The organism is Thermodesulfobacteriota bacterium (genome assembly GCA_034189135.1).
Lineage (GTDB): Bacteria > Desulfobacterota > Desulfobacteria > Desulfobacterales > JAUWMJ01 > JAUWMJ01.
Genome location: JAXHVO010000054.1, coordinates 1 through 42,905, shown reverse-complemented (window position 1 = coordinate 42,905; position 42,905 = coordinate 1). Strand labels below are relative to the sequence as shown.

The window sequence follows — 42,905 nt, the reverse complement described above, 5'->3', positions numbered from 1 at the left end:
TATAACTGTTTTTGAACAAAGGCTTATTTCACAGGCCATTACGCCAATTGATTACAAAAATAAAATTACTAGTGGCCATATCCAGCTGAATTTATTCGATTCTTAACCGGACACTAATGATTTTTGTTATAAAATTAGATCATGCCAAAAGAAGTATATCCGATAGAATATGATGAGACCAAAGACCTATCTTATATTAGTTTAACCGGGGATATTAACGCTAAAAAAATTAGCAATACTTTTTTTTCCATTTCATTAGATGCAAAATGGAGTAAGGGCAAGCGAAATATTTTGTGGCTTTTTAAAGAAGCTCGTTTTTCCGATTCTTTTGAGTTTTCCAAAATATTCAGAAGCGCCAGTATGGTGCGAGATTTTGCTCCACCCGGAAAGTCAGCAGCAGTAATCGAAAAAGATTGCTTAATGCAAAAAACTGTGACAGATTTTTATAGAAATATTGCTAATATTTTTACAGAACGAAATATAAAGTATTTTAACACCATAGAAGAGGCCGAAGACTGGCTGAACTCCTAAGATAACCCTTCCTTTTTTTATCTTTTCCAAGTTATTTCTTTATCGATCCGCACTTCAGGAAAAAGGGACAAGGTTTATTTTTCCCTATACATTTCTTAATTTAACGATTATATTTTATTTTGCTTCGATGCCCTGGAATGACAGGATCGTCCATGGTTGGCAGATTATGCGAAAGCATTTTCACCAAGAATGGAGGAAGTTCCCATAAACGGAATGTATGGCAATAAAAAACAAAAACAGATTGAATGGCCTACCCAACGGGGAAAGGTTATCATAAGCTCCTTCAACAGTCCGGGTGACATTGAATCACTATCGTTTATAGAGGCCTATACCAAGTATGCCGGATACCGGTCCATTGTTTCCAAGAAACAAACCCTGATACAGGCAGCCTCACAGCCGGATACAAATGTGACTTTGGCTTTTACCCCGGATGGGATAATTGTCGGGTTTGGCATTTTAGAATACCCTCCTTCCGGGGAACGCTGGAAACGATTGGGGGATTGGATCATGATGGAGGTTTCGGTCATTGAGATCGGCAGACCATGGCGATCCCTCGGCATATCTAAAAAAATCATCCAATTACTCGTGGATCACCCCTTAAAAGACGAGAGAATTTTTTACATGGTGGGATACTCATGGACGTGGGACTTGGCAGGGATGTCTGCTATGGACTATCGGGACATGCTGGTCGGTATATTTTCTCAACAGGGATTTAAGACCTTCCGCACCAATGAGGCTAACGTCATGATGCGACCGGAAAACCTGTTTATGGCTCGAATTGGAGCCAATATAGCGGAAGATACTAAAAAAAAATTCAAGCTGGTTAGGTTCGATTTAGATCTGTGTGTTTGATTGTATTTTTAAATTACCTTTATTCACCGTATACTATGAGGACTTATCGGGAGGCCATCATGAACAATGGCAGTGAGTTTGATCGTGAACACTCTGACCTTGATAGAGATCAAGGAGAACACCCTCATTTTTAACTATTATCGTGTAACCGACCATGTCGTTTGGAGTGGCGAAATTTTGATTTCGGGTGACCTACGTGGAAAATGGCATTTTTTTTAAAAAATATGGTGCAGTTTAAAGTTCAGCTGAGAAATTTGAGTGAAAAGCTTGACAAAAGATTTTAGAGAAAATAAATGGTTTTGTTTATGCTTATTGATCCATTGGTTAAGGTGTGATATTTTGCCATTTTTATTTTAAGCGGGACAGATTTGTGGAAATTGATCTTCAAGGAATTGTAGTGATTGTCGGAAACTATGGAAGCGGAAAGACAGAAGTTTCCATCAATCTGGCAGTTCACCAAAAAAGGGCAGGGATGGATGTTAAGATTGCAGACCTTGACCTGGTAAACCCCTATTTCAGGACCCGTGAAGCACGAAGCCAGCTTTCCAAGCTGGGAATTGGTATGGCGTTGCCTGCGGAAGAATACCTTCAGGCGGATCTTCCTATACTGAGCCCCGTTATTGCCGGGTTGATTAAAAATCCGGTTGAGCTGACTCTTATTGATGCCGGCGGAGATGATGCGGGGGCCACTGTGCTGGCAGCCCTCGCCCACGCATTTAATGGAAGCAATTTTCAAATGCTTCAGGTGGTAAATCCCCTGCGGCCCTTTACCAATACAGTGAAAGGCTGCCTGAAAATGCGCAGCGAAATCGAAGCTGCTTCAAAAATGACTATAAGCGGTTTGGTGGGCAATTCAAATTTAATTGACGAAACAGGACCTGAAGATATATATACCGGATACGAGTTTGTTAAGCTTTTATCTCGTGAAAGTGGTCTGGCTTTAAAATTTATTACTGTTCCATCAGAACTGATGACTGAGATCGATGTAAACCGTTTTTCCTGTCCTGTTTTGCAGATAGAAAGACAACTGGTGCCGCCCTGGAAGAAGGCGGCCGAATTAAGCTGACTAGAAAGGAGCAATTTTCTATGGCCTATAGACATCATATAGACAGTGAGAGATGCAAAGGTTGCGGTTTATGCGTGACCGTATGTCCCAAGAAGGTTTTGGAAGTTTCGGAACAGGTGAACACCAAGGGTTATTTTCCCGCGTATCAAGCGAGGCCGGAAGATTGTATTTATTGTGCCATGTGTTGTACCATGTGTCCGGATATGGCGATTACCATCACCGAGGTGGTTGAAGCTGCGGCAGACGCGGGAAAAATGGAGGGAAAAAATGAGTAAAGTATTAATGAAGGGAAACGAAGCGATCGGAGAGGCGGCCATTCGGGCTGGATGTCTGAACTACTTTGCCTATCCCATTACACCCCAATCCGAGGTGGCCGAATATCTTTCCCGGCGCATGCCGGAAGTGGGGGGACACTTTTTGCAGGGTGAAAGTGAAGTGGCGGTTTCCTATATGATTTTTGGTGCGGCTGCAGCGGGGGAACGGATATTTACCACGTCATCGAGCCCGGGGATAAGCTTGATGAGTGAGGGGATCAGCTATATAGCGGCTGCTCAGTGTCCGGCGGTTTTTGTAAATATCATGCGTGGCGGTCCGGGACTGGGGGGCATCCTTCCGTCGCAGGCCGATTACCTTCAGGCAACCCGTGGGATCGGACATGGGGACTGCCGGTTACTGGTAATGGCGCCTGCCAGTGTTCAGGAAGCGGTTGAAATGGTGATGATGGCATTCCCCCTAGCGGAAAAGTACCGTAACCCGGTGATCATTTTAGGGGATGGTTTAATCGGCCAGATGATGGAACCGGTTGAATTCGTGGATCACCTCAAGGTTGAGCCGACCAATAAAGATGAGTGGGCCACCAACGGCATGGATACTCGCAAGAGTAATCAGCGTAACCTGGTTAAATCTTTGTTTTTGGATCCGGAAGAGCTGAACCGGAACAACCTGATCCTCAGAGCCAAATATGAACGGATGAAAAAAGAAGAGATCAGGTACGAAGAGTATAATACCGACTCGGACTACAGGGTGTTGATTGTCAGCTACGGCACCATGAGCAGGGTCTGTAAAACCGCCATCGATCAATTAAAAGAAGACGGGATCGAAATCGGCATGATCCGGCCGCAGACGCTGTTCCCCTTTCCGGAAACGGCAGTCAGGGAAGCGGCGCAACAGGGCGGATGCAAGGCGGTGATCAGCGTTGAAATGAGCATGGGCCAGATGGTGGAAGACGTTCGTATGTCTGTTCAGGGGAAAGTGCCTGTGTCATGGTATGGAAAATGCGGGGGGGACATTCCCACCCCTGAAGAGGTCATCGAAGCGGTCACAGGATTAAATACATAACTCATAATAATCAGGAGAGCAATATAATGGGAAAGACATTTAAAAAACCGGAAGCCCTTTCCGATCAGGTGATGCATTACTGTCCGGGGTGCACCCATGGGGTGATCCACCGTCTGGTGGCTGAAGTGATTGACGAACTGGGTATCCGGGGCCGTACGGTGGGTGTCGCTCCAGTGGGATGCGCGGTGCTGGCGTATAATTATTTTACCTTTGACTTTCAGGAGGCCGCCCACGGCCGTGCACCGGCAATGGCCACCGGAATAAAGCGGGTTCGTCCGGATTTGATGGTTTTTACCTACCAGGGGGACGGGGATCTGGCCAGTATCGGAATGGGAGAAATTGTTCATGCGGCCAACCGGGGTGAAAAATTCACCGTGATTTTTGTAAATAATGCGGTATACGGTATGACCGGCGGCCAGATGGCTCCCACCACTATGCCGGGGCAGCGCACCACCACCTCTCCTTTTGGTCGGGATGTGGAAGAAGTGGGTATGCCGGTGAGGATGGCGGAACTGCTGGCATCCTTAAAGACGCCGGGATACATAACGCGGCAAACCGTGCTGAAGCCGAAATATATCAACCGGGCCAAAAAGGCCATCAAGAAGGGATTTAGTTATCAACTGGAAGGCCGATGTTTCAGCTTTATTGAAGTGGTGAGCACCTGCCCCACCAACTGGGGTCTGACTCCGGTGGAGGCGATTAAGTGGGCGGAAGAGAAGATGCTCCCCTATTATGAACTGGGTGAATTTAAATTACCGGAGTAGGAGGCCAGAATGCAAAGTGAAGTGATGTTCGCCGGTTTTGGCGGTCAGGGGATATTGTTAAGTGCAAAGATCCTTGCCTATGCAGGCATGGAAGAAGGCAAAGAGGTGGCCTGGGTTCCTTCTTACGGGCCCGAGATGCGGGGCGGTACCGCTTACTGTACGGTGGTGATCAGCGACAGGCCCATCGGCTCTCCGATTATCAGGAATCCTTTGCATCTGGTGGCCATGAATCGACCTTCGCTGGAGAAATTTGCCCCCATGGTGAAACCGGGCGGGGTGATTATGATTAACTCCTCGTTAATATCCATCAATTCCGGTCGGCAGGATGTGGATGAGCTCAATGTACCGGCCAATGATATTGCCAAGGAGCTGGGGAATGTCAGGTCGTTAAATATTGTGGCACTGTCTGCGTTTGTTGCCCGGAGCAAAGTGGTTGATTTTGATGTTTTGCGCGAATGCGTCAGAAAGGAATTTTCCAAAAAAGCAAAACTGATTCCCCTCAATATGGAGGCGGTGACCGCCGGGGAAAAAGCCGCCAAGCGATAAAACATGAAATTATCCATTCCAGATTATGTTTTATCGATCAAACCGTATGTTCCGGGAAAGCCGCTTGAGGAGCTTGAAAGGGAGTATGGTATAAAAAAATCGATAAAACTTGCCTCCAATGAAAACCCTTTGGGACCTTCCCCCATGGCCGTAGAGGCCATTCAAGCTGCACTGGAAAAATTAAACCGTTACCCTGACGGGAGCGGATATTATCTGGTCAACAGGATTGCCGAAAAACTGAAACTGTCTCCCGGGAATATCGTTTTAGGAAACGGTTCCGATGAAATCATCGGTATGCTGGCCCACACATTGCTAAAGCCCGGGGATGAAGTACTTTTGCCACAACCTTCATTTTTGATTTATGATATAATGGTTCGCGCTGCAGGTGCAACCTGTGTAAATGTTCCCCTTAAGTCACTTTCCATTGATCTTGAAGAGATTAAAAAAAGATTGACAGCAAAATCGAAGATGGTTTTTATATGCAATCCCAACAATCCCACCGGAACCATTATTTCGAAGAATCAATTTGAAAAATTTCTTGATAGTCTTCCAGCTGAAATCGTTGTGGTGGTAGACGAAGCCTATATCGAATTTGTCAGGGACAGAAACTGCGCGAGCGGTATTGACTATATCGATTCTAAAAAGCCGCTGGTGGTACTTCGAACCTTTTCCAAAGCTTACGGTCTGGCCGGGCTTAGAATAGGGTACGGGATCATGTCTGAAGAGATATCAGGCATTGTTAACAGAATCAGGCTTCCGTTTAATACCAACTCCCTCGCCCAGGCCGGAGCAATTGCCGCGCTGAACGATGAAAAATTTTTCCGGAAGACGAAAAAGATAATTCATGAAGGTCTTGATTTCCTGTATGACGCTTTGAACGGTTTGGGAGTGAAATTCTATCCAACCCAGGCAAATTTTTTTCTTATCGATGTTGCCAGAAATGCCGACGAAGTTTTTAAAAAAATGTTGAGCCACGGCGTGATTGTGCGTTCCATGACATCCTATGGGTATCCTGAGTATATTCGTGTCAATGTCGGACTTCGTGATGAGAATAAAAGGTTTATCAAGGCACTGGATAAGGTGCTGACATAGATGAATACAGCTCGAATTTCAAAACGACTTGTTATCACCATAGACGGCCCGGCAGGGGCGGGTAAAACCACGGTTAGCCGGTCTTTGGCGGATCGCTTGGGATATAAATATATTGACACAGGGGCCCTTTACCGGGGGGTGGCCTATGAAGCGTTATCCAAAGGCTTAAGTAATGATGATGACATGGGTCTTGAAAGCATATGCGCCGAGCTAAAACTCAGATTTGTACATGTCAATAAAGAGTTGCGACTTATATCCAATGATTCGGATATTACCGATTTAATTCGGACCCCTGAAATTACCATGTTTGCCTCTGCGGTTTCCGCAAGACCGGTTGTAAGAAAGTTTCTTTTGGCTCTTCAAAGGCATATGGGCAGAGAAAAAGGGGTTGTTTTCGAAGGCAGAGATATGGGAACGGTTGTCTTTCCTGATGCCGATATAAAATTTTTTCTGGATGCATCCCATCAGACCAGGGCTTTAAGACGCTACAGGGAAATGGAACCGAACCCCTCTCAATCATTGGAAGAGGTTGAAAGAGACATGATGCAAAGGGATGAAAATGACAGCAACAGGAATCTTGCGCCCCTGAAGCCGGCTGAGGATGCTAAAATTATAGATTCTACCGATATTTCCGCCGGCGAAGTTGTTGAATTGATGCTGTCTTATATAGAGGCCGGGAGGCTGAGAGAATAGAAAGCTGGGAGACCAGGCACTTGGTAACTTGAGGGCCTGGAGCAAAAAAACCCAATCAAAAATTGAAATTAAATTTTGCTGATGGTCGATTTAAAAGCTGCTTTGTTCACTCTGGTTACAAAAATCAAATTAATGGTTGTTTTTTTAAAATCAGTCTGATAGTTATATTAAGTTATGCTATCTGATAAAATAGCCAAAAACAAAGGCAAGGGGGATTTTTTTTAATATGAACGATTTAGGTAAAAACGAAGAAAACAAACAATTAAACCAGGATGATGAACAGGAGAATTCAGATGTGAGCCAGCCGGATGATGAAGTTATGCCGGAAGCAATAGTTAAGCTGGGTGCAGGGGATAATCAGAAGGGTGAAGAATTAAAAGGTGATGCGCCGGAAGATGAACCGTCAGCTGACGATGTTTCCGAACCTGATGAAAGTATGGAAAGCATGATGGATTTGTATGAGGAAAGCTTTAAACGCTTTACTGAAGGTGAAGTGGTGACAGGCAAGATCATTTCAATCGACAACGAATATGTTTTGGTAGATATTGGATACAAATCAGAAGGACAGATACGGATTGCTGAATTTAAAGACGAAGAGGGAAATATCAACGTCCAAGTGGGTGACAGCACAGAAGTAATGGTTGAATGGTGGGACGAAGAAGAAGAGCGGGTTGTTCTTTCCAAAGAAAAAGCCGAAAATATCAAGGTATGGGAAGATATTAAAAAACTTTACGATGAAGAAGGAACTGTCGAAGGCGTTATTTTAAATCGCGTCAGAGGTGGTTTTTCCGTAGATATAGGTGTCCAGGCATTTTTGCCTGGTTCACAGGCGGATTTGCGTCCGGTACGAAATCTAGATGAGTTGGTAGGAAATAAGTATACTTTCAAGATTCTAAAATATAATAGAAAACGGAGCAATATCGTGCTCTCAAGAAGGGCGATACTCGAACATCAGCGTGAATCCAGAAGAGTAGAAACCCTATCTTCCATTCATGAGGGGAAAGTCGTCAAGGGTGTGGTAAAAAATATCACGGAGTATGGTGTTTTTATTGATCTTGGTGGTATAGACGGACTGCTTCATATTACCGATATTTCATGGGGACGCGTTAAACATCCCTCAGAACTCTTTTCCATTGGTGATGAGATCACCGTCAAAATTCTTAACCTGGATATCGAAAAGGAAAGGGTTTCACTTGGAATGAAACAACTCACCGAGGATCCCTGGTCAGTGGCGGTTGAAAAGTATCCTTTGGGAGAGCGCTTAACCGGTAAAGTTGTCAGCCTGACCGATTATGGGGCTTTTATTGAACTGGAAGAGGGTATCGAGGGGTTGATTCATGTTTCGGAAATGTCATGGACTCGAAAAATACGCCATCCATCCAAGATTGTTTCCGTGGGTGATGAAGTTGAAGCGGTGGTACTCGATATCAAACCTGAAAACAGGCGTATATCTTTGGGTATGAAGCAGGTTGTTCCCAATCCGTGGGATGTAATCAGTGAAAAATACCCCGTTGGAACCACTATTGAAGGTAAAATTAAAAACATTACTGATTTCGGTCTTTTTATCGGCATAGATGAGGGGATTGACGGCCTTGTCCACATTTCAGATATTTCATGGACCAAAAGGATCAAACATCCGTCTGAAATATATAAAAAAGGGGAAGTGATTCAGGCCATTGTTCTGGATATTGAAAAGGAAAACAAAAGGTTCTCTCTCGGCATTAAACATTTGCAGCCGGATCCGTGGCAGACTGTCCCACAGCGCTATGAAGTCGGGAAAGAGATTACCGGTACGGTCACAAATCTTACTGATTTCGGGGTGTTCGTAGAGTTGGAAGAGGGCATAGAGGGGCTTGTTCATGTGTCTGAAATCAGCAAGGAAAAAATCAAGACCCCGGTGGGCAAATATAACATCGGCGATGTGATTACAGCCAAAGTGATGAACATCAATACCGAGGAAAGACGGATTGGTCTATCAATCAAACGGCTTGAGATTGAAGATGAACAGAATCTTTTGAGTGAATATGTAAATACAATGAGACCCGCCACTTCATCTTTTGGAGAAATCCTTCGTGAGAATCTCCAGGAAAAGCTAAATGATGAGTGATCCTGCAATGTGACATTTATATTTAGCCAACAATGACCTCTTTAAGGTTTAACCGTTTTGCTCTCACACCAATGTTTCGGGTTACGTGTTACCAGGTGCGGGGTATAAAGGACCCGCAACTGGTAACACGCAACCCGCAGCCGGGAACGATTGTATTTGATACAAAATTAGGCCATTCCCCAATGTTTACTTAAATAAAAATATTAAATCATGTTTTCCCGCAGACACCCCTACCTTTTTTTCATTTTGGTTTTTTCATCCATATCTGCAGCTGCCATCGCAGTTGTGGTCATCTCCATTTTGGTTGTGGTTGGCACCAGAAACTCCGGTTATGATGATCTTAAGACAGGGGGTGAAAAAGTCGGTATTATCGAAATAAAAGGGGTGATTTCCGATTCCAAGGATGTCATTCATCACCTTAAACGTTTCCGTGAAGATAAATCAATCAGAGCAATTGTACTCCGGATAGATTCTCCAGGTGGAGGTGTAGGTCCTTCGCAGGAGATTTTCAGAGAGATCAGAAAAACCGTTAAATTAAAAAAAGTGGTTGCTTCAATGGGTGCGGTGGCCGCTTCAGGAGGATATTATATTGCCGCGGGAGCGGACGGAATCGTTGCCAACCCGGGCACCATAACCGGCAGTATCGGTGTCATTATGGGTTTTACCAATTTTCAGCAGCTGTTTCGTAAAATCGGATTGGTCCCGGTGGTGGTCAAAAGTGTTGAATATAAGGACATGGGATCCCCGGTTAGAGATATGACTGACGATGAAAGAAAAATTCTTCAGGATTTGTCGGTCAATATTCACCGGCAGTTTATCGAGGCAATATCCAAGGGAAGAAAGATGGAACTGTCAAAAGTGGAATCTATTGCCGACGGGCGCATCTTTTCCGGAGAGCAGGCCAAAGCAATGCATCTGGTGGATCGTCTTGGAAACCTGGAAGATGCAGTTGAATGGGCCGGCAGAATGGCCGGAATAAAGGGGAAAGTATCATATGTTTATGCCCCTGAGAAAAAAACATCCCTGGTTAAATATCTGATAGAATCATCCGCCAAAGAGATTGCAGATCGGTGTGTGAATACTGAACTATACGCCGGTTACTTATACCGTCCGTAAGTCGGTTGCTGGTTGGTAACGGGACTGTTTCGGGTTACGGATTACGCGTTGCGGAGAAAGAAGGATTTTTTTCCGACTGCAACGATCAATCGATCGCATTATTCAAATATGCTCACATCTCCCAGCCCTTTTCGTATGACTTCGGGGTAATCGTTTATCAGAGAAATAACACTTGATGGTTGCCCTGACACAGGACCACCATCAATGACAAAGTCTATTCTAGACGAAAAATAATCGAGGATAAAGGAAGGATGGTGAAACAGGGTGCCATCAGGCATGGTGGCACTTGTGGTAATAATCGGATTTCCCAGTTCTTCCACCAGGGCCTGGCAAATGGTATTATCCGGAACTCGTATTCCGGCGGTTTTTCGCTTGGTCAGCATGATCTTGGGGACCAGTTTTGAGCCTTCCAAAACGAAGGTGTAAGGCCCGGGCAGGAGTCGTTTCATGGTTTTATAAGCGTAGTTTGAAACTTTTGCATAATGGCTGATGTTTTTAAGCCCGGAACAGATAAAACTAAACGGTTTGTTTTTATTGCGTTGTTTTAGCTGGTAAATTTTTTCAATTGCTTTTTTGTTCATAATATCGCAGCCTATTCCATAGAAGGTATCGGTTGGATAGGCGACGATTCCACCCTTTTTAAGGACATCAACCACCTTGATGATGAGTCGCATTTGCGGGTTTATATTATTAATTTTGATCAGCATGGTTAAGGGTTTTGTTAAAAAGAGAGATCATCATTTATTATGTATGCCGCTTTATTGTCAAGTCATCAAATAAAGGATTGCTAAAAACCCGGGATTTTGCTATTGGGTTCGCTCAAAAATGACGGTCTGGTAAAAAATCATTTTTTCACCACTAGGCTCACCGAAAACACAGAGAATAGATTATTTTATTAAACGGAGGAGATCCATGACAAAAATACCACCCGAAGAAGCCTATTCCTTTGATGATGTTTTATTGATTCCCAACTATTCGGATGTGTTGCCCAAAGACGTTGACACCCGTACCCGGCTGACTAAAAATATTTCACTTAATATCCCACTGGTAAGTGCTGCAATGGACACTGTCACCGAAGCGCGAAGCGCCATAAGTATGGCACGTGAAGGGGGTATGGGTTTTATACACAGGAATATGAGTATCGAAAGTCAGGTGGTTGAGGTGGGCAGGGTTAAGAAATCTGAAAGCGGTATGATAATCGATCCGGTGACAATCACTCCTGACCAGCCGGTAAAGGAAGTGTTGAAGCTAATGGCGCAGTATCGTATTTCAGGAGTACCTGTTACCGTGGGAGATAAACTGCTGGGTATTGTGACCAACAGGGACTTGAGATTCGAGACGAATCTGGACAAACCGGTGTCTGAAGTGATGACCCGAGAAAACCTGGTTACCGTTTCAGAAGGGATCGGGCTGGAAGAATCGAAGAAGCTTTTGCATAAACATAGAATTGAAAAGCTCCTTGTGGTTGATAAAAAGGGATCGTTGAAGGGTATGATCACTATCAAGGATATTGAAAAGATAAAAAAATATCCCAATGCGTGTAAAGATACCATGGGCAGACTCAGGGCCGGTGCGGCCATAGGTGTCGGACCTGACATGGAAGAGAGGGCCGATGCGCTTTTGAAGGGAGGTGCCGATGTTTTGCTGATAGACACTTCCCATGGACACACAGCCAATGTGATTAATGCGGTAAAAATATTAAAAGGTAATTTTAAAGATATTGAACTGATCGCCGGCAATGTCGGTACGGCAAAAGGGGCGGAGGACCTTATTAATGCCGGAGTAGACGGAGTGAAAATAGGGATCGGACCCGGGTCCATATGCACCACCCGTATTATTGCGGGCATCGGCGTTCCCCAGATGACAGCCATAATGAACTGCAAGTCAATATCGAAAAAAACCGGTGTGCCTCTTATCGCTGACGGAGGGATCAAATTTTCCGGTGATATTACCAAGGCAATCGGTGCAGGAGCCAACGCCATAATGATCGGGGGCCTTTTTGCCGGAACAGAGGAAAGTCCGGGTGAACTCGTCATTTTCCAGGGACGAAGTTACAAGATGTACCGGGGCATGGGGTCCCTTGAGGCCATGAAAAAGGGGAGCAAAGACCGATATTATCAAAGTGAACAGGATGAAGACCAAAAGCTGGTTCCTGAAGGTATTGTCGGACGTGTACCTTACCGGGGGACTCTTTCCGATAATATTTATCAACTTATCGGGGGGCTCAAAGCGGGAATGGGTTACGTGGGATGCAGAAATCTGGAAGAGCTGAGGGAAAAGGCCAGGTTTATCAAAATAAGTGCGGCAGGGATGCGTGAAAGCCATGTCCATGATGTAATTATTACCAAAGAGGCTCCCAATTACCGCTTGGATTAGTGGAGTTCATAGTTTATGGCCCACAGCGCCTGGTGGCAAATTTAGACCTTTTCACCGGTTCATATCATACATCCAAACCATTTATACAGAATCATTTTAGGGGAGCAGGGCTGCTCTTTTCCTTCAGAGAATCTTCAATTTTGCTTAGTATCCGATGGGCGGAATGTGCTCCCAGATCAAGTGCTCTTTCAGCATGCTTACGAGCGGTTTTAAAATTCTTCATTCGATAATGAATATCCGCCATGTTGAGAAAACTGGCCGGTGCTTTTGGTAAAGCCAGAGCAACTTTATTGAAATATTCCAGCGCAAAGTTGAAGTCATTCCTTTCCGATGCCGCCAGACCGGCTTCAAAATACTCGTCGATAGAACCGTATTCACGTGGAACTTTAGGATTTTCTGTTTGCAGGGACATATCTTGAGAAGGTGTTTCGGATGTGAACTCATCTTTGGCTTCCGGTTGTGTGGTGTCTGCGGGTTTTGCTAAATTCTGACTCTGCTTCAAGGCGGTTTTGCCCTGGGTGATAGTTTCCGTCAGACTTTCGCTATGTAATTCCGGCTTTGCTTTGGTTATATGATCCAGCTTTACTTCCCCGGTTTCGATCGGGACCTCCGGTAGCGGCGGTTTGTTCTTTTTTTCATCAGTTGATGCTTCTGAAACAGTCTGCTCTGAGTCGGCTGGTGTTGTACTTTGTCTTGAATCGGCGACCAAAGCAACCGGTTGCATGATATCGACATCCGGCTTTTCCCCCATAAGCTTCGGTTCAGGCCAATTTCCCCCCGCATTTATGCCCGGTTTTGCATCATGGTGAGATTGCTGCACCTCAGGTTTCTCTTTGGTGTCCTTAGCAGTTTCGGCCGGGGTTTGTTGTTCCTTAAGTTTTATGGGACCTGTAGAAGGGGGTTGAGCAGGTTGTTTGGCCAATTTAGCATCGATTTTTGCTAAAATCGGTTTTAAGGTATAATCCCCTAATTCAAATGCCTTTTTAGCATATTTACGGGCCTGGCGGTATTTTCCCAGTTTGTAATGTATTTTGGTCAGATGAATATAGCTTGGAATTCCATTGGGCAACAGCTCAACGACTTTATTGAAATGCCTGATCGCCTGGGAAAATTCTTTTTTACCCAGTGCAGCCAGTCCGAGTTTAAAGATATCGTTCACCACCGCATCTTTTTCTCGATGGGATGAATCAACAGCGGTATCTGTTTGTTCGATCTTTTCTGTTTTTATAAACTCTTCCAGAGTCGCAGCAGCAGACTCGATAAAAAAGGTTTCCCTTTCTTTTCCGCTGTCAACCTGAGGAGATTTTGCCTCAGTCACCCTTAACGGTTTTATTTTTTCCAGAATCTGGACAGCGGAAGGCGAACCCAACTCGATCGCTTTTTCGGCATGCATATATGCGGTTTCATACTCCTTGAGCTTGTAGTTTAAAACTGCTAGATTAAAAAACCCGGATGCGCTGTCGGGAAGTATTTCAACAGCCTTACTGAAATGTTCAATAGCCTGGTGATAATCTTTCATTCCGGCGGCTTTAATTCCCAGGGTCATGTATTTTCTGGCGTCGTCTTTTGGCTCAATTTTTTCATCATCTTGGGAAACAATATCTTTGATAGCATTTGGTATTTTTTCTTCTGCTGAATCGGCTGCTTCGTTTAAAGCAGACATTTCAATAAATACCGTATCTTCTAACTCTTCCTCTTCTTGATTGGTACCATCTTGCCGGGCGATCAGATTTTCAGAAATTTTTCCTATATTATTATCGATAGAAGACGGAGGGCCTGCATCTTCTGCAAGCACCGCATCAATTTTTTCTAAAAGCAAAGTGGCAGATTCTTCACCCAATTCCATAGCCTGGATGGCATACTTCCTGGCATTCACAAATTCTTGCTTAATAAAATACAAATCTGCCAGATTCAAAACAACAGTTCCGGCGGTTGGTAGTATATCAACAACTTTTAAAAAATATTCAATGGCACGGTCATAGTCATTTTTTTCCAAGGCTTTACGGCCTAAAACCATGTATTTGGGAACAAGATCGTCCGCAAGGCGGGATTCATCTTCAACCTTGGCCGTCGATTTTTCTATGAGGCTCTGTACAATAATATCGTCTGATCGCGATTCTGCGGCTGAATCATCCGATTCAACATGCTTGAGGTCTTGCAGCTCCACCGGAGTTTCAAATTCAAGGATTTCATCATTTTTCGCAGGTGTAGATGGTTCGGCTGCCAGATTTTCCGTTTCGTTATGGGTGGTATCTATTTTTTCTTTTTCGGGGTTTTCAGGTTCATTATTTATAGACGTGACAGGATCCTCATGTTCTAACGGCTTTGTTTTACTTTCATCTTTATTCGGGTCATCACAGTACATCTGTCTGACAAAACCGGACGATTCTTCAATGGTAATTCTGTCAGGAAGATCCGATACGACATTCGGGCCGGATGATTTATTTGAAACCGGCGATTCATCGGGGGGCTCCTCCTCTAATGGGGCTTTTTGGTATTCATCCCGGGTTTCGGTATATATTTCTTCTTCATCTTTAATTTCTTCTACAGCGGACTCTAAACCTTCGACAGGTTTTGTATCGGTGTCATATGCAGTTTCATCCGGGATGACAATTTCCATTTCTCTTGAAGCCGGAGCGGTCAGGAGTGCGAGTTGCTTTTTGAGAGATTTTATTCTTTTAAAATCCTGCTGTTCACGTAATAGAGCTATTTTCTCACGATCGTGACTCAACTCCAGCTGTTTGTAAAGGCGATCCCTGTCAATTTTTAAGTCTTCGATATGTCGAGACAGCTGCAGTTTATTTTCATTGATGGCTTTAATGTGTTCTTTCAATGATTCGATGTACGACTGGTTCAATTTGGCCATTTGCCTTTGAATAATTTTTTCTAAAAGGCGGTGATTAATATTTCCATCATTCGAATTTTGGGTGGCGGGATCGATTTCATCGTTGTCTTTGGATACTGGCGTTTGGTTGGAGTACTCATCCGGCGATTGACAAACGGCTTTTAAAAAATTGTCTCTGTTCCAATCCATATACTCTTTAACAGCAGAAGTTTTGAAATGCCATTGTTTTATTGATACCAGATGATCGATATGTAAAAGCAACTTGTCCATGGTGGCAAACATATCCTTGTTTCTCAGCATCTCTATAAAAAGTATATATTTCCCATCCTTTTGCGGGTCCGGTTCTGGATTCGGTGAAACTTCGACGTCAAATAAATCGAAGTTTTTTTGCAAAATATAACCCTTCAACTTGGTGGCGGTATCCTTTTGTTTGACCAAAAAAGAAAACACCGCAAAGTTTTTTGCATCCCCAAATTTAGGTTTAAATGCATCTACCGATATTTTATCTGTCACCAGGCCATAAAATGAGCCACGGGGCAGATCGTCATCCGTGCGCTGGTTCATTATTCAATCCTATGATCATTTGTTATAATTGTATAAAATATCGTATTTTTATTACAATGTCAAGGAATTATAGACGGTTACCCACATCATATCAACCAAACATCGTTTGGTTCCCTACCTTTGGTGATTGTATGATAAAAAGCTTCTATCGTATCTATTGTTGATTTATATGGTAAAATTGGCATATATTACCTATGTTACACCCACTATAGTGGATCATGGAAATTTTACCAGGGGATGCCCCTATCCACCCGGAAGAGGAGTGAACATGGTGAATCTTGAAATATTTGAAAATATGGATTCGGAACAGTTACGATCTTATATCGATTTTCTTCTCCACCATTACAGGGTCATGGATGCCTTCTGGTTTATCAATGTGGCGGAACGGTTCGATCAGCCCACCGCGGAACGCATTAATGAACTGGTCTGGGGCCGTGTTCCCGCCATGGCAGCCGAAGATCTTTTACAAAGATTTCACATTGACGAAAGGGGTTTAAAGGGATTTGTCCGGGCGCTTAGGTATTTCCCGTGGTGTATCCTGGTGGGGTACGATATCGATGAAAAAGAAGACGAGGTGATCATTAGCGTGCCCTCCTGTCCGACCCAGGAAGCACGCCTACGACGGGGACTGGATGAGTTTGTCTGCAAGGACATGCATAAAGGTGAGTTCGAAAGTTTTGCCAAAGCCATCGATCGACGGATACAGGTGGAGTGCCTGTTTGCACCTCCTGATCCACATCCGGACGATATGTTTTGTCAATGGCGCTTCACCTGCAAATAAGTTTAGCCAGGCGTTCTCAGAGACTGCCATCAGTACTCACCTGCAGCAGATGTGAACGCTTACAGCGCACAGATTGTACTTCCCAAAATGCCGTTATTTTCCCCGGTGCCGCCTTTCTATTTAAGTTTCGCCAGCCCTTTGAAAAGATGCACGTACATCCGAGAAGACGACTTCATATTCTTCAGTTTATTAGAGTGGTTAGAGTTTTTCAATCGAAACACTTATGTTCTTTGTGCTATAAACCAAGCACGAATCCAAAGTATGCAAAAAGCATTAAAACGACGAAAAGTGCCAAACCCAGTGAAATTAATATTTCTTCCACTTGCTGATTTCCTGTTTAAATTTTGTATATTCAGTATTTATAAATCTATTAAAATGACAACGGTAATACTTCTTTAAGCACAATTCGTGCCGAAGAATTGAATATTCTACTATTCCTAATTAATACAGGTAGATAGAAAGATAAGAATAAAAATTAATTACTTAACAGCATGATTTTGCGAAATAAATGCCACAATTTTTGTGAATATTTTTACATGGTTGAGCCTGGAATACATGAAATTTGGATCATTTCCGCTTTAGTTGAAGGGAGAATGTGGTGTTCATTATTGCTTAGGATGGAACATTCATTAGAAACAAACAGTCATTTTTCAATCTTAGCTCGGTCCGTCCGGGGACTCGCCTATTGGCCCGTTACCAGACTTAACAAATGAGATTGGTATCCTACACACCCCCTATCTTCTCAGTTAAACCCATACAGGCAGAGACGATCAACGCCGCCGTGGGATTCTGTCCCCTGTGGCTGGCTCAAATCTAATTGAAGCGAAATAGCTGCCGTACGTTCATTTTTAGATAAAATTGGTATGTCTGGTAACGGGCCAATAGGCGATTCCCCGGACGGACCTTAGGTTTCATGCTTCGTTGTGCCCTGTCGGGTATGTAAATTTTTGAGAAATATTATAACTGCGATAATTCGCAAGTTCGATTAAGTATTTGTTTGTATTGTTACCACTGCATGTTATTATATCAAATAATAATTCTTTGGCTACTTTGAGACTCTGCGGTGAAAATAGAATATTTTACCTGGTCGTATTTAAGGAAATATGTACTGAGATTATTTGGAACAGGATTGCTGTTTCAGGGTTTTGAAGGGGTGATTATTTTGTTTGGATGGGTAAATTTCATAAATGATTGATGCCGGTCTGTTTTTGTTCATTTCGGGTAACCCCCGGCATTGCCGGGGGCTCCCAGAATCATACCACTAACTTGTATGATATCTATTCCATATTTCAATCTATATTTTCTCAACCAGTTCGACACGCCGGTTTTTTGCTTTTCCATCTTTGCTTTTATTTGAAGCCACCGGACAAAGCGGACCCACCCCTTTGGGTGTCAGTCGTTTTTTATTGATCTTATATTTGGTGACCAGCTCTTTTACCACGGCATTGGCCCGGGATTGGGCCAACTGCATATTGGAGCTCAGGGTTCCCACCATGTCCGTGTGTCCGATCACATAAATATTGAGCTTGGGATCCAATTTCAACAGGCGTGTAATTTCCTTAAAGGCCGGCGCGGAAGATGGTTTGAGGGTCGATTTACCGGTATCAAAATGGATGCCATACACAGCCACATGTCCGGTTTGCTTGATGTCTTTCAGCATGGCTTCCGCATCGGCGGTGACTTGCTGTTTCATCGATTGTTTTTCAACAATAGTCAAGGCGTATGCCCGTTGACCAAAGGGGTTGGATACCTGAAGCCAGACTTCCCGGTTATCGGCAATGACTTTCATGACCGCCCTGCCTTTGCTTTCAAAAAGAACTTCGCCACCGATTTTCTTAATCGCGTTGGTATAATTCCGTACTTTTTGAATATTCGACATCAACTGCGCCCCTTCCTGCTGTCTGTAGGTGATATCGAATTTGCGACCCTCTACTTTCTGCTTGCCTTTTTTTAACTGGAAATCATGACCACCAAATTCGATATCCTTGTAGGAAGAAATATAGAAATGAGGGATTCTGGTAATCAGGGGGTGATCTTTGCTTCCGGGTTTGTCTTTTTTTGTTTTTTTTATCACCACTTCTTTTGCAGACGGCATCGCGGTCAGAGTTTGGGCCACCACGTCCTGGCGCATCGGTCCTTTTTCAACGATGGGTAAAGCATAAGCTCTTGCGCCAAAAGGATTTGAGATGTAAAGCCAGATTTCACTTTTATCCACCTTTACTTTCATTGTGGCACTGCTTTTTGTTTCAAAAATAACGTCGCCACCGATTTTTTTAATCGCATGGGTATAATTTTTCACCTTTTGGACTTTCGACATGGGTGGTGCACCTTTTTGCTGTTTGTATGTAATGACATAAGTGCGGCCGGACACCTTCTCTCTTCCGCTTTTCAGCGGGAATTCAAATTGATCATATTCAACGTCCTTATAGCTGGAGATATAAAAATTGGGGATTCTGGAAACAATCGGATGGTCTTTGCTACCCGTTACATCAGGTTTGGCGGCACAGGTGATACCGTAAGAAAAGACGATAAACAACAAAGTTGCTGTAACGATTGCCGGTTTGCGCATATTTACCTCCTTATTATGTTAAATAAAAAGAATCGACATTCCTTGAAAAACGGCCTTATTTTTTGTAGTGGGCGATGCGGCTGTCCCAGTATTGATTGGCTTGTTTGATATACATATCTTCCGGTATGAAAAGCTGGTCGAGCTTTTCGGCTGTTGCGTCAGAGATTTTCATGTTTTTTACAACTTCCCGTCCGGCCTTTCTAACGGTTTCCTTATATTCGTCGATCAGGGGGCCAAGTGGCGTGTTTTCACCCATTTTCAGCAAAATGGCCTCGCCCCGGCAAATTTCGAATATAACTTCCGAATAAAGTTCAACGGCCAGGCGGTGAAAGTAACTGCTGACAAATTCACAGCATTTTTGTTCCGGGAAAGCGCCGGTGGCAATCAACCCGAATTTGGGATAGTGAGGGTGCTTTTTTACATGCCCGGTATACCCGTTGTCCATTTTCACCAGACGCGGATCGATCAGCGGCATCATGCGGTCAAGGAAGGTCTTCATGATACCCGTCACGTTATGAACATAAACCGGTGTGGCCATGACCACAATATCCGATTGAATAAACTGCGGTAAAAGTTGCGCCATATCGTCCGCTATGACGCATTTACCGGGGGTCTTGGTCCAGCATTTCAGGCAGGCCCTGCAAGGCTTGATGGACTTTTCCGCCAGGAAAACGATATCGACTACTGCGCCTGCCTCCTTTGCCCCCTCTGCAAACGCATCGATTAACACATAGGTGTTTCCTCTGGTTTTATGTATGCTTCCGTAAAAAACGGTTATCTTCATCGCGTCGACTCCTTTGATAAACTCATGTACGGTAAATACCAAATCCCTGGCGTAATTTTTTACACCCCAAGTCAGGATTTAATATCCGGGTGCCTGATTTTCTGGTAATATGATTTTGCATGATAAATAGCCGCCAGAGGGTTATGGCCGGTGACCCGATCTTTTACCGCCAGTACGGTGGTGGGGATATCGGTAAATTGCAAAAATAAGGAATCGTGTCCCACACACAATCCCAGCAGGATGTTAAAATCAACCTGTTCATGGGTCAGGGCCTTTGCCTGGAATATGGGGTTGCACATCGCTTCATCCGTGCCCTTGAATATCTTTTCATCATCTGAAATGCCAATGATTTCTTTTGAGCTATTGCTGGCTTTACAGCAGACGGAGACCACTTCAAACCCATATTCCGTCAGTATTTCCTCAACAATTTTCGCTTCCATTGTCAAACCGATACAAAAGGCCAGACCGATGCGTTGATACCCCATTTTTTTCGCAAATTCACAGGTTTCAACGATCCGTGTTTTGGTCGGTTGCATAATATAGGGCTGTTGGTCTCGGTTGGCATAACACTCTGCTTCCTGCAAAGACGCATTATAAGCAAAGTGATTGATTTTCTCGGCTTCATACTCCTTATTAGCTTGCGTTAGAAGCTCGTTTCGCGTCAAGGTGGGACACCCCGTATGGCCTTTGCCTTTATCGGAAAAACAGATTCTTTGGGGGATCTCCACTTCACAGGATGCACAGGAAGGGGAAGTCTTCTTTTTTTCATATTTCATTTTTTTCTCCGCTGTTAATTGATGGTATTTGTATATTATCCATAACTACCTTTTCACCGTTTAATCGATCTGAACCGATCGCATGGAGATCGATCCAAGGGTCACGCGATCACAAAAGAAACCAACTGTGTCCGATGATTCCTGCAACGCCAGTACATACAAAAGCGGAAGAAAATGCTCGTTGGTCGGCACGGCCAGGTGTGCCTGGTCTCCCATGCTTTGGTAAGAAATCATGCTCTGGTGATCACCGGATCGGATCGCCTCGGCCAATCTGGCATCGAATTCCAGCGCCCAGTCAAAAGAGGTGTCCTCCCAGACCATGGTACGCAGGTTGTGGACCATGTTACCGCTACCGACGATCAGAACACCCCGGTTGCGCAGGTATGTCAATTGCTGTCCAAGCCGATAGTGGTAAGCGGGTGGTTGATCGAAATCGAGACTCAGCTGCAACACGGGAATGTTTGCCTGTGGAAACATCCGACATAGTACGGCCCATGCTCCATGATCGAGCCCCCATCCGAAATCGAGGTGAACGACCACGTCCGATATGCTTTCTGTAATGCTGCGAGCAAGTTCCGGGGCACCCGGGGCCGGATATCGTTTTTCGTAAAGCGGTTTGGGAAAACCTTGAAAATCATAAAGGGTGGCCGGGTCGGGCATTGCGGTGATTCGGGTGCCGGTGGTTTCCCAGTGAGCGGAAATACACAGGATCGCCCGGGGGTTGGGAATGGATTTGCCGATGTTTTCCCATATTCGGGTGAACTCATTGTCTTCGATGGCGTTCATCGGGCTGCCGTGGCCGACGAACAGGGCAGGCATCCGTTCGGTCATTGGCAAATCATGTGTTGTTTTGGAGTTTCAATTCTGGTGCCGCTCATTTTAATTTTTGCCTGCAGACGATTCAAATCCTCAGTTTCGCTGACATGCTAAATTTTTAGTGGTTTCATTCACGGTCCAAAGATATCTGCCATGGCTGTTTTTGTCAAGAAAGCAGAGAATAATTTCAGGACTGTCCTGGAAAAACATAAAAACTTGTAAAAGGCTGCCAACGCTGATATTTAAATATAAAGTTTAGATAAAAACCAGCAGAAAAAAAATGGAAAGCGATCAACTGGAAATAGAGAATATACTCCATCATTTAAATTACCGGTGGAATGTGGAGGCCCTTGCTCAATGGGAGGGCGCCAGGATTCCTTTCCGGCCGGATCAGATCTATGATGGTTATGAAATGTTTATCAGCCACGATACGTTAGAACGAATTGATAAACTCAAAAATATAACGGCCAGAACACGGCTCAAATATACTCTCATTGACCATTTCCTCCAGCGGTCGCTTCTCCCCCACGAAACCGAAATGAGAGGATGGATGCAGGGCGCTGCGGCCATTGTCAATGAAAAGAAGATCTATTTTCGTGATATCATCCCCTGGTGTCAAAAGTCGAGCACCTATCAATCGAGACAGATGTTACAAAAAGAAACCGGTCCCCTGTGTCGATTTTTAAAACCCTTTGCACTCAACTACTGGAACATCCTGTTCGATATTATTGAAGAGGAATTTGGATTTACCGATTATCATCATTACTGTCAAAAGAAAAAAGGGATCGACTATGTTTATTTCTACCACTACTTTAAGAACTTTCTGTTACAAACAGACGATTTATATTTTAACGCCATGGAACGCTGGAGCCATGAGCAGTTCGGTTTGCCGCTTGAGAAACTCACCCGATTTGATGCCATTCATATTTTAAGCCTGGTGCAGTTTGACCATATTTTTCCGGAAAAAGCCATGGAAAAACTGATTGATTTTTTTTATAAATGGCGCATTGATCTTAAAAAAACACCGGGTCTTACCCTGGAACTGGAAAGAGAAGCAAAGAAGAGTTCCCAGGCCATTTGCTTTACTCTACAGGTCCCTGAGGAGGTTTATGTCCTGATGCAGCCGGAAGGGGGCTGGGTCGATATGGAAACACTTTCACATGAACTGGGACACGGACTGTCGGCGGTTTTCACTTCACCTGACCTTTCCATGATTGACAGAGAAATGGCCACGTCTTACAGTCTGTCGGAGTGTTACGCTTTTCTTCTTCAGAATATGACTTTGTCCCGTCCCTTTCTGCAAGAATACCTGGGCATGGATACCAGAGAGGTCAAACAGCTGGTTTACTACAAGATGCTCAAGGACCTTTCCGTGTTCAGGCGATATGCAGCCAAATTCATTTCAGAGTTTAACATGTTTTCCAATGGAAATCTTTCAGATGGAGAACCCTACGCAAGGATAATGTCAAGATATACCGGCTTTTTCCATCAACCTGAAAGTCACCTTTTTGATCTTGTTGCTGAATTTTACAGCCTCGATTATCTTCTCGGATGGATGGGAGAGTCGATTATGGAAAGCTTTCTTTCCGACAGCCTGGGAACCGGCTGGATGCTGAAAAAAGAAGCGGGCGATATATTAAAAAAATGGTGGTCCCAGGGTAACCGGCTGGATATTTTTCAGTTTTTTAAAAAAAACGACCTCGGTCCGTTGACTGCGGATCAGCTCCTTAAGCGCTGGAAGAATAACCTGTCATAAAAGGGAAGCGTTGAAATGGAAGAATACAAACAGAGCATATTGGGCAGAACCGGTCTGCGCGTGGGGCGATTGGGACTGGCCGCCAGTTATGGTGCGCCTGCAAGTGCCTTCGAGGAGGCGTTTGAAAAAGGCTGTAATTATTTTTATCTGGGTTCCGGTCGACACCGGGCCGGTATGAAACAGGCCATCGTAAACCTCTGTCGAAAAGGCCGGCGAGACCAGCTGGTGGTTGCCATTCACACCTATGCCAGATCCGGCCTGCTGACCAAATCCCTGTTGAGAAAAAATTTGAGATCAATCGGTCTGGAACAGGCCGATATCCTAATATTAGGCTGGCACAATCGCCGTCCTTCACCAAAGTTGATCGACCGGGTCATGGCATTGAAGGAAAATGGAGTTTTTCGATTTTTGGGGATGTCGGGACACAATCGTACCCTTTTCCCGTCAATGGCAGCCACCGGCCAGTTCGACCTGTTTCACATCCGATACAATGCGGCCCATCGCGGTGCGGAAGAGGAATGTTTTTCTTCATTGACGGAAGACGACCGACCGGGAATCGTTACCTATACCGCTACCCGCTGGGGTCAGATGCTGAATGCCGCCAAGATGCCGATGGGCGAATCGGTACCGGTACCGAGTGATTGTTATCGCTTTGTGCTGTCCAATCCGGCGGTGGATGTTTGTCTTTGCGGACCCAAAAACGTCGAACAATTACGCCAGGATCTTCCGGCTCTTGAACTGGGGCCTTTGGGCGAAGAGGAAATGGATCGCATCAAGCGAATCGGTGACCATGTTCGCAAAACGACGAGAAAATTTTAGATGGCCCTTGTTTCACCAGCTCGGTTTCTGATGGCAGCTACATGATGGGTGCCATCGATTGAGCTTAGTGGCCTGGTATGATACCAACAAGACATTAAATCTTAGGTGTAGCGAAAGTTTTTAGCAGTATAAATAGGGAACGAATCCATGCCATACCGGCCAAATGCGGAATTTAAAGATGTCAACGACCTGCTGCCCAAAACCGTTTTGAATAGCCTGTCGGCTAACATCGCCATTTTGGACGCGCAGGGGGTCATCATGGAAACCAATCGGTCCTGGATAAATTATGCCGGCGCCAATCAGATGAAGGGTGAGCATGATTCCATTGGAGTCAATTACCTGGAAATATGTGAGGCGGTAACCGGCGAAGAAGCAACCCGCGCCAGAAAAGTGGCTGACGGTATCCGTTCGGTGATCAAAGGTGATATGGATGAATTTTTATTTGATTATCCATGCCATTCCCCTGATAAGCAACACTGGTACTACATGCGGGTGATTCGGATTCAACATCAAGACCCGGTCCAGGTGGTGGTCAGCCATGAAGATATTACCGCATTGAAACTGGCTGAAGAGGCTTTGAAAACAAGGGAACAGGAATTGGAACTTCAAAAGCAAAGCCTCGAGGAATCCAACATCGCTTTGAAGGTATTGCTCACCCAAAGAGAAGCCGACAAAGTGGATCTGGAAAAGAAATTTTTACTAAACATCAAACAAATGGTCCTTCCTTATTTGGATAAATTAAGAAAATCCAGACTGAAACCCAGGGAGAAAACTTTTGTTGAAATCATCGATGCCCATGTAAACGATATCATTTCACCGTTTCTGCAAAACCTGGCTGCTGCCGGTATTTTCTTCACTCCGCAGGAAATGCAGGTCGCCACCCTTATCAGAGATGGCAAAAGCAGTAAAGAAATTGCCGACCTCCTCAATGTTTCACCCACCACCATACATTTCCACCGCAAAAACCTTAGAGCCAAATTAAAAATTACCAATAAGTCGACCAACTTAAGGTCCTATTTGCTGTCCCTGTCCTAACCACTTTCAGCGGGTGTTTGGCAACCGGACGAATGATGGTCTGCAACGCTTCGATATCGGCAGGCGAATTTTATTTTTTAAGGGTATTTCCCTATCAATAAACCATGTAAAATCTCCCATTGATTTTATTACCTGCGGTACTAACTTATAACATGTGTAGCAATACATTCCAAAAATGCATTCGGATTGGATGAAAGGTGAACGCGATGAACATCATTAACCAAAATGCGGTTGCAGACATACACTTTGAAATGAACTGGAAAAGTGCAGAAGCGTTACATTCAGAACATTTCGAAGCTTATCATATTAATTTTTGGAAGGATTGTATGCCGGAAGATCTGCTCGCTAGGCTGAATGGTAAAGCTGCGGGGGGTGTGATCGAAATCGATTTTGAACCGGGTATCGTGGTTCCAGGAAACAATATGCGGAATACTTTTGAGGTGAAGCAGGCTCAATTTAACCATCGATTTAAATCGAGTGATAATATTGAACCCCGGGAGGGACGATTCTATCCCAAAGGGATCCTCGAGGATATCGGCGGCATATTACCCCAAAACATCCAGCCATTCCGATGTGTGGGAGTTCAAAACAATCATCTGATGGTTGATTTCAATCATCCGCTGGCGAAAAGTAAGACTTATATCAAAGGAACCATAAATGCTGTCCGCAGCAAAACGGTTGATCGTGGTGGTAGCTGTAACGATTGGATGGAACTGATTGCAAACGGTCCCGGTATGCAAGCCCGGTGGGAAAAACATCCGACCGATTTTTTTTCTGGCACTCCGTTTAAACGGCAAGATGAACGCCCGGACGACCGTTTCTATCGGCAGCCAAGATTTGTCCATCACATCGATGAGAGTGCCGTAAAAGTGATTACCGGTATTTACGGCAAATTTCTCAAAGACAACATGCGAGTGCTTGATCTGATGAGCAGTTGGACATCATACATTCCAGATAACCTGAATCTTAACAAGTTGAACGGACTTGGTCTCAACATAGAAGAGCTGAATAATAACGTACGACTCACCGACCGGATGGTTTATGACCTGAATCAAAATCCAACCTTGCCCTTGGAAACAGGAGGCTATGATGCCGCAATCTGTTCACTTTCGGTTGAATACCTTATTCATCCGTTCGAAGTTTTTAAAGAGATCGCACGGATTTTAAGGACGGGCGGCCAATTTATGATCACTTTTTCCAATCGATGGTTTCCTCCCAAAGTCACCGGTATCTGGAAGGAGTTGCACGATTTCGAACGCATGGGCCTTGTGTTGGAGTACTTTCTGCAATCCGGTTTGTATAAAGATATACAGACCTACTCTATGAGAGGTCTGCCCAGACCGCATCATGACAAATATTTTTCTGAAAAAAGATGGTCGGATCCGATATTTGCCGTATGGGGTACCAGAAAATAGCCGTGAATCTAATTATTTTAGATATCACTTTTCTATTGATCACATGACTGAAAGTAAAATAAGGAGGATACCATGAATATAAATGACTATTGCAAAGGATTGGAACAGGAACTTACCGTATGGAAGGCAAGACTTTTTGATTTGCAGCATAAATTGGACAAATTACCGTCCGCTGATAAGCAAAGAGTGCTTTCCAATGTTGAAGATCTTCGAATGCTTGTGGTCGATCTGGATGATCGGACCGAGCGACTCCGAACCGAATGCCCCACCGAGTGGGGGGCTGAAAGAGGAGAAATCGATAATGCCTATAAGGTGATCGGTGTAAAATACGAGGACGCCATTGATGTAATCGGTGCCGGCAATTTCGGTGGCTAAACCGGTGGCTGGCAGACTGGGGCGTTATAATCAAAATATGCGGCAGCCTTTTTGCTGCTGCATATTTTTAGCATATTGAGGAGGTTCTTATGGAGCTTAAAGAATATTTTTCAAACATAAAAGGCCTCGGCGTTATGTCGACGGCAGACAGCAGTGGTAAGGTGAATGCAGCGGTCTATTCCAGACCTCATTTCATGGATGACGGGTCACTGGCATTTATCATGCGGGACCGGCTCACTCACGAGAATATCCGGTCGAATCCTCACGCATCCTTTCTGTTCAAAGAGGACGGCGCCGGATATAAAGGAAAGCGGTTATACTTAACCAAAATTCGAGAAGAAGAAAACTCGGCTTTGATCGATAAGCTGTCCCGACGAAGCTACCCTGCTGACGAGGAAAGTAAAGAATCGAGATTCCTGGCGTTTTTCAAGCTGGACAAAGAACTGCCTCTAATCGGCGATAAACACTAGATCCTGGGAGAAGCTAACCGTCATTTAGGCTTGCGAAATGGGATTGGGTAATTCCGTTCAAGAGCAAGAAAGATTGCACTTTAATGCTTAATATGACGGTATGCGGATGAGCCATAAAATCGATGAGGTGAGGGTGGCGATCGAGCAGTCGGGTTTTGACCTGCTCTTTTTCTCGTTCGCTGACCATGGGTTGATAGACTCCGGTTACAGTCAGCGCCCGAACCTGTTGGCGGGGATTAGTGTCTCTGGAATCGATGAGCAAACTGACCGCCGGATTTTGCTGTAAATTTTTGTATTTTTTGGTGGACCTGTGCGTCGCCATATAAATGTTCCGGCATGCTTCATCGCAAACATATGCCATCAGAGAACAATGTGGAACGGCATCGGTGGATGCCGTTGCCAGCACACAGATGTCTTTTTCTTTAACCAGAGCTTTCATGGTTGACAGCATCAGAAAATACCTCCGCCGAGTGATTTACCCGGATATATTCTGAATATCTTTGGATAAAGGGGCAGACCTTCAATTGCCATTTATTCTATTTAAGACCGGCCACCGCTTCGGCAATATTGAAACAATAATCTCCTATTTTTTCAAAGTTTGTTAGCATGTCAATAAATACCAGACCGGGATCAAGTGCGCAGTCACCGGATCGAAGCCTCGAAATATGACCCTGGCGCATATTTTCTCTCATATGGTCGATTGAATTTTCTAATGAATCCGATTCGTTCATGAAGTTTTCATGGTGGCTTTGCATTCCCTTGGTAACCAAGAGGAGAAAGTTTGTTACCTGACCTGAAATTTTTTTAACGTCCGCAATAGCGGCAGGTGTAAACTTCAAATCGTTTTCAATATAGTTTTCCATCAATTGTGCGATGTTTTCCACTGAATCACCGATTCTTTCAATATTATTCGTCATCCTCATCAAACTGGAGATTTCTTTGGCCTCAGATTCATTCACCTCACTTTGATAAATTCTAGTCAAATATGCAGTGATTTCTTTCTGCATGGCGTCCAAATGGTTTTCAATACGTTTCCATTTGCTTAACCTGTTGTAATTTCGATCTTCTATACAATTAATCGTATTTTTAAATGTTAGAATAGCTATTTCGGCCATTCTGACAATTTCACTCCGGGCTTTGGCTAAAGCGGCGATGGGTGTATCAATGAATCTGTCTCCAAAGTCGGGCAGTCTGTACATATCCTCCGGCTCTTCTTGTTTGGGAGACAACTTAATCGCAACCTTGATCAGCAAAGGGAGGAAAATCAGGAATACAGCTGCATTGAGCACATTGAATATGGTATGGCCATTGGCGATATATCGAGCGACATTGACCAAATCACCGTTAATCAAGCTGGTGACGGGTCCTGCGCCCAACAGCCCGGTAATAAACTCAATGATACCGACAAAGTACGGAAAGATTAAAAGCATTAATCCGACACCGATCACATTGAACATCGTGTGCGCCCTTGCGGCTCTGTGTGCGTTGATATTTGTAGATCCAATCGTAGCCAGTTCAGCCGTAATGGTGGTCCCTATATTTTCCCCAAGAACCAGTGCCATAGCACCCGGAAAGGTCAATAATCCCTGAGTCGCTAATGTCATTGTTAATCCAACTGTGGCAGATGAAGATTGAATCATAATGGTCAGAAAAGCGCCGACCATTACACATAGAAGGAGGCCGCCAATGCTGCCCGGGTCAAACTTGGTAAAAAATTCAATAAAGGCCGGATCGCTTTTAATGGGCGACAGCCCAAGTTTCATCACAGTCATGCCAAAAAAAAGGAGGCCAAATCCTAAAATAACATCACCCATATATCTGTATTTCTTTTTTTTGGTAAAAAATTTGAGTGATACACCGATTGCAATGGCAGGCAGGGCCGCTTTGGTAAGTTTAAAAGCAATTAATTGCGCAGTGACAGTGGTTCCGACATTGGCACCCAGGATAACCCCCACTGCCTGTTGTAATGTCATTAACCCGGCACTGACGAAACCGATCAGCATGACTGTCGTAGCCGAAGATGACTGTACCATGGCGGTTACACCGGCTCCCGTGATACAACCGACCACCCTGTTTGCAGAAACAGCCCCCAGTATGTTTTTAATCCTTTTGCCGGCAGACATCTGCAAACCTTCTGTCATCATCTTCATGCCAAGGACAAACAGGCCTAATCCACCGATTGTTTGAATGATAACATTTATTATATTCAACTTTCTATCCTTTCGTCTTTCATCATAAAATGCTGTTTAGTACTCCTGTGAAAAGGCGGCTATGCATTAATTCTAACTGCGCTTAAAGTCAAGGGAGATATGGAGTGAAGACCTTTTTGATACTATTGATGGTGGGGTGAAATTTTTTATATCATAAAGGATAAATGATACCATAAATCGAAACGCTTTAAAGTACAACAAAATAAATACTGTATAAACGATGTGTGTAAACTATTAAATTCTGTATGCCACATGCAAGTTCAAGAAGAAACAGCTATTTTCCGTCCTGCTAATTGATGGAGGAATTATGGGATAAAAGATTGAATAATGATACTATACGGTTTGTCATAAATATGTTCCGTTTTTAACGATGAAAAACTTGTATATAAGAGATCGTAAAGAAAGAACAGGCCGACTGCCGGCAAAGAATGCAGAACGGTCAACGCAGAACAGTCAACCTTGAAAGCACGATTCATTAAATCTTGTAGAAGTGTTCATATAAAAACAAATACTTTGTGGCTGACAAGGGGGATAGGATGCAGCAAACTTTCAATTTATAAACCAATGCCCCCAACCTGCTGCTTTAGATAGGTACGCCTGGCAGCCGGGCAAATATGATATTCATTTAGGAGTCCTGAAGCTTTTCCATAGATGTAGAAGTCTCCGGGAAATCGCGGTATGGGTTGAAGCTGTTTTCACCCTGCCTTTTTACATCTCCCTGGCTTCCTTCATGGTAGTCAGGACGTCGATGTGCTCCTGTTGTCCCTGAATAAGCCTGCTCAAGTCGATCAGTATTCCCGCGATCTGTCCCAGTGCCTGGACAAAGTTAACGTCTTCCAGGGTGAATTCCCAGTGCTCAAAGGTGTAAACCCGCATGGCACCGATGATCTGGCCCCGGACGAAAATCGGTACCGATAGAATGGACGCGATCCCCTCGCTTTTTGCGGCTTCTGCATACTGGATTCTGGGATCGTCGGTGACATCATAGATGGCAACCGGTCCTTCGGTCAGGGATTTGGCAATGGAATGCAGCGAGCTGACCGGCCCCTTGTTCAGATACTCCTGGCTGAGTCCACAGGATGCCGCCACCTCAAGTTGATTGGTATTATGATTGATCAGAAAGAGAGCACAGCCCTTGATGTCCAAGGTATCCCGGACGGCTTCCACCGTGATCTGGATGACCTTTTCATGATCCCTTGACAGGGACATGGCTTTGGTGACTTTGAGCAGGGTTTCGTAGTTAATGATCTGCCGTTTCATTTTTGCCTCCTTTCATATAAGACGGGTGATAAAAATTCCCTTCTTGGGATCAAGGAAGGGGAAAGGTTAAGGCTTTTTACTATAATCGGTTGAATCTCTATGTGTAGCGGAGTATAAAAACCAACGACAATTTTAATGAGTATACAGGCGAGTAAAATTAAGATATCGTAAAACCACTGTATTGTCAAGACAGGATTGGGGGTATCTGTCAAAACCATCGGTAAATACGGCGGGTGAATTGCGGAAAAATTTGGATTGGACTTGAATTTGCTATATGACTCAGAGGGACAAATTGCTGCCTTTTGCCTGATCTTAATGCGACAGAATGCCCCCAATTCATTGCAAAATAACCTATACGGTTTTAACCGGTTTAACAAAATGCCATAAAACCTGCCACATGGCACCCAGACCGATTAAGAGGAGAAAGAATCTCAACAGCCAGCCGATGACAGGAATGAGCAATAGGATTCCGATAATGATGGTCCCGGTCACCAAAGGCCAAAAAAAGGAAGCGGTCAATGATTCTTTAAAATTTCCCAACAGCATCCTCCCGATCCAGAGCCCCACATACACACGACTGATATATATCATAATGATGTAAAGAAAAGCCATGATGATTCCCGCGGGTATTCCTATGGCGGTAAGCAAGGTGATTATGATGCAAAGCGGCGTCACCACTAAAACGATCAAACCGATTCCCAAACTTTTCCACATCGAACCGGCGATGGTAGAAACTATTTCTTCAGTCTGTTTGGGCAAGAGGTAATAGACAAGCCACCCGACAATAATAAGCGCTATGGCGGAGATGATGCAAAACAGGCTCTTGGCCAAAAAATCGGGGCCCTTTTCATACTGCGGTTTATTTCGTGCCCAGACTTCCCCTTCCTCGCTCTCCAACTGGACCACTTTCCCCATTATCTGTGATCCCTCTTTTCGTTCAAACAAGGCGGTGGAGTATGCAAAGTCACCTTTGATCACGGCTGATGGAGCGATCGTTATCCTTGCTGCCCTTACCACAAGGTCATCCTCAAAGGTGCCTGAAATGGTTAAATTTGCCGATAGACCCTTCACGATGTCGAGGAATTCTCCGGCGAGAATTACATTTGCGCCGGCAAATTTGAGGTCACCCTGATTTTTTCCCGAAATGGTTATATTTGCTCCAAAGGCTTCAAGACCCCCATTCACCGTCCCGGCCATTTCTATATTGGCACCAAAGGCCGACAACCCGCCCTCTATCTTTTCTCCTTGTTTTATAATTGTATCGACACTAAACCGCCGAAGGTAGTCATGGGCCAAAAGCTCGTCCTCAATTCCCAGGAGTTGCGCCTTCAAGTTTTTGGCAACTGCCATAGATATCTCATCCTGAATATCGAATCCCCCTTTAATCTCTCGGTCATAGCTTTCCGACCACAGGTGAGTGTCATCGGCAACCTTAATAAGCTGGGCGCTGATCCGAAGTTTATTGCCGGACTTTCTCACGCTTCCTTCAAGCACGTTGTTCACCTTGAGCTTTTCAGCTACCGTGCGAAGATCCACATCTTTTCCTTTGTAAAAAAAGGCCGAGGTCTGAGAAATGACTTTCAGTCCTCTCACTTCAGCCAGTGCACCGATCAGCTCTTCGGTAATACCATCACTGAAATATTCCAGCTCAGGGTCATCGCTCAAATTCTTAAACGGTAAAACCACAATGGAGGCCTTCCCCCCTGTGGCTCGCTCGGTTAAACGACCGCCAAGATAGAAGCTCCAGATTCCCACCGCCATGAAAATGGTAATGATGGCGATTCCCACTGCAATGGCGGATTTTTTCGACCAGGGTGGCATCTCTTTTTTCTGCTTAATTTCACCGGATGTGATAATCCTGGGGTCCATTAATACCTTGTAAGCCATCACCGGTTTGGAAATATTTTTGACTGACTGTTCTCCAATATATTCATATCCTAAAGGCAGCTTGCTTTCGATGTGGTCAAAGGCTGTTTTTGATATACAGATCCCGCCAGGGTCTGCAAGAGCTTCGAGCCTTGCCGCGATATTTACACCGTCTCCATATATCCTTTCTCCTTCCTCAATCACGTCGCCCAGGTTGATCCCTATGCGAAACTGCATCCTTCGGTCCACAGGCAGTTCATTGTTACGGGCCTGGATTTCCTTCTGGACAGACACGGAACATTGGGCAGCATCGACCACACTGGCAAATTCGGCTAGGATATTATCTCCTGGAGAGTCCACCATTCGACCCCGGTGCTGTTCGATCAGATCGGCGATGATTTCACGATAGTTGGTAATCGTATCAACGGTAGCGGCCTCATCTTCACCCATGAGTCGGCTATATCCAACGACATCGGCACTAAAAATGGCGGTCAGCCTTCTTTTATATTTTTCTGCGCTCATCGAATCACCCCTTTTGTATTGGTGATGATAAATATGGTTTTCAAAGCTTATAGACCAATTTGAATTTAAAGATACTCAGCAAAAACTCGCTATATTTTGCTTGCTCCCTGCTTGTTGTTTAAATTTCCTGCCCGTGGCAACTTGCGTTCATGAAACCAGTCTTCGATTTGAAGGTAACCGCGAATTGCGCCGATAGTAGCCATGCGAAGAGGTTCGGGGGGCCAGGGGATGACCCTGTGGTTGACAAAAGGGCATTCAGGTAAACCGCTCCGGCGTTGCAGCAGAAGATCTCTTAGTACGCAGGCGTTAAGGTGACTCATAGAGACACCATGTCCGATACATCCCAGGCTGTACACCGCCCTTTTATTACCCAGGTAACCCAGAGAAGGAGTCAGATTTACCGTGACCGAAAAGGGTCCTCCCCACCGGTGGGTGATTTTTACCCCGGAAAGCGAAGGGAAAAGAAAGTGGATATGATTTTCCAGGTGCTTCCAGGCGGCTTCATTGCTATCTGCATCCAGAGAGTTGGCCCAGGTCAGACCGACCGGGCCTCCCCCCATTACCAGGCGCTTATCACGGGTAAGCCGGTAATAGTGGATCAGGTTGCGGGCATCTTCCAGACCTTCAAAGCCGTCCCAGCCAATCGGCTCAAGCTGCCGATCGCTAAGTGGAGCGGTGGCGATCATATAAGTAAACGCAGGCACCTGCTTTCGCTTGAGACCGGGGAAAAGATGTGAATAGGCGTTGGTGGCAAAAACAATTTGTTCCGCAGACACTCTCCCTCCGGGTGTTTTAATGCGGAAAACCGGTTTTGAAGTTATTTCCATAACCGGGGTATTTTCAAAAAACATAACTCCCATATTTGAGGCAAGCTTTTTTTCCGCCCGAACCAGTTTGGCCGGATTGATCAGCACCATGCGTGGCTCCCACATGGCTCCCAGATAACGATCCGAATTGACACGTTCACGTACCTCCCGGGCTTTAAGCCAGGAGATGTCATCAAATCCGAGGGAGTTTATAAGTTTGACATCATGCTGAATGCGCTTGACATAGCCATCTGTGGTCGCGGTTCTTAAAAATCCCGGCCGGATGCGGTCACAATTCAGCTTTTCCCGTTGAATCAGGTCATCAAGGTGATCAACGGCTTTCATCATATACTTATGGGCCTTGCTGAGAAACTGCTTTCCCCGTAACATGGCCGTAACTCCGAATCCCAGACCCACCACAGTCATGGCGAATGATCCGTTACGGCCGCTGGCTCCAAAGCCAACGGTTTCAGCTTCAATAATCGCTACCCGCAAAGACGGCTCAGCCCGTTTCAGTTCGTGCGCAGTTGCCACCCCCGTAAATCCTCCTCCAATAATAGCGATATCCACCTTTACCTCTCCCTGCAGGGGTGGTTCGGGTATGTAAGTGCCGTAGGTGTCCAGCCACAGTGATAAGGGTGATTTCGGTAAATTTTTCATGGGGGTTCCTTTACCCGATTTTTTTTAATGGAGTTTAAAACAATTCACCGGGTTAGTCAAATCCCTATCCAGCTACCAGCAGGATTGCTTATTCCCCTGCTATGGTAATTTCCATTCAACCAATGACCCGAAACCACGGATGCTCCTTATCCCTGATCAGTTCAAGTCGACCGTTTGTATTTATAACGTGTATTTTCAAAGACCTTGACACATCAATGGGGTGGGCATATACTCGTTTTTGTCAAAACAAAGTCTCATCGCTGCTGGATCATCTTTTTTCAAAACGGATAAAGGAGATTTGACATGAAAACAACCGGACTGCTCATGATTTGCTGTGTGCTTATTTCATTAATCGGGGGTTGTGTGGTAACCAAAAAAAGCTACACCAGCCTGCTGAGTGATTACACGGCTTTGGAACATGAAAAACAGGGAATTGAAGAAGAACTGTCCGCTACCAAAGCGAAAAATGATAAGACCATTTCAGAACAGAAAAACCGGATTTCAAGCCTTGAACAGGGACTCAAAGACTTAGAGGAAAAATACACAGATGATATGGCCGTGGCCGCTTCGAGACAGGATGAGCTAAACCAAAGCATTGCCACCCTGAAAAATGAATCCACCGAACAAACCCAGGGCCTGCTGCAGCAGATTACCGAGCTTCAGGAAAAATATGACACCGATATTGCGGCAAAAAATGATACCATCGGCACGCTTAAGTCGCAATACAGGGATGAACTTGAGACCCTGAACAACCGACTGGACCATGAGATACAGTCGCATAAAATACTCACCGGGAAACTGCTTGATCAGATCAAAATCCTTGAAGATATGAACGCAGAAAAGGAAAAAGCGCTCAATAAACTCTCCCAACAGGCCGATCAGATCGAAAAACAGTTGAGAGCAGAGATTGAAAATGGCGAAATCACCCTAAAACGATATAAAACCAAGACCATTATCAACATCGATAACAGTATCCTGTTCGATTCAGGCCAGGCCAGGCTGAAAAAAAAGGTCAAGCAATCTCTGGCAAAAATAGCTCAGGCCATCAACAGATATCCCGAAAATAATATCCAGATCGAAGGGCATACCGATAATGTGCCGATCCATACCGAACAGTTTCCCTCAAACTGGGAACTCTCTTCAGCCAGGGCACTGGCTGTTTTACGGTTTTTTACCGATAAAACAGATATGGACCCCAGAAAACTCTCTGCGGTGGGTTACGGGGAATATCACCCCCTGGCCCCCAATGATACTCCGGAAAACAAGCGGATGAACCGGCGGGTCGATATCGTGATTTTACCCGGAGGATAAAATAGCGTAGTTGATCTATCTCGCTGAGAACCCGTGCTCTTGGAAGAAGTAGTGCGTTCCGAGTCTTCGGCTGTATCCAGGGCCGGGTTCTGCAGAGTGGACGTTTCAGGCCATGCCTAAGGATTTTGCCTTGCCAAATGGATTCCGACAGCATGTCCGGTCACTTTCGACTTAGCCCGGCTTGAGAAAATCCGTCAGATTAATGACTTTGTCGCTCTTTTTAGCGGATCCCTTCATACTTTCCCATGACCCTCTCACCTTGGCCTTTCTTAGTTCGCTGATAATGGACTGAACCTCAGGATTACGGTTCACCAGTTCACGGATCTGTTTGTCCAGCTCTTGCCAGCTCGCCTCAAGGGTTTGCGTGTCTAAAGTAAACTCTCCAAAGTGCGACAGCATTTTGCCCAGATGGGCCATCAGACCGAAGTGGATGGTCCCCTGCAGATAAAACGGGCAGTGGCCCCACAGGCTGATGCAATGAAAGCCTTGCTGGGATCCCTGGGACTGTATGATGGAATGGATGGCACTGGGGCCCTGGTAGTTGATGGGAATGACGTTTTTCTCTTTTAACCTGGAAAACAACTCCGGGTCCGAGACGATTCCCGATACGATTCGGTCGGTATGGAGAACGTTGTCATACATGCTACCCAGGGTAATAATGGTCTTGATTCCATGCTGTTGGCAAAGGGAAAACAGCCCGTCGATAAAATTAAACCAGTTCAAATGTGGTTCATCGGCCATTAAAATAACCAGATCCCTTTCAGCCTGTCCTGTCTTTGCCGCATAAAAAGCACCACCAGGTGTGGAAAATTGTTTCAAAAGGCCGTCTTCTATCTTGACCCCGGGGCGGTCTTCATCATAGCGGTAAAAATGATCCGGATTAATTCTGGCAAATATTTCGGCATTCAAGCTACGAACCAGGTAAGAAACCATGCCCTTGGAAACGTTAAGCGCATTACCCCAACCGTCAAACCCCGCAATCAGCAGCGGATAGCTCAATTCGACTGTTTTTTCGATATGAATTCCCTGTTCATCCATATTTCTCTATTTGTCATTCATGTCGGGGAATGTCAATATGGCTTTTGCCACAAAAAGAAGTGGGGGCGTTGGTTTATTTTGGCAGGAATGATTCAATAAACCCGGCCACCTCGTTTTTGCCCCGGTATATACCAAAATGTCCTTCGCACAATATGTCGGCTTCAAGTGACAGCAGCCGTTTGAGGGATGTGAAGTAGTCTTTTTTATTGGACCGGAAGCTTGAATCCAGAGGGCCGTGCACATCCTGGGCAAAGAGCACTTTTTTTCCTTCAGACTCGGTCAAATAAACCACCGATCCAGGAGAATGCCCCGGGACATGGACGGCTTCAATATTCCTGCCGCCCAAATCAATTATTTCTCTGGCGGTGACTAATTTTCGGTCAACGTGAAACGGCTTCAGGTGGGCGCCATACCAATTTGCCGCGGTTACCGTATCATTTCCCTGTTCCAGATATTTGGCATCAAGTTCATGGGCGATAATCCGACACTGGAATTGGTCTTTTAGGGCCTCAGCACCACCGGTGTGATCAAAATGACAATGGGTGATCAAAAGATAGTCGATTTGTCCTGAACCAATACCGCACCTGTTGATATTTTGTATGACCTTCTCAAGGCTTCGGCCACAGCCTGCGTCCACCAGCGCCGCGTGCTCGGCAAAAACGATCAGATAGATGGCGGCATCTTCCGGCGAGGAAAATCCACTCCCGCCCACCTGATATATTTCATCGGTAATCTTCATGGCATGTATCCTTATTATAAAAATGTTGAACGGTTTTCTTTCAACTCAGCCCTTTCATCTGATAGCGGGAAAGTACATAAAGGCCATCCGGGGTAAAAGATTTAATGTCCTTTAGTTTCATTATCTCTGCGATGGTGTGGTAGTCTATGCTTTCTACTTCCTCTTTCTGAAGTATAATTTTGCCGTCATATCTACAGCTGAAAACTCGTCCCCACACCCGGCAGTGACTATCCTGATGGAAAAAATCGAAATGTTTCCTCAGGGGAATATTTATTGCCCCTATTTCTTCCGCCAGCTCTCTTTGGGCCGATTCTTCGTATGTTTCACCCGCCAGCACAACGCCGCCGGTGGCGATGTCATAATAACCCGGATAGACATCTTTGCTTTGGGTTCGTTTTTGCACCAAGATTTTATCAAGTGAGTTGAAGACCAGCACGTAGCATGCGCGGTGAGGAAGATTTTGTGCACGCATCACCGATCGGGGAGCAGAGTCGATGATATGATTGTTTTCATCAACAATGGCAACGATTTCATCTATGGAATTCATGTATGATATACTTTCAAGCCGCTTTTGTGAAGGTGTTTATTGTTTTGTCCGTGTTCAAAATACAGCCGCTTATGACAGTGTAAATATCACCGGTCAAGTGTGTCGATCCTTCGACCTGTTGAATCGTTGAACTTTTTGGTAAAACAATTTGCACTGATTATGTTGAACCAACTCAGGGTAATCACTAGGCAATGATTCATTCTTTCCCAAAATGAGAATGCCCCCGGGTGTCAGTCTTTTAATCAATCTTTGGGTCAGTTTCTGTTGAAGATTTAAATCATAATAGGTAAAGATCAGATTGCGACAGGCGATGATATTAAACAAGGATTGAGGCATTTGTTGACGTACATCCTGATTTAAAAATTCAATACCCTGTTTTACAAGATCATTTAAGCAATAATTTTCACCTGAAATTTCAAAACCATATTGAATCAGATAATCGGGCATTTCCTTTAAACTGCTTTTTTTATATTTACCACTTCTGGCGCGCGCCAGCATATGTTCATCAATATCCGTACCTAATATTTGAATGGATATATCAGGAAACCGATCCTGCAGCAGGGCATGCCAAATAATTTTAAAGGTATAGGCCTCTTCACCGGATGCGCATCCCAGGCTCCAAACGGACAAGATCCTGCCTTTTTCTTGTTTGACTGTCTGTCCCAGCTCCGGCAAGATGGAACTCATCATGGGGTTAAATACATAGGTATCGCGAAAAAATCGAGAGATGTGTATTCGACAAAATTGATCCAGGGTATGCCATTCATCGTTGTTTGCCATCAGATACTGTTTATATTCATCCAGACCGGATAAATTCAATGTGCGCATACGCCGGTCTATCCGCCGGCATACCTGCCGCTTCACCCTGCGGAATCCTTTGTACCTCATGGAGAGCCTGGGCAGGGCCCAGGTCAGAAATTCAACATAATTGCGACGGCTCATCATATTAACCTAAATCCTACTTAACATCTGACATGGCAAATGTTAAGTCATATTTTATTTTGCCGAACCGCCATTTTAATCGGTTTGGAATGAATCAATTTGGTGTCATTATGGTTGCTAACTTAGAGGTTTATCACAGAGCGTTCGGCTGCGGTCAGGGCGCCTTCAAGATAGCCACCGTTTTGCTCTGCGGTTTCCGTGCCGGCAAAATGGATGGTGCCGTCCCAAATGGAGGTTTGGCCTGCAGGGGGGTGATAGAGGGGGTGTTCGATCATCGGTGGCTGGTCGAACTGGGTGGCGGTAAATCGTTCGCGCGCCCAATCATGGTAGAAAAAGGTCGCCGGTTGTGCCGCAGCGTTGCCATAGATGATTGCAAGTTGGGAGAGAATGGCCTCCGTAAGGAGTGGTTGATGGTTACGCTGCACTGCCGGAATACCGACAAAGCCGGTCAAGCCGTAAGGCCCCAGGCTGTGGTTGGATCCGTCATGGATCTCACTGAGAGGACCGCATTGGCTGAAAGCCTGGCCGGAGAGGCCTGACTGGCGCCAAAAAGGTTCTTCATAAAGGGCACAGAATTTGGCCTGGCCTGCCATCCAGGTACCGGTTTTCAGCATCGCCTGGGTCAAATGATGCGACAGCTCCGGGTTAAACAGAATGGTGGCGGCGGCAAGGCGCGGGGGCAAAGCGAGGATGACCTTGCTGGTGCTGAAGCAGATCCAGGGCTCCCTATCTAGTTCGCCGACACTGACCAGAACACGGGTGCGCTTTTTTTCGATTTTACAGACCGGGTGATTGAGCCTGATGGCGTTTTCCGGGATATCCTCACAGAGTTTTGTGATCAGTGCCATCATGCCACCGGAAAGCCGCCAGGAAAGGGGTTCCATGGCGTAACCGCTGACGGTCTTGACGGTGCCATTGGGACTTTGAAAACGGCCCATACCTTCTTCAAACTGGCGATAACCCCTGAGGCCCAGGGATTGAATAAGGTGCATCATTTTGGAGTGAATGGCGGGCCAGTACCATGAGGGACCGAGATCGGAGTGAAATTCTTGATGCTCAGGGCTTAAAATCCTGCCACCGAGACGTCCACGGGCTTCAAGAACAACAAAAGGCCTCTTCCTTTGGGACAGCAGGTAGGCGGCATATATACCGCTGAGGCCACCTCCGATAATTATGGTATCAACTGTTTCCGTGGGCATATGGCAATGGTCCAGTAAGATCTCTAAAGGCTTCGTTAGAGTGTCACTTTCATGGTTGCGTATTCCATGAAGGAGATATTTTATAAAAATGAGGATTATGGCAAAAATCGAAAAGAAGGTAAAGAATATATTCATCACAGCGGGTTTTAATAACTGGTGTCGATGTAAGCCAGGCAAAGCATAATGCTTGACAGGAAGTTGGGAAAGTGGCAGGTACAGGAACGTGTGGATTTTGCTAAGCCTTTCAGCGGCCGGCTCAAATCAGTTGATGAAATTTTATAGCGAAAAACCGCCAAAGCAAAATTAATCACAATATATTGATATATACTGTTGACACACTACAATATGTTGTTATATGGATGCTTCAAATGAAAAAGGATTCACTGGGGAGATTTATTTTTAAGAAACACCGGTTTCATTTTTAATCAGCCAGAATATAGGATACATGAGCATAAACATAGGATTTATTTCAACCCGGTTCTCAGGCACGGACGGCGTTACTCTGGAAGCAAGTAAGTGGGCGGATGTTTTTGCCAAGAGCGGACACAATTGTTTCTGGTTTGCCGGTAGACTGGATCGGGATATGACCAAAAGCCTGTTGGTCCCGGAAGCCTATTTTAAATATGAAAAAAATCAGTGGATCAATGAACAAATTTTGGGGAACAAAAGGCGAAATCCCTCGGTGACCCAAGCCATTCACGAGTTAAGGTCTCAACTCAAATTAAAACTCCACGAATTTATCAACCACTTTAATATCGATCTTATTATTGCGGAAAATGTTCTCACCATCCCGATGCATGTGCCGTTGGGTCTTGCATTAACCGAAACCGTTGCTGAAACTCAAATGCCTACTATTTCTCACAACCACGATTTTTACTGGGAAAGGGTTCGCTTTTCAGTGAATGCGGTAAATGATTATCTGCGCATGGCGTTTCCACCCAACCTTCCCAATATCAAACATGTGGTAATCAATTCCGAAGCTCAGGAACAGCTTGCACTTCGTACCGGTATTTCTTCAATTATTGTTCCAAATGTCATCGATTTTGACAACCCACCATCATTCGATGCCCAAGGCGCCAGGGTTTTCCGTGAATCTATCGGTTTACAATCCGATGACCGAATGATCTTGCAACCCACACGCATAATAAGGAGAAAAGGGATCGAATATGCCATCGAGCTCGTCAAGGAGCTTAAGGATCCACGAAACAAACTGATTGTGTCCCATGAAGCAGGAGATGAAGGTTATGAATATGCGGAATGGTTAAAAGATTATGCCCGGGAACATGATGTGGATCTTCGTCTGGTTGCCACCAAAATCGCAGACCCCTGGGCCGATAACGGAAATGGCAACACCGGATCTTCCCTTTGGGATGTGTATCCATTTGCAGATTTTATCACCTATCCCAGCCTATATGAAGGATTCGGAAATGCCTTTCTGGAAGCCATTTACTTTAAAAAGCCTATTTTAATAAACCGATATGCCACCTTTGTTCGCGACATTGAGCCGTTGGGATTTGACATTACGGTGATGGATGGGTTTCTTACCAAAAAAACGGTGGAAAAAATAAAATCGATTCTCCAATCTCCTGAAAGAAGAGAACAGATGGTAAATTATAATTATAAAATTGCCGCCAGGCATTATTCATACTCTGTCCTTTGCAACCAGCTTAATGCGGCATTACGGTCATTTTTTGGCAATTCGGTAGTGCAGCTGTCCAGAGCAACGCAAATTTCTGAAAATAATGTTCATCTGGATATAGAGCCTCACCTGGTAATGTATCAATACTTAAACAATTAAAGCGAATTTCAAATCCCCCATTTTCAAGTCCACGTTTGTCTGTCCTCATTCGCTTTGGTTTTCTGCCAACCAAACCGGAAACATCGCAAACTGAGTGTCTCTGGTAATGCAGAAGGTGGAGAATCATTGACTTTCACGCAGAACAAAGAAAAGAGAGTGGTTTTTTTATAAGTTCTACATTTTGCTTAAGCTCAGTTGGGGTATTATATGCTTTCAAACCGTTTTACTGTCTTCAGGAAATTAGGCATCATGGGTAATAGTATGAACTGGATGACATAATATCTGTGATCTATAGGTAATAATGACACAGGCCGGCTCATAAGCCATTCTATTCAACCACTTGAATATTCAATATATATTTGCATATCCTCTTGCTGTGCATGGTATTTGCATATAAAGATTTAATTAGTGTCTGAACGACAATTGAAAACTGTTTGAATTTACGATGTAAAATCGCATAGAAGTAAAACGAAGATTTTCCAGAAAATGCATAATTTACTTGCATTGGCAACTCGTTAAAG

At 44.8% G+C, this 42,905-nt stretch carries 38 protein-coding genes; 21 read left to right on the top strand and 17 right to left on the bottom strand.

Annotation, left to right across the window (positions count from 1 at the left end):
• Positions 1–141 precede the first annotated feature (141 nt).
• The 11 genes from SWH54_07645 to sppA all read left to right on the top strand — a co-directional run bounded on the left by SWH54_07645 (position 142) and on the right by sppA (position 10,105).
• Positions 142–531: a hypothetical protein gene (locus SWH54_07645; GenBank protein ID MDY6791125.1), complete on the top strand. Its 390-nt coding sequence runs from the start codon at positions 142–144 to the stop codon at positions 529–531.
• Between the two features lie 156 nt (positions 532–687).
• The gene (locus tag SWH54_07640) at positions 688–1,383 is read left to right on the top strand and encodes a hypothetical protein (GenBank protein ID MDY6791124.1); all 696 of its coding nucleotides are present in this window, start codon (positions 688–690) and stop codon (positions 1,381–1,383) included.
• A 370-nt stretch (positions 1,384–1,753) separates the two neighbouring features.
• Positions 1,754–2,449, top strand: a complete 696-nt coding sequence (locus SWH54_07635) for a cobalamin biosynthesis protein CbiA (GenBank protein ID MDY6791123.1) — start codon at positions 1,754–1,756, stop codon at positions 2,447–2,449.
• 20 nt (positions 2,450–2,469) lie between these two features.
• On the top strand, positions 2,470–2,724 hold the full coding sequence (locus SWH54_07630; protein ID MDY6791122.1) for a 4Fe-4S binding protein: 255 nt from the start codon (positions 2,470–2,472) through the stop codon (positions 2,722–2,724).
• Positions 2,717–3,787: a 3-methyl-2-oxobutanoate dehydrogenase subunit VorB gene (gene vorB / locus SWH54_07625; protein ID MDY6791121.1), complete on the top strand. Its 1,071-nt coding sequence runs from the start codon at positions 2,717–2,719 to the stop codon at positions 3,785–3,787. Before SWH54_07630 ends, vorB begins: the two co-directional genes overlap by 8 nt.
• A gap of 26 nt (positions 3,788–3,813) precedes the next feature.
• The gene (locus tag SWH54_07620) at positions 3,814–4,551 is read left to right on the top strand and encodes a thiamine pyrophosphate-dependent enzyme (protein ID MDY6791120.1); all 738 of its coding nucleotides are present in this window, start codon (positions 3,814–3,816) and stop codon (positions 4,549–4,551) included.
• Between the two features lie 9 nt (positions 4,552–4,560).
• Positions 4,561–5,097 carry a 2-oxoacid:acceptor oxidoreductase family protein gene (locus SWH54_07615; protein ID MDY6791119.1) on the top strand — a complete coding sequence of 179 codons (537 nt, stop codon included), beginning with the start codon at positions 4,561–4,563 and terminating at the stop codon, positions 5,095–5,097.
• Positions 5,098–5,100: 3 nt separating this feature from the next.
• Positions 5,101–6,189, top strand: coding sequence for a histidinol-phosphate transaminase (hisC, locus tag SWH54_07610; GenBank protein MDY6791118.1), 1,089 nt, complete (start codon positions 5,101–5,103; stop codon positions 6,187–6,189).
• Complete coding sequence (gene cmk / locus SWH54_07605) at positions 6,190–6,882, top strand: (d)CMP kinase (protein MDY6791117.1); 693 nt, start codon at positions 6,190–6,192, stop codon at positions 6,880–6,882.
• Positions 6,883–7,108: 226 nt separating this feature from the next.
• Positions 7,109–8,989: a 30S ribosomal protein S1 gene (locus tag SWH54_07600; protein ID MDY6791116.1), complete on the top strand. Its 1,881-nt coding sequence runs from the start codon at positions 7,109–7,111 to the stop codon at positions 8,987–8,989.
• 210 nt (positions 8,990–9,199) lie between these two features.
• The gene (gene sppA / locus SWH54_07595) at positions 9,200–10,105 is read left to right on the top strand and encodes a signal peptide peptidase SppA (protein ID MDY6791115.1); all 906 of its coding nucleotides are present in this window, start codon (positions 9,200–9,202) and stop codon (positions 10,103–10,105) included.
• 98 nt (positions 10,106–10,203) lie between these two features.
• On the opposite strand, the gene SWH54_07590 is transcribed toward sppA, so the two are convergent.
• Complete coding sequence (locus SWH54_07590; GenBank protein MDY6791114.1) at positions 10,204–10,812, bottom strand: L-threonylcarbamoyladenylate synthase; 609 nt, start codon at positions 10,810–10,812, stop codon at positions 10,204–10,206.
• A gap of 205 nt (positions 10,813–11,017) precedes the next feature.
• On the opposite strand from SWH54_07590, the gene guaB reads away from it, so the two are divergent.
• Positions 11,018–12,481 (top strand): IMP dehydrogenase, encoded by a 1,464-nt coding sequence (gene guaB / locus SWH54_07585; GenBank protein MDY6791113.1) that lies wholly within the window; start codon positions 11,018–11,020, stop codon positions 12,479–12,481.
• Between the two features lie 91 nt (positions 12,482–12,572).
• On the opposite strand, the gene SWH54_07580 is transcribed toward guaB, so the two are convergent.
• Positions 12,573–15,890, bottom strand: coding sequence for a hypothetical protein (locus tag SWH54_07580; protein MDY6791112.1), 3,318 nt, complete (start codon positions 15,888–15,890; stop codon positions 12,573–12,575).
• Between the two features lie 169 nt (positions 15,891–16,059).
• Between SWH54_07580 and SWH54_07575 the strand changes: the two genes are divergently transcribed.
• Positions 16,060–16,671, top strand: a complete 612-nt coding sequence (locus SWH54_07575) for a DUF6125 family protein (GenBank protein ID MDY6791111.1) — start codon at positions 16,060–16,062, stop codon at positions 16,669–16,671.
• A gap of 1,294 nt (positions 16,672–17,965) precedes the next feature.
• Here the strand turns inward: SWH54_07575 and SWH54_07570 are convergent.
• The 4 genes from SWH54_07570 to ygiD form a co-directional block, all read right to left on the bottom strand.
• Complete coding sequence (locus SWH54_07570; GenBank protein MDY6791110.1) at positions 17,966–19,240, bottom strand: OmpA family protein; 1,275 nt, start codon at positions 19,238–19,240, stop codon at positions 17,966–17,968.
• A 55-nt stretch (positions 19,241–19,295) separates the two neighbouring features.
• Entirely contained in the window at positions 19,296–20,024 is a 729-nt protein-coding gene (locus tag SWH54_07565) for a flavodoxin family protein (GenBank protein MDY6791109.1), read from the bottom strand.
• 71 nt (positions 20,025–20,095) lie between these two features.
• Positions 20,096–20,800: a DUF1847 domain-containing protein gene (locus SWH54_07560; protein MDY6791108.1), complete on the bottom strand. Its 705-nt coding sequence runs from the start codon at positions 20,798–20,800 to the stop codon at positions 20,096–20,098.
• Between the two features lie 60 nt (positions 20,801–20,860).
• Positions 20,861–21,619, bottom strand: coding sequence for a 4,5-DOPA dioxygenase extradiol (gene ygiD / locus SWH54_07555; GenBank protein ID MDY6791107.1), 759 nt, complete (start codon positions 21,617–21,619; stop codon positions 20,861–20,863).
• Between the two features lie 277 nt (positions 21,620–21,896).
• On the opposite strand from ygiD, the gene SWH54_07550 reads away from it, so the two are divergent.
• The 6 genes from SWH54_07550 (at position 21,897) to SWH54_07525 (ending at position 27,486) form a co-directional block, all read left to right on the top strand.
• Complete coding sequence (locus SWH54_07550) at positions 21,897–23,372, top strand: hypothetical protein (GenBank protein MDY6791106.1); 1,476 nt, start codon at positions 21,897–21,899, stop codon at positions 23,370–23,372.
• A 15-nt stretch (positions 23,373–23,387) separates the two neighbouring features.
• Complete coding sequence (locus SWH54_07545; protein MDY6791105.1) at positions 23,388–24,191, top strand: hypothetical protein; 804 nt, start codon at positions 23,388–23,390, stop codon at positions 24,189–24,191.
• 147 nt (positions 24,192–24,338) lie between these two features.
• Positions 24,339–25,226 (top strand): LuxR C-terminal-related transcriptional regulator, encoded by an 888-nt coding sequence (locus tag SWH54_07540; GenBank protein MDY6791104.1) that lies wholly within the window; start codon positions 24,339–24,341, stop codon positions 25,224–25,226.
• A gap of 206 nt (positions 25,227–25,432) precedes the next feature.
• The gene (locus SWH54_07535; GenBank protein ID MDY6791103.1) at positions 25,433–26,641 is read left to right on the top strand and encodes a methyltransferase domain-containing protein; all 1,209 of its coding nucleotides are present in this window, start codon (positions 25,433–25,435) and stop codon (positions 26,639–26,641) included.
• Between the two features lie 72 nt (positions 26,642–26,713).
• Positions 26,714–27,016, top strand: coding sequence for a hypothetical protein (locus SWH54_07530; protein ID MDY6791102.1), 303 nt, complete (start codon positions 26,714–26,716; stop codon positions 27,014–27,016).
• An 89-nt stretch (positions 27,017–27,105) separates the two neighbouring features.
• A complete protein-coding gene (locus SWH54_07525) occupies positions 27,106–27,486 on the top strand; it encodes a pyridoxamine 5'-phosphate oxidase family protein (protein MDY6791101.1) in 381 nt (126 codons plus the stop codon).
• Between the two features lie 13 nt (positions 27,487–27,499).
• Here the strand turns inward: SWH54_07525 and SWH54_07520 are convergent, their stop codons facing one another.
• The 5 genes from SWH54_07520 to SWH54_07500 form a co-directional block, all read right to left on the bottom strand.
• Positions 27,500–27,937 carry a pyridoxamine 5'-phosphate oxidase family protein gene (locus SWH54_07520; protein MDY6791100.1) on the bottom strand — a complete coding sequence of 146 codons (438 nt, stop codon included), beginning with the start codon at positions 27,935–27,937 and terminating at the stop codon, positions 27,500–27,502.
• Positions 27,938–28,022: 85 nt separating this feature from the next.
• Complete coding sequence (locus SWH54_07515; GenBank protein MDY6791099.1) at positions 28,023–29,696, bottom strand: Na/Pi cotransporter family protein; 1,674 nt, start codon at positions 29,694–29,696, stop codon at positions 28,023–28,025.
• 708 nt (positions 29,697–30,404) lie between these two features.
• Positions 30,405–30,956: a GAF domain-containing protein gene (locus tag SWH54_07510; protein MDY6791098.1), complete on the bottom strand. Its 552-nt coding sequence runs from the start codon at positions 30,954–30,956 to the stop codon at positions 30,405–30,407.
• 351 nt (positions 30,957–31,307) lie between these two features.
• Complete coding sequence (locus SWH54_07505; GenBank protein MDY6791097.1) at positions 31,308–33,344, bottom strand: adenylate/guanylate cyclase domain-containing protein; 2,037 nt, start codon at positions 33,342–33,344, stop codon at positions 31,308–31,310.
• Between the two features lie 89 nt (positions 33,345–33,433).
• Positions 33,434–34,810 carry an FAD-binding oxidoreductase gene (locus SWH54_07500; protein ID MDY6791096.1) on the bottom strand — a complete coding sequence of 459 codons (1,377 nt, stop codon included), beginning with the start codon at positions 34,808–34,810 and terminating at the stop codon, positions 33,434–33,436.
• A gap of 303 nt (positions 34,811–35,113) precedes the next feature.
• Between SWH54_07500 and SWH54_07495 the strand changes: the two genes are divergently transcribed.
• Positions 35,114–36,121, top strand: a complete 1,008-nt coding sequence (locus tag SWH54_07495) for an OmpA family protein (GenBank protein MDY6791095.1) — start codon at positions 35,114–35,116, stop codon at positions 36,119–36,121.
• Positions 36,122–36,292: 171 nt separating this feature from the next.
• On the opposite strand, the gene SWH54_07490 is transcribed toward SWH54_07495, so the two are convergent.
• From SWH54_07490 to SWH54_07470, 5 genes are all read right to left on the bottom strand, one after another.
• Positions 36,293–37,159: a PAC2 family protein gene (locus SWH54_07490; protein MDY6791094.1), complete on the bottom strand. Its 867-nt coding sequence runs from the start codon at positions 37,157–37,159 to the stop codon at positions 36,293–36,295.
• A 73-nt stretch (positions 37,160–37,232) separates the two neighbouring features.
• Complete coding sequence (locus SWH54_07485) at positions 37,233–37,898, bottom strand: MBL fold metallo-hydrolase (GenBank protein MDY6791093.1); 666 nt, start codon at positions 37,896–37,898, stop codon at positions 37,233–37,235.
• A gap of 40 nt (positions 37,899–37,938) precedes the next feature.
• Positions 37,939–38,445, bottom strand: a complete 507-nt coding sequence (gene yfcD / locus SWH54_07480; GenBank protein MDY6791092.1) for an NUDIX hydrolase YfcD — start codon at positions 38,443–38,445, stop codon at positions 37,939–37,941.
• Positions 38,446–38,538: 93 nt separating this feature from the next.
• Positions 38,539–39,390 (bottom strand): CheR family methyltransferase, encoded by an 852-nt coding sequence (locus SWH54_07475; protein MDY6791091.1) that lies wholly within the window; start codon positions 39,388–39,390, stop codon positions 38,539–38,541.
• Positions 39,391–39,509: 119 nt separating this feature from the next.
• A complete protein-coding gene (locus SWH54_07470) occupies positions 39,510–40,586 on the bottom strand; it encodes an FAD-dependent oxidoreductase (GenBank protein ID MDY6791090.1) in 1,077 nt (358 codons plus the stop codon).
• Between the two features lie 445 nt (positions 40,587–41,031).
• Here SWH54_07470 and SWH54_07465 point away from each other — a divergent pair, with 445 nt between their 5' ends.
• Positions 41,032–42,384 (top strand): glycosyltransferase family 4 protein, encoded by a 1,353-nt coding sequence (locus SWH54_07465; protein ID MDY6791089.1) that lies wholly within the window; start codon positions 41,032–41,034, stop codon positions 42,382–42,384.
• Positions 42,385–42,712: 328 nt separating this feature from the next.
• On the opposite strand, the gene SWH54_07460 is transcribed toward SWH54_07465, so the two are convergent.
• On the bottom strand, positions 42,713–42,905 hold a 193-nt coding region (locus tag SWH54_07460; GenBank protein ID MDY6791088.1), incomplete at its 5' end, for a hypothetical protein.

Bases quoted from the DNA above. Each gene is read 5' to 3' on its own strand.
- SWH54_07645 (MDY6791125.1), top strand. From the start codon at position 142: ATGCCAAAAGAAGTATATCCGATAGAATATGATGAGACCAAAGACCTA.
- SWH54_07630 (MDY6791122.1), top strand. From the start codon at position 2,470: ATGGCCTATAGACATCATATAGACAGTGAGAGATGCAAAGGTTGCGGT.
- vorB (MDY6791121.1), top strand. From the start codon at position 2,717: ATGAGTAAAGTATTAATGAAGGGAAACGAAGCGATCGGAGAGGCGGCC.
- SWH54_07620 (MDY6791120.1), top strand. From the start codon at position 3,814: ATGGGAAAGACATTTAAAAAACCGGAAGCCCTTTCCGATCAGGTGATG.
- SWH54_07615 (MDY6791119.1), top strand. From the start codon at position 4,561: ATGCAAAGTGAAGTGATGTTCGCCGGTTTTGGCGGTCAGGGGATATTG.
- hisC (MDY6791118.1), top strand. From the start codon at position 5,101: ATGAAATTATCCATTCCAGATTATGTTTTATCGATCAAACCGTATGTT.
- cmk (MDY6791117.1), top strand. From the start codon at position 6,190: ATGAATACAGCTCGAATTTCAAAACGACTTGTTATCACCATAGACGGC.
- SWH54_07600 (MDY6791116.1), top strand. From the start codon at position 7,109: ATGAACGATTTAGGTAAAAACGAAGAAAACAAACAATTAAACCAGGAT.
- sppA (MDY6791115.1), top strand. From the start codon at position 9,200: ATGTTTTCCCGCAGACACCCCTACCTTTTTTTCATTTTGGTTTTTTCA.
- SWH54_07590 (MDY6791114.1), bottom strand. From the start codon at position 10,812: ATGCTGATCAAAATTAATAATATAAACCCGCAAATGCGACTCATCATC.
- guaB (MDY6791113.1), top strand. From the start codon at position 11,018: ATGACAAAAATACCACCCGAAGAAGCCTATTCCTTTGATGATGTTTTA.
- SWH54_07580 (MDY6791112.1), bottom strand. From the start codon at position 15,890: ATGAACCAGCGCACGGATGACGATCTGCCCCGTGGCTCATTTTATGGC.
- SWH54_07575 (MDY6791111.1), top strand. From the start codon at position 16,060: ATGGTAAAATTGGCATATATTACCTATGTTACACCCACTATAGTGGAT.
- SWH54_07570 (MDY6791110.1), bottom strand. From the start codon at position 19,240: ATGCGCAAACCGGCAATCGTTACAGCAACTTTGTTGTTTATCGTCTTT.
- SWH54_07565 (MDY6791109.1), bottom strand. From the start codon at position 20,024: ATGAAGATAACCGTTTTTTACGGAAGCATACATAAAACCAGAGGAAAC.
- SWH54_07560 (MDY6791108.1), bottom strand. From the start codon at position 20,800: ATGAAATATGAAAAAAAGAAGACTTCCCCTTCCTGTGCATCCTGTGAA.
- ygiD (MDY6791107.1), bottom strand. From the start codon at position 21,619: ATGCCTGCCCTGTTCGTCGGCCACGGCAGCCCGATGAACGCCATCGAA.
- SWH54_07550 (MDY6791106.1), top strand. From the start codon at position 21,897: ATGGAAAGCGATCAACTGGAAATAGAGAATATACTCCATCATTTAAAT.
- SWH54_07545 (MDY6791105.1), top strand. From the start codon at position 23,388: ATGGAAGAATACAAACAGAGCATATTGGGCAGAACCGGTCTGCGCGTG.
- SWH54_07540 (MDY6791104.1), top strand. From the start codon at position 24,339: ATGCCATACCGGCCAAATGCGGAATTTAAAGATGTCAACGACCTGCTG.
- SWH54_07535 (MDY6791103.1), top strand. From the start codon at position 25,433: ATGAACATCATTAACCAAAATGCGGTTGCAGACATACACTTTGAAATG.
- SWH54_07530 (MDY6791102.1), top strand. From the start codon at position 26,714: ATGAATATAAATGACTATTGCAAAGGATTGGAACAGGAACTTACCGTA.
- SWH54_07525 (MDY6791101.1), top strand. From the start codon at position 27,106: ATGGAGCTTAAAGAATATTTTTCAAACATAAAAGGCCTCGGCGTTATG.
- SWH54_07520 (MDY6791100.1), bottom strand. From the start codon at position 27,937: ATGCTGTCAACCATGAAAGCTCTGGTTAAAGAAAAAGACATCTGTGTG.
- SWH54_07510 (MDY6791098.1), bottom strand. From the start codon at position 30,956: ATGAAACGGCAGATCATTAACTACGAAACCCTGCTCAAAGTCACCAAA.
- SWH54_07505 (MDY6791097.1), bottom strand. From the start codon at position 33,344: ATGAGCGCAGAAAAATATAAAAGAAGGCTGACCGCCATTTTTAGTGCC.
- SWH54_07500 (MDY6791096.1), bottom strand. From the start codon at position 34,810: ATGAAAAATTTACCGAAATCACCCTTATCACTGTGGCTGGACACCTAC.
- SWH54_07495 (MDY6791095.1), top strand. From the start codon at position 35,114: ATGAAAACAACCGGACTGCTCATGATTTGCTGTGTGCTTATTTCATTA.
- SWH54_07490 (MDY6791094.1), bottom strand. From the start codon at position 37,159: ATGGATGAACAGGGAATTCATATCGAAAAAACAGTCGAATTGAGCTAT.
- SWH54_07485 (MDY6791093.1), bottom strand. From the start codon at position 37,898: ATGAAGATTACCGATGAAATATATCAGGTGGGCGGGAGTGGATTTTCC.
- yfcD (MDY6791092.1), bottom strand. From the start codon at position 38,445: ATGAATTCCATAGATGAAATCGTTGCCATTGTTGATGAAAACAATCAT.
- SWH54_07475 (MDY6791091.1), bottom strand. From the start codon at position 39,390: ATGATGAGCCGTCGCAATTATGTTGAATTTCTGACCTGGGCCCTGCCC.
- SWH54_07470 (MDY6791090.1), bottom strand. From the start codon at position 40,586: ATGCCCACGGAAACAGTTGATACCATAATTATCGGAGGTGGCCTCAGC.
- SWH54_07465 (MDY6791089.1), top strand. From the start codon at position 41,032: ATGAGCATAAACATAGGATTTATTTCAACCCGGTTCTCAGGCACGGAC.